This window comes from Hydrotalea flava, from assembly GCF_001623405.1.
Lineage (GTDB): Bacteria > Bacteroidota > Bacteroidia > Chitinophagales > Chitinophagaceae > Hydrotalea > Hydrotalea flava.
Map to the genome: position 1 here is coordinate 1 of NZ_LUHG01000086.1, position 57,671 is coordinate 57,671.

The 57,671-nt window shown below is 37.3% G+C and carries 46 protein-coding genes (1 of these 46 running past the window's edge); 24 read left to right on the plus strand and 22 right to left on the minus strand.

Going from position 1 to position 57,671, the window contains the following annotated elements:
* Positions 1 to 1,065: biotin/lipoyl-containing protein (locus A0F92_RS09780; protein ID WP_167516997.1), on the minus strand; the 1,065-nt coding region annotated here is incomplete at its 3' end.
* A gap of 144 nt (positions 1,066 to 1,209) precedes the next feature.
* Positions 1,210 to 2,664, minus strand: coding sequence for an isocitrate/isopropylmalate family dehydrogenase (locus A0F92_RS09785; protein ID WP_068245044.1), 1,455 nt, complete (start codon positions 2,662 to 2,664; stop codon positions 1,210 to 1,212).
* A gap of 149 nt (positions 2,665 to 2,813) precedes the next feature.
* Between A0F92_RS09785 and apaG the strand changes: the two genes are divergently transcribed.
* Positions 2,814 to 3,200, plus strand: coding sequence for a Co2+/Mg2+ efflux protein ApaG (gene apaG / locus A0F92_RS09790; protein ID WP_068245047.1), 387 nt, complete (start codon positions 2,814 to 2,816; stop codon positions 3,198 to 3,200).
* Here apaG and gldB read toward each other — a convergent pair whose 3' ends face one another.
* Positions 3,201 to 4,217 (minus strand): gliding motility lipoprotein GldB, encoded by a 1,017-nt coding sequence (gldB, locus tag A0F92_RS09795; RefSeq protein ID WP_167516998.1) that lies wholly within the window; start codon positions 4,215 to 4,217, stop codon positions 3,201 to 3,203.
* 178 nt (positions 4,218 to 4,395) lie between these two features.
* On the opposite strand from gldB, the gene A0F92_RS09800 reads away from it, so the two are divergent.
* Positions 4,396 to 6,078: an NAD+ synthase gene (locus A0F92_RS09800; RefSeq protein WP_068245053.1), complete on the plus strand. Its 1,683-nt coding sequence runs from the start codon at positions 4,396 to 4,398 to the stop codon at positions 6,076 to 6,078.
* Between the two features lie 5 nt (positions 6,079 to 6,083).
* Here the strand turns inward: A0F92_RS09800 and A0F92_RS09805 are convergent, their stop codons facing one another.
* Both A0F92_RS09805 and A0F92_RS09810 read right to left on the minus strand, forming a co-directional pair.
* Positions 6,084 to 6,923: a universal stress protein gene (locus A0F92_RS09805; RefSeq protein ID WP_068245059.1), complete on the minus strand. Its 840-nt coding sequence runs from the start codon at positions 6,921 to 6,923 to the stop codon at positions 6,084 to 6,086.
* A 129-nt stretch (positions 6,924 to 7,052) separates the two neighbouring features.
* Complete coding sequence (locus tag A0F92_RS09810) at positions 7,053 to 8,246, minus strand: acetyl-CoA C-acyltransferase (protein WP_253810334.1); 1,194 nt, start codon at positions 8,244 to 8,246, stop codon at positions 7,053 to 7,055.
* Between the two features lie 206 nt (positions 8,247 to 8,452).
* Here A0F92_RS09810 and A0F92_RS09815 point away from each other — a divergent pair, with 206 nt between their 5' ends.
* Positions 8,453 to 9,508: a quinone-dependent dihydroorotate dehydrogenase gene (locus A0F92_RS09815; RefSeq protein ID WP_068245061.1), complete on the plus strand. Its 1,056-nt coding sequence runs from the start codon at positions 8,453 to 8,455 to the stop codon at positions 9,506 to 9,508.
* Positions 9,509 to 9,521: 13 nt separating this feature from the next.
* On the opposite strand, the gene A0F92_RS09820 is transcribed toward A0F92_RS09815, so the two are convergent.
* Positions 9,522 to 12,017 (minus strand): DUF5686 family protein, encoded by a 2,496-nt coding sequence (locus A0F92_RS09820; RefSeq protein WP_068245064.1) that lies wholly within the window; start codon positions 12,015 to 12,017, stop codon positions 9,522 to 9,524.
* Between the two features lie 258 nt (positions 12,018 to 12,275).
* Here A0F92_RS09820 and A0F92_RS09825 point away from each other — a divergent pair, with 258 nt between their 5' ends.
* On the plus strand, positions 12,276 to 12,644 hold the full coding sequence (locus tag A0F92_RS09825) for a diacylglycerol kinase family protein (protein ID WP_068245197.1): 369 nt from the start codon (positions 12,276 to 12,278) through the stop codon (positions 12,642 to 12,644).
* A gap of 56 nt (positions 12,645 to 12,700) precedes the next feature.
* On the opposite strand, the gene A0F92_RS09830 is transcribed toward A0F92_RS09825, so the two are convergent.
* Positions 12,701 to 16,108 carry a hypothetical protein gene (locus tag A0F92_RS09830; protein WP_253810336.1) on the minus strand — a complete coding sequence of 1,136 codons (3,408 nt, stop codon included), beginning with the start codon at positions 16,106 to 16,108 and terminating at the stop codon, positions 12,701 to 12,703.
* 143 nt (positions 16,109 to 16,251) lie between these two features.
* Between A0F92_RS09830 and A0F92_RS09835 the strand changes: the two genes are divergently transcribed.
* Positions 16,252 to 16,893: an MBL fold metallo-hydrolase gene (locus tag A0F92_RS09835; protein WP_068245071.1), complete on the plus strand. Its 642-nt coding sequence runs from the start codon at positions 16,252 to 16,254 to the stop codon at positions 16,891 to 16,893.
* A gap of 9 nt (positions 16,894 to 16,902) precedes the next feature.
* On the opposite strand, the gene A0F92_RS09840 is transcribed toward A0F92_RS09835, so the two are convergent.
* The gene (locus A0F92_RS09840; RefSeq protein ID WP_167516999.1) at positions 16,903 to 19,098 is read right to left on the minus strand and encodes a hypothetical protein; all 2,196 of its coding nucleotides are present in this window, start codon (positions 19,096 to 19,098) and stop codon (positions 16,903 to 16,905) included.
* A 122-nt stretch (positions 19,099 to 19,220) separates the two neighbouring features.
* On the opposite strand from A0F92_RS09840, the gene A0F92_RS09845 reads away from it, so the two are divergent.
* The 6 genes from A0F92_RS09845 (at position 19,221) to A0F92_RS09870 (ending at position 26,509) form a co-directional block, all read left to right on the plus strand.
* Entirely contained in the window at positions 19,221 to 19,898 is a 678-nt protein-coding gene (locus A0F92_RS09845; RefSeq protein ID WP_068245076.1) for a response regulator, read from the plus strand.
* A gap of 78 nt (positions 19,899 to 19,976) precedes the next feature.
* On the plus strand, positions 19,977 to 21,023 hold the full coding sequence (locus tag A0F92_RS09850) for a sensor histidine kinase (RefSeq protein WP_068245079.1): 1,047 nt from the start codon (positions 19,977 to 19,979) through the stop codon (positions 21,021 to 21,023).
* 247 nt (positions 21,024 to 21,270) lie between these two features.
* Positions 21,271 to 21,918: a DUF47 domain-containing protein gene (locus A0F92_RS09855; RefSeq protein ID WP_068245082.1), complete on the plus strand. Its 648-nt coding sequence runs from the start codon at positions 21,271 to 21,273 to the stop codon at positions 21,916 to 21,918.
* A gap of 47 nt (positions 21,919 to 21,965) precedes the next feature.
* Positions 21,966 to 22,979, plus strand: coding sequence for an inorganic phosphate transporter (locus A0F92_RS09860; protein WP_068245085.1), 1,014 nt, complete (start codon positions 21,966 to 21,968; stop codon positions 22,977 to 22,979).
* Between the two features lie 149 nt (positions 22,980 to 23,128).
* Entirely contained in the window at positions 23,129 to 24,160 is a 1,032-nt protein-coding gene (gene galE, locus A0F92_RS09865; RefSeq protein ID WP_068245088.1) for a UDP-glucose 4-epimerase GalE, read from the plus strand.
* Positions 24,161 to 24,253: 93 nt separating this feature from the next.
* Positions 24,254 to 26,509: an FUSC family membrane protein gene (locus tag A0F92_RS09870; RefSeq protein ID WP_068245091.1), complete on the plus strand. Its 2,256-nt coding sequence runs from the start codon at positions 24,254 to 24,256 to the stop codon at positions 26,507 to 26,509.
* Between the two features lie 74 nt (positions 26,510 to 26,583).
* Here the strand turns inward: A0F92_RS09870 and A0F92_RS09875 are convergent, their stop codons facing one another.
* Positions 26,584 to 28,449: a 2-oxoacid:acceptor oxidoreductase subunit alpha gene (locus tag A0F92_RS09875; protein WP_068245096.1), complete on the minus strand. Its 1,866-nt coding sequence runs from the start codon at positions 28,447 to 28,449 to the stop codon at positions 26,584 to 26,586.
* A 139-nt stretch (positions 28,450 to 28,588) separates the two neighbouring features.
* On the opposite strand from A0F92_RS09875, the gene A0F92_RS09880 reads away from it, so the two are divergent.
* The 3 genes from A0F92_RS09880 (at position 28,589) to A0F92_RS09890 (ending at position 32,438) form a co-directional block, all read left to right on the plus strand.
* Positions 28,589 to 29,461, plus strand: a complete 873-nt coding sequence (locus A0F92_RS09880) for a polysaccharide deacetylase family protein (protein ID WP_068245101.1) — start codon at positions 28,589 to 28,591, stop codon at positions 29,459 to 29,461.
* A 62-nt stretch (positions 29,462 to 29,523) separates the two neighbouring features.
* Positions 29,524 to 30,300 carry a Bax inhibitor-1/YccA family protein gene (locus A0F92_RS09885; RefSeq protein WP_068245104.1) on the plus strand — a complete coding sequence of 259 codons (777 nt, stop codon included), beginning with the start codon at positions 29,524 to 29,526 and terminating at the stop codon, positions 30,298 to 30,300.
* Between the two features lie 143 nt (positions 30,301 to 30,443).
* Complete coding sequence (locus A0F92_RS09890; RefSeq protein WP_068245108.1) at positions 30,444 to 32,438, plus strand: alpha-ketoacid dehydrogenase subunit alpha/beta; 1,995 nt, start codon at positions 30,444 to 30,446, stop codon at positions 32,436 to 32,438.
* 6 nt (positions 32,439 to 32,444) lie between these two features.
* Here A0F92_RS09890 and A0F92_RS09895 read toward each other — a convergent pair whose 3' ends face one another.
* The 3 genes from A0F92_RS09895 to A0F92_RS09905 form a co-directional block, all read right to left on the minus strand.
* Positions 32,445 to 34,616, minus strand: coding sequence for a penicillin acylase family protein (locus A0F92_RS09895; protein ID WP_068245200.1), 2,172 nt, complete (start codon positions 34,614 to 34,616; stop codon positions 32,445 to 32,447).
* A gap of 16 nt (positions 34,617 to 34,632) precedes the next feature.
* Complete coding sequence (locus A0F92_RS09900) at positions 34,633 to 35,802, minus strand: dipeptidase (protein ID WP_068245110.1); 1,170 nt, start codon at positions 35,800 to 35,802, stop codon at positions 34,633 to 34,635.
* 67 nt (positions 35,803 to 35,869) lie between these two features.
* A complete protein-coding gene (locus A0F92_RS09905; protein WP_068245114.1) occupies positions 35,870 to 37,441 on the minus strand; it encodes an N-acyl-D-amino-acid deacylase family protein in 1,572 nt (523 codons plus the stop codon).
* Positions 37,442 to 37,527: 86 nt separating this feature from the next.
* On the opposite strand from A0F92_RS09905, the gene prfA reads away from it, so the two are divergent.
* Positions 37,528 to 38,589, plus strand: a complete 1,062-nt coding sequence (gene prfA / locus A0F92_RS09910; protein ID WP_068245118.1) for a peptide chain release factor 1 — start codon at positions 37,528 to 37,530, stop codon at positions 38,587 to 38,589.
* A 1-nt stretch (position 38,590) separates the two neighbouring features.
* Here prfA and nth read toward each other — a convergent pair whose 3' ends face one another.
* The 6 genes from nth to A0F92_RS09945 form a co-directional block, all read right to left on the minus strand.
* Complete coding sequence (gene nth / locus A0F92_RS09915) at positions 38,591 to 39,256, minus strand: endonuclease III (protein ID WP_068245121.1); 666 nt, start codon at positions 39,254 to 39,256, stop codon at positions 38,591 to 38,593.
* A 37-nt stretch (positions 39,257 to 39,293) separates the two neighbouring features.
* Positions 39,294 to 40,175 carry an alpha/beta hydrolase gene (locus A0F92_RS09920; protein ID WP_167517000.1) on the minus strand — a complete coding sequence of 294 codons (882 nt, stop codon included), beginning with the start codon at positions 40,173 to 40,175 and terminating at the stop codon, positions 39,294 to 39,296.
* 37 nt (positions 40,176 to 40,212) lie between these two features.
* Complete coding sequence (locus A0F92_RS09925; protein WP_068245123.1) at positions 40,213 to 40,446, minus strand: anti-sigma factor; 234 nt, start codon at positions 40,444 to 40,446, stop codon at positions 40,213 to 40,215.
* 110 nt (positions 40,447 to 40,556) lie between these two features.
* Entirely contained in the window at positions 40,557 to 40,856 is a 300-nt protein-coding gene (locus tag A0F92_RS09930) for an FtsB family cell division protein (protein ID WP_068245126.1), read from the minus strand.
* A gap of 265 nt (positions 40,857 to 41,121) precedes the next feature.
* The gene (gene eno, locus A0F92_RS09940; RefSeq protein WP_068245132.1) at positions 41,122 to 42,411 is read right to left on the minus strand and encodes a phosphopyruvate hydratase; all 1,290 of its coding nucleotides are present in this window, start codon (positions 42,409 to 42,411) and stop codon (positions 41,122 to 41,124) included.
* A 64-nt stretch (positions 42,412 to 42,475) separates the two neighbouring features.
* Positions 42,476 to 43,387, minus strand: coding sequence for an ATP-binding cassette domain-containing protein (locus tag A0F92_RS09945; protein ID WP_068245135.1), 912 nt, complete (start codon positions 43,385 to 43,387; stop codon positions 42,476 to 42,478).
* A gap of 428 nt (positions 43,388 to 43,815) precedes the next feature.
* Here A0F92_RS09945 and acs point away from each other — a divergent pair, with 428 nt between their 5' ends.
* The gene (acs, locus tag A0F92_RS09950) at positions 43,816 to 45,849 is read left to right on the plus strand and encodes an acetate--CoA ligase (RefSeq protein WP_253810338.1); all 2,034 of its coding nucleotides are present in this window, start codon (positions 43,816 to 43,818) and stop codon (positions 45,847 to 45,849) included.
* Between the two features lie 30 nt (positions 45,850 to 45,879).
* Here acs and A0F92_RS15615 read toward each other — a convergent pair whose 3' ends face one another.
* Together A0F92_RS15615 and A0F92_RS09955 are read right to left on the minus strand one after the other, a co-directional pair.
* Positions 45,880 to 46,140 carry a hypothetical protein gene (locus A0F92_RS15615; protein ID WP_167517001.1) on the minus strand — a complete coding sequence of 87 codons (261 nt, stop codon included), beginning with the start codon at positions 46,138 to 46,140 and terminating at the stop codon, positions 45,880 to 45,882.
* Positions 46,104 to 46,808, minus strand: a complete 705-nt coding sequence (locus A0F92_RS09955; RefSeq protein ID WP_167517002.1) for a fatty acid desaturase — start codon at positions 46,806 to 46,808, stop codon at positions 46,104 to 46,106. The genes A0F92_RS15615 and A0F92_RS09955 overlap by 37 nt, the downstream gene beginning before the upstream one ends.
* A gap of 221 nt (positions 46,809 to 47,029) precedes the next feature.
* Here A0F92_RS09955 and A0F92_RS09960 point away from each other — a divergent pair, with 221 nt between their 5' ends.
* The 8 genes from A0F92_RS09960 (at position 47,030) to A0F92_RS09995 (ending at position 57,148) form a co-directional block, all read left to right on the plus strand.
* A complete protein-coding gene (locus A0F92_RS09960; protein WP_068245138.1) occupies positions 47,030 to 48,475 on the plus strand; it encodes a POT family MFS transporter in 1,446 nt (481 codons plus the stop codon).
* Between the two features lie 222 nt (positions 48,476 to 48,697).
* Positions 48,698 to 49,993, plus strand: a complete 1,296-nt coding sequence (gene purD / locus A0F92_RS09965) for a phosphoribosylamine--glycine ligase (RefSeq protein WP_068245141.1) — start codon at positions 48,698 to 48,700, stop codon at positions 49,991 to 49,993.
* A 235-nt stretch (positions 49,994 to 50,228) separates the two neighbouring features.
* Entirely contained in the window at positions 50,229 to 51,254 is a 1,026-nt protein-coding gene (locus A0F92_RS09970) for a rod shape-determining protein (RefSeq protein WP_068245144.1), read from the plus strand.
* A 90-nt stretch (positions 51,255 to 51,344) separates the two neighbouring features.
* Positions 51,345 to 52,196 (plus strand): rod shape-determining protein MreC, encoded by an 852-nt coding sequence (gene mreC, locus A0F92_RS09975; protein ID WP_068245147.1) that lies wholly within the window; start codon positions 51,345 to 51,347, stop codon positions 52,194 to 52,196.
* The gene (locus tag A0F92_RS09980) at positions 52,189 to 52,722 is read left to right on the plus strand and encodes a rod shape-determining protein MreD (RefSeq protein WP_068245150.1); all 534 of its coding nucleotides are present in this window, start codon (positions 52,189 to 52,191) and stop codon (positions 52,720 to 52,722) included. The genes mreC and A0F92_RS09980 overlap by 8 nt, the downstream gene beginning before the upstream one ends.
* A 133-nt stretch (positions 52,723 to 52,855) precedes the next feature.
* Positions 52,856 to 54,964, plus strand: a complete 2,109-nt coding sequence (mrdA, locus tag A0F92_RS09985; protein ID WP_068245154.1) for a penicillin-binding protein 2 — start codon at positions 52,856 to 52,858, stop codon at positions 54,962 to 54,964.
* Positions 54,957 to 56,312: a rod shape-determining protein RodA gene (gene rodA, locus A0F92_RS09990; protein WP_068245157.1), complete on the plus strand. Its 1,356-nt coding sequence runs from the start codon at positions 54,957 to 54,959 to the stop codon at positions 56,310 to 56,312. The genes mrdA and rodA overlap by 8 nt, the downstream gene beginning before the upstream one ends.
* Before the next feature lie 86 nt (positions 56,313 to 56,398).
* Positions 56,399 to 57,148: an MBL fold metallo-hydrolase gene (locus A0F92_RS09995; RefSeq protein ID WP_068245160.1), complete on the plus strand. Its 750-nt coding sequence runs from the start codon at positions 56,399 to 56,401 to the stop codon at positions 57,146 to 57,148.
* A 20-nt stretch (positions 57,149 to 57,168) separates the two neighbouring features.
* Here A0F92_RS09995 and A0F92_RS10000 read toward each other — a convergent pair whose 3' ends face one another.
* Together A0F92_RS10000 and A0F92_RS10005 are read right to left on the minus strand one after the other, a co-directional pair.
* Positions 57,169 to 57,567, minus strand: a complete 399-nt coding sequence (locus A0F92_RS10000; RefSeq protein ID WP_068245163.1) for a hypothetical protein — start codon at positions 57,565 to 57,567, stop codon at positions 57,169 to 57,171.
* Between the two features lie 63 nt (positions 57,568 to 57,630).
* A protein-coding gene (locus tag A0F92_RS10005; protein ID WP_068245166.1) for a hypothetical protein crosses the window boundary here: on the minus strand, positions 57,631 to 57,671 show its final stretch. It continues 721 nt past the right edge of the window; only the last 41 of its 762 coding nucleotides appear in the window; its start codon lies off the right edge, out of view — the gene reads right to left on this strand; its stop codon occupies positions 57,631 to 57,633.

Consider the following 57,671-nt stretch of genomic DNA (forward strand, 5'->3'; position numbering starts at 1 on the left):
AGCCATGGTTAAATAAAAATGCGGCGCTGTAAATAGACTTTCGCTCAGGCGGCGTGCAATGGTTTTCCGCATTTGCGAAACCGGAACATCTTCGTACCGAACCTGGCCTGCCGGTAATGCCTGTACAGTTGGCGCAGCAGCTGCAGTTGCAGAGGCGGCTGTAGTAGCCGGCACATAATTATCAATATCAGCTTTTATAATTCTGCCATTGTCGCCGCTGCCTTTTACATAGCGTAAGTCTATTCCTTTTTCTTCTGCTAATTTTTTAGCTAATGGGGAAACAAAAATTCTTCCTTCATTCACAACAACAGGTGCAGCAGTTGGTGCAGGGGCTGCAGGAACCGAAGCAGGGGCAGCGGCAGCGGTTGTTGGTGCAGCAGGTGCAGGGGCAGCGCTTTGTTGATTGGTATGTTTTACGGCAGCAATAATGCCATTAATATCTAATCCTTCTTTGCCAATAATACAAAGCAAATCATTCACCTGAATTTTTTGGCCGGCTTTTGCACCCTGATATAATAAAGTACCATCCTTATAGCTTTCTAATTCCATGGTTGCTTTATCGGTTTCAATATCGGCTAAAACTTCACCTTTCTTAACGGTATCACCTACATTTTTGTGCCAGGCAGCAATTACGCCTTCGGTCATGGTATCACTTAAACGCGGCATTAATACCACTTCTTCCATCTTGCTAATATCCATTGCCGGTGCTGGTACATTTGCGGCAGGTTGATCAGGCGGAGTTGCCGGTGCAGCTTTAGCTGGTTTTACAGCAGGCTGTGCCCCGGAATTGGGTGCATGCTGTGCCAGTAACCCACTAATATCTTCGCCGGGTTGGCCTAAAATAGCTAATAAATCATTTACTTGTAACTTACCACCAACGGGTGCTCCGGTGTGCAATAAAACCCCATTCTGATAGCTGTCGAGCTCCATCGTGGCTTTATCGGTTTCAATTTCGGCTAATAAATCGCCTTTTTTTACAGTATCACCCACTTTTTTGTGCCAGGCAGCAATAACCCCTTCGGTCATGGTATCGCTTAAGCGTGGCATTAATATCACTTCTGCCATAGTTCAATTGCTCTTTAAAATGAGCCGTGAAATTAAGTTAAAAATGAGAACAGAAAAGGTAAACCTTTAAAAAAAGACTGTTTCTTCATTTAAATTCAATTGAACGGGTCACACATTTTTTATTTAAATCGATTATTCATTTCCTTATTGCCCCTGTGCCAATGAATAGGCTTTTTTATTGCCCAGCATTAACAGTAATTCTGATGAGCATATTTTAAAATTACCACTCATACTTACATACAATCCTAACACATCCATTTGGTTTAAAGGCATATCATCAATACTTTCAAAGCGAACATTGTATTGGTTTACTAAATTAGTATATACTGATCCGGTAGGCCACACTTGTGTACCACGATTGCTGATATTCACCAATTTAAATTTTACCCCTGCATGGCGCATACATTTATTGGCAATAGCAATGGGCTGTTCATTGCTTTCAATAAAAAAATCAACCCCAACAATATGCTCTTTTTCTGTTTCAATCGATTCGAGCATGGGGTTTTTATCTAATTTAAAATGCGTTTGTGTAGTAGGCATATTAGGCAATGCCGGCTTAGCGCCCAATTCGGGTATTTTCCCAAAATTTTGAATTATGGCCTCTGCAAATGCAGTGGTAGAAAGGGCCGGGATGCTTTTATCGCCAAAATCGCCGGTATGAATACCTTGTTCTAATGTATATAATAAGGCATTTTCAATAAGTGCAGCTGTTTGCATTAATCCCAAATGGTGCAGCATACCGATACCGCTTAACAACAAAGCAGTCGGATTGGCTAAATTTTTACCGGCAATATCCGGAGCCGTTCCATGAACTGCTTCAAAAATGCAAATATGATCACCAATATTGGCAGAGGGTGCAAAGCCTAAGCCGCCAATCAGGCCGGCGCATAAATCGCTTACAATATCGCCCTGCAAATTGGTTAATACCACCACATCAAACAAATCGGGCCGGGTTACCAATTTCATACACAAATCATCTACAATTACATCATCGGCTTTTAATTCCGGGTAATCTTTGGCCACTTCATAAAATACCTGCAAAAACAAACCATCTGTAATTTTCATAATATTGGCTTTATGGCTGCAGGTAATTCTTTTCGCACCTTTTTTCTTGGCCATTTCAAAGGCATATTTTATTAACTGCAAGCTGCCGGGGCGAGTAATAAAACGGCGGCTAAGCGCTACATCGTGTGTAAGCATGTGTTCAATACCGCCATAGGTATCTTCAATATTTTCTCTTACCACTGTAATATCGATAGGAATACCTGCTTTACTAAAAACGGTATCTACCCCATGCAAAGTTTGAAAAGTTCTTTTATTGGCATAGGTATTCCAGGTTTTACGGGCAGTAACATTTACACTTTTTACACCCTTGCCTTTTGGTGTTTCCATAGGGCCCTTAAACAAAATACCCAATGCTTCTATGGTTTGTTGCGCATCGGGTGTCATTCCATTACTGAATCCTTTATCAAAAACCCATTTTCCCATTTCTACAAATTCGTATTGCAGCGGCACTTTCGCTGCGGAAAAAATAGTTAAAACAGCCTCCATAATTTCCGGGCCTATTCCATCACCTTTTGCCACTGCTATTTTATTCATACTTTAAATTTTAGATTGCAAAAGTAAGCTTTCATAGAATTGTTTCCGTAGTAAACAGGCCGGAATAGTGTATTACTGCTTTAAAATTGAATGAACAAATACTATTAACATTGATTTTCTTATCTTTATGCTTACAGATTACACAGCATATGGTTTCAAAAATTTCTGCAGGCATTCAAATTAGCGTGGAAACATTTTATCAGCCGGATTACAGCAATCCTTTAACCCATGAATTCATGTTTGCCTATCGTATTACCATCGAAAACCTCAATGATTTTACCGTTCAGTTGCTCAACAGGCATTGGTTTATTTTTGACAGTAATGGTGAAAACAGGGAGGTAGATGGCGAAGGCGTGGTTGGGGTACAACCTGTTATTCTACCCGGTGAAAGTTACCAGTATGTAAGTGGTTGTAATTTTAAAACAGAAGTGGGCAAAATGAGCGGTTATTATACCATGGAAAATCAAAATACAAAAACCCATTTTACTGTAAATATTCCCGCATTTGAAATGATTGTGCCCGCCAAACTGAATTAATCAGGGTTGGTATTTTGCTTCGTCAAAAATTTGCTTTGAAGGGGTTTCTAATAATTGTTCCAGACTGGTTCCCGGATGTTTTTTCATCCATTGTTTTACAATTTGCCAGCCGGTAAACAGGCCTATATTTCCGGGAGCTGCAGGGCCTAATTCAGGTGTTCCGGGGCCATCATTCACGTAAGGGACAATTTGGGCAGGTTCTGTTTCATATAGCAGATTATTTTGTATGAAGAAACTCCATATATTTTTTTCGTGGGCATAACAGCCGGAAAGCTGGGATTGTGTGTAACCGGTTTTAATACTATCGGCTACATTTGGTAAACAGGCATCTAAAACATACATGCGCTTTCCACTCTCTATCATTTGTTCTATCAAGGGCCTTCCTGCTTTTTTTTCCGGATAATAATCACTTAAAATATTACGCATACAATTTACCGTAATGTATTCCGGTTCAAACCGTCTTGTTTCATAATCGGGATATACTTCACTAATGTATTGTGTATGATAGGCCGGAAACTGATGCCCCAGATATGCCTGCAAGCCAATGGCCAATCCGGATGAAGTTAAGGCACTGCCTATTCCTTCAATAGGACCAATATAAGTAATAATGTTGTGTGGCAAATTGTATTTGGGAAAATAATAATGAAAATATCGAAAAGCAGTGGCAATTTGTTCCGTATACTTTTTAACATTTGAAAATTGCTGTTGAACGGCACTATCCATCGGCGCATAGGTTCTTCTGAAGAGCAGTACATCTTTCAATACGCTATCTGGTTGCGGATACACTGCTAAAATATTATACAAATAATCTTTAATAAAAACAGGATATTTTTTTTGCAGACTGTCTAATCCATGCGAAACATGCATGGTATCCATTGCAAAAAAATCCCGATCAAAACGTTGCAAGGTCAAAGGCATGGGTATATTGGAAACATCGGGTAATTTTTTTTTGGGAGAGCAGGCTGCCAAAAAAATCACTACTGCTATCCAACCTGTTCTACGCATCAATCTGACCATTCCAAAATAATTTACTGCAAAATAAATACAATGTGTTGAGTATTACCATTTATTTTGTTAAGATTGGGCTGATAGCTTTGGTTTAAAATATAGAACTTTGCATTTTTAAACGACAATAATTGATGTACTATTCCTGTTTCATTTAGGTCTATTTGTAAGCACACTTAAAAAAAATTACATGAAGATTTTTTTAGCACAACAAAATTACCATATCGGCAATTTTGATTTCAATACACAAAAAATTATTGCGGCCATAGAAACAGCAAAGCAGGCCGGTGGCGATTTAATTGTATTTAGTGAAATGAGTATTTGCGGATACCCTGCAAGAGATTTTGTTGAGTTCAACGATTTTATTGCCAAATGTTATGCTGCTATTAACGTTATTAAAACGCATACCCAAAATATTGGGGTATTGGTAGGTGCACCTGCAAACAATAATAGCGGAAAAGGAAAGGAACTTTTTAATGCAGCATTTTTTTTATACAATGGCGAAGTGATTGCAGAATTACATAAAACCCTTTTACCTACTTATGATGTGTTTGATGAATACCGCTATTTTGAACCTGCTTTTGATTGGCATGTAGTACCATTTAAAGGAAAGAAAATTGCCGTAACTATTTGTGAAGATATTTGGAACTTAGGCAACAACCCATTGTACAGAACCTGCCCAATGGATGAATTGATGAAAGATGCACCGGATATGATGGTGAATTTAAGCGCTTCACCATTTGATTATACTCATGTTGAAGATAGAAAAGCTGTGATTAAAGCCAATGTATTGAAATACAAATTACCCATGATTTATTGCAATGCAATTGGCAGTCAGACAGAAATTGTATTTGATGGATCCTCATTGGTTTTTGATAAAGATGCAAACCTGTGCAAAGCATTACCCTTGTTTAAAGAGGCAATAGAATCAGTGCATTTGAATGAAGATGGCTATTTAAAAGAACCGGTAATTGAAGCAGCAGCTTATGTACCCGATGCATTATTGGACCCTGCAACTTTACAGGAATCATTGAATATCGATCAAATTTATGATGCGCTTGTTTTAGGGATTCGGGATTATTTTTCGAAAATGGGCTTTACCAAAGCTATTATTGGCTCATCCGGCGGAATAGATTCGGCAGTTACTTTGGCCATTGCCTGCGCTGCTTTAGGTGCCGAAAATGTACGTGCTGTATTAATGCCATCACCCTATTCTACATCACATTCTGTGGATGATGCAGTTGCACTCAGTAAAAATCTCGGTAACCCTTACGATATTATTTCCATTAACCATATTTACGAATCATTTTTAAACACCTTAGCTCCTCAATTTAACGGTATGCCATTTTCGTTGGCTGAAGAAAATATGCAAAGCAGAATAAGAGGTAATGTATTAATGGCATTAGCAAATAAATTTGGCTACATTTTATTAAACACATCTAATAAAAGCGAGTTGGCTACCGGTTATGGTACTTTGTATGGCGATATGGCCGGTGGCCTCGGTGTTTTAGGCGACTGCTATAAATTACAGGTATATGAGCTGGCCCGTTTCATTAATAAAAATAAAATGATTATTCCTGAAAACATCATTCAGAAAGCCCCCAGTGCCGAGCTGAGACCAAACCAAAAAGACAGTGACAGCCTTCCTGACTATACCATTTTAGACAAAATTTTATACCAATATATTGAGCAACGGATGGGGCCTGCCGAAATAAAAGCAATGGGCTATGATGCCGATTTAGTCAACAGAATTTTAAAACTTGTAAATACAAACGAATACAAACGCAACCAGTTTTGCCCCATCATACGCGTTTCGCCCAAGGCTTTTGGCGTAGGCAGAAGGGTACCCATTGTAGGAAAGTATTTAAGTTAATTTTTTTAGTCATGAACCACCATTAATGGTACAATGCTATGAAATGCCATCATTTTGGTATGGCTTCTTTTAAACAGTGTATCAAACAAGCCATGCCTTTTGGGAATTGAAATGATTAAATCAATTTTATTTTCTTTCACAAAATTATTGGCTGTTTCCATAAAATCATTGCCATCTACAAAATGATATTGCGGATTGTATTGATGTAACAAATTATGCAGCATTAAACTTTCATGAGGTGTTTCAGGTGTAAAATGACTATTATCTTTATCAATATTCAGCACATGCAATGCTGCTTTGGTAGCATCCAATATCTTGATAATAGGGTGAATAGGCGTAGTTTCAACAACTTTTTGAAAATCGCAAAGAAATAATACTTTTTCAATTGGCTTTACTGGCGCTTCCTTTGGAACAATGATTACCGGTACAGTAACATTTTTGGCTACCTGTATGGTATTGCTTCCAAAAAGGTTTTCTTCAATGGCATCACCGCCGGTAATACCCATCATTACAACATCAATGGGCATACGTTCGCATACACTCTGAATGCCCGGCGTTAACAGATTAAATTCTGAAAGCGTTTCTACAACAATATTTTCAGGCTGATAAGCCAATAAAATGAATTTAAAATTCTCCAAACCTGCTTCACTTCCCTTCTTCAAATTATCAATCCCAACAGCATCAACCGCAGGAACCAGCGGGTCGGCACCTATTGTAACAATGGTTTGATAGGTATTGTATAAAATTACTTTTTCTGCCTTTATTTGCCGGGCAATTTCCATGGCATAAATGGCGGCATGTTTGGCAGTTTCTGAAAAATCGGTGGGTATTAATATTGTTTTCATGTGTTTACTTTTATAACATGAAGGTAATTTTTAGAAGTCTGTTAAAAAATGATGAAAATCATTTCACAAAAAAATAATATCCTTCCCTTTCACGCTTACCCATTATACACAGTTCCCAATCAATCAAACCTACATTCGTTCAATAATGCCTGCAATGCCCTGACCACCGCCTACACAGGCTGTTACCATTCCGTATTTTTTATTCAGTCTTTTTAAATCATTCAAAATTTGGATGGTTAGTTTAGCACCGGTGCATCCCAATGGGTGCCCCAACGCAATAGCACCCCCATTAATATTTACTTTAGCCGGATCCATTCCCAACGCTCGAATTACTGCAACAGACTGGGCTGCGAAGGCTTCATTCAGTTCAATTAAATCTACATCTGCTAAATTCATTCCCGCCTGTTTTAAAACTTTGGGTACGGCAGCTACGGGGCCAATTCCCATAATACGCGGATGTACACCGGCACTGGCACAATTTACCAAACGGCCTATGGGTTGTAAGCCCAATTCAATCATCATCTTCTCACCCATTACAACTGTAAAAGCAGCACCATCGCTGGTTTGCGAGGAGTTACCGGCAGTAACGGTTCCATTCAGCGCAAAAGCAGGTTTTAATTTAGCCAGCCCTTCAACAGTTGTATCGGCACGTAACCCTTCATCGGTATCTACTACATAAGAGCGAATTGCTTTTTTACCTTTTTCATTTACATAGGTTTCCTGTACCGTAATAGGTAATATTCCCGATTTAAAATAGCCGTTTTCAATTGCGGTTTTTGCTTTTTGGTGCGAGTGGTATGCAAACACATCCTGATCTTCTCTTGAAACATTAAATTCTTTTGAAACCGCTTCGGCAGTTAAACCCATGCTCAGGTAATAATCGGGTTCATCTTTTGCAATATTATAGGATGGAACCGTTTTCCAGCCGGTTGTAGGCACCAAACTCATACTTTCCGTACCGCCGGCAATAATACAATCGGCCATACCGGTTCTTATTTTAGCAGTTGCCATGGCAATACTCTCTAACCCGCTGGCACAATAACGATTAATGGTAATACCTGCCACTTCAACACCCAATGCTTTAGCTGCAATAATTCTACCAAATTGCAAGCCTTGTTCTGCTTCCGGCACAGCATTACCTACAATTACATCATCTATCCGTTTATAGTCTAACTGCGGAAGGGCAGCCATCAATCCTTTTATCACTTCCACCGCCAAATCATCGGGACGGTAAAAACGAAAGCCACCTCTTTTGCTCTTGGTAACTGCGGTCCTAAAACCTGCAACGATGTATGCTTCCTGCATAAAAATAATTTTACTCATCAAATGTAATAAAAAGTTGTTTATGCAACTATATATTCATTGAATTTTACCATTTCGGTTTTCAACAAATGAAACCAATAATTAGTTAATCATGCAGAAAAAAATATGGAAAAATGTTGTGCTTCTACTGTTGCGTATACCGTAATATGCTATCAACAAACAAGGATTCTGTTCCTTATTCTTTGCACTGCTTTATCTTCGCAGCCATGTATGCATTGATTAGAAAATTATTGTTTCAAATGAACCCTGAAAGGGTACATTATTTTGCGATGAATAGTTTACAAAAGGCTTGTAATATTCCTACTTTGCAACATTTTATTGCACAACAATTTTCCATAAAAGATGCGGCTTTGGAAAAAGAAGTTTTTGGGCTTCATTTTAAAAATCCTGTTGGACTGGGTGCGGGGTTCGATAAAAATGCAGTTTATTTAAAACCACTCAGCAGTTTAGGGTTTGGATTTGTTGAAATAGGCACTGTTACACCTAAAGCTCAGCAAGGCAATGAGCCACCACGGTTATTTAGATTGCCTGCCGATAAGGCTCTAATAAACAGAATGGGATTTAATAATGATGGCGTATTAGCCATACAAAAAAGATTAGCAGATTGGAAAAACAGTGCACAATCACCTGAAGCAGCATCAATGATTATTGGAGGGAATATTGGCAAGAATAAACATACCGAAAATGAAGATGCCTGGAAAGATTATACTATTTGCTTTGATACCTTATTTGATGTTGCCGATTATTTTGTAGTGAACGTAAGCTCACCCAACACCCCGGAATTAAGGGCTTTACAGGAAAAAGATGCTTTGAAAAAAATTCTCGCTTCCTTACAGAATATCAATTTTGGGAAGTCACAACCCAAACCTCTTTTACTTAAAATTGCGCCAGATTTAACTACAGAACAATTAGACGATATTATTGCATTAACAGAAGAAGTAAAGCTTTCCGGCCTAGTTATCAGTAATACTACCATTAGCAGAAAAGGGATGAACCACACAGCAGCATCTGTTATTGAAAAAATGGGTGCGGGTGGATTAAGTGGCGCACCGCTTCGCGAAAAAAGCAATCAAGTGTTGGCTTATGTTGCTACACAAACCCAACACCATTTACCCATTATAGGAAGCGGAGGAATTTTTACGGGTGCCGATGCCCAGGATAAATTTGCAGCAGGTGCTCAATTAGTACAGGTTTGGACCGGTTTTGTGTATGAAGGACCGGGTATTGCACGCAATATTTGCGAGTCTTTACTAAGCCGTTGATTGCTGTTACTCATTAAAAAGTAATTCGGAAACTGCCAAACACACCAAATTTATTTACATTTTCATTAACTGACGGAGTTGGCGATAAGCGCCAAATAAAATCAACACGAAACAGCTTAAATATATTATCGATACCTGTTCCAATTTCTGTATACGCATGCCCGTCTAACGATTTAAAGGGGGCATTGCCTACATAGTTCAATTGCTGATTGTCAGGGCTTAAATTGCCTACTACAGCTTTAAATGTCCATAACTGCCGCAACTTCAGTTTACGGGTTAATGAGGTTAATCTAAACAAACCATTACCTACATTGTGTTCAATATTAATACCTGCATATTGATCGCTTACATATTCAAAACGATTCATTAAGCTGAAAGCATACCTGTTATAATAGTACTGCTCATTACCGGGATGTACTTCCAGAAACTGATATGGTGCTGTTCCAAAAATTTTACCGCCATACACATTATAATAAACATAACCAAATGGTGCAATTTTTAAATAATCAGAAACAGATAAACTTACTTTATCATAGGTGTAACTACTGTTTAAAACACCGGGGAAGCCATGCGCATAGTTGAATAATACAATAGGATAATTGCTACCCAAACTATAACGTGTAAAATTACTGACCAGGGTACGTTCATCGTAAGCATAACGAACACTAAATCCGGCTTCAAAGGTTTTTAAGGGGGTACCGCCATTCGTAGTAGGAAAATATTGTTTACCGGGCAAGTTTAATAATGCTTCATATTGTTTAGAAGTGAAAGAAGTGCCAAAGCCAAAACCTGAATTGGTCTCTGCATAATAGTTCAAATCCCATTCTTCTGAACGTTGGTATTTAAAAGGAATATTAGGCCTCCTGAAAATGGTAGCAAAAATATTATCGGTACCTAACTGATCAGCATACATCTGGCCATTATCCAAATCATTTCGATACTTTAAGTTGATGTAACTCCAGGGTTGCCTGCTAAACTGATACCGTATTTCACCCAGCCCTTTTAGCCCTTTATCTTTAAAGCCATAAGCCAGATAAGTATGTGCAAACCAATGCTCATTAAATCCACGATTGGTTTCCACATCAAAACGAACCCTTGCACCTTCATAGGGGTTGGCGCTTAACCAATACCACCAGGGCCCAATACGTACATTGCCCACATCTTTATACCCTTTCGCTAAAAACTCTAATGTATTTCGATAATGAATATAAGTTTTATTATTTTCCAATGTATCTAACAATGCATACACCGTTTTTTCACTTTTATTCAGTTCTTCATGCCGATGATCGGCCCAGAATGAATCGGGCAAATTGGTAATATTGGGTAATAGATCAACTTCACTCGGTGTTTTGGCTGAATCGAGCATGCGGGTAACATAAGGGCTGTTCAACAATACCTTTCGGTAAGTGGTTGTTTTTCGTCCTTTAAAAGCCAGTTTATTTTTCCCAAGGGGCGAAATATCTACCACAAATTTATCTTTCGATAAAAACCAGATACTATCATCAATTAAACGGTATTCCTGAATTAAAGTTAATCCGCTGATGAAATTCAAATTTACGTCAACGGCAGGCCGTAAGGTAATTTTTTGAATAGCAAAACTGGTATCATTTACCCAGCAATCTCCTTCAAATACATCTTCACCTATGTGTTTGGGGGTAAACTTAAAATGCACTAAACGCCGATGATTGAGGTATTGTGTATCTAATAATTTAAAGTTATAAAACTTATCGCCATGTTCATTAAAAGGGCCAATGAAATCTCGGTTAAACACAGGAATGGTGTTGGCATAAATATCTACAATCTGGTACATATTACCCAATTGTTTTATCAGGCTTTCATTATCAATGCCATTGGTTTTGGTTGCTTTAATAATTTCGCGGGAACGTACGGGATTATTTTGATGATAATAATCTGAAATGGTTTCGGTTAAATAAGCCGGTAAAAATGGTTTATCTTCTGAAGTAGAGTCAATATAATTGAACACAAAATTCAAAGGCTTTACCAAAAAGTTTTTGGAAAGTTTGGCAGTGTTAATATTGGCAATATCTAATTCTAATTTATTGTAAGCCTCATAATAAAAATTATTCCAGTGGGTACGCTCATGATCAGCTTTGTGCTGCATAATTTTTCGCCAAAACCATAAAGCCCGGTTGTATTTGCTTTTAACCACCACATCATTACTGGGCAACAATTCCATTTTAACAGTAAAAAATGCCGAGTCTTTAAATAAGGCACTGGGTATTAAAACATTTTTATATCCAACTGAACTGATTTGCAAGGTATCATTGTGACTCCATTGACCGGAAGTAAATACAAAGCGGCCGGAAGAGTCGGTTAAAACGCCCTGCCCGCTCAATTTAAAAACAGCAGTAGAGAAGGGAATAGGCTCATCACTTTGTTTATCTACTATGACTCCACTAATTTTAATTGCCTGTGCTACAGTTACTGCGCTACACATCCAAACCAAAAGAACACTCAATAGGGTTTTCTTAACTGCATGCCATATCATAGCGCAAAATTAAAGGATAGGGGAATGTAAATAGAGACATAAGTCACAATTAAATTTAATTTATTTTAAATCATACCCAATAACTTTTGGTTAGATAGCCCTTTTTTATGAAATGCTGCTTTTGTAAAAATGAATGGAAAAAATACAGCTTTCAATGGTTATTATTTAAAATAAATTAATGTATAACAAGATTTTTCAAAAATGCTTGCTGCATATTTCCCAATAACAATAACTTTAAACTACAATTCAAACAAGGGAATGACCTCATTTTTTATTGCTGTGAAATATGCTGCTATCGGCATTTATACATTTTTTATACAGGAAAGAAATGCAAAAATACAGTTCTTTATAGCCATTCTTACCCTTTTTCTCAGTTGGTGGTTACATATTTCAAACATAGAATGGATACTGGTTTTGCTTTGCATGATGCTGGTAATTGGGTTAGAAATGATGAATACAGCTATTGAAAAAATCTGCAATCACATCACACCTAATTTTCATCCTAACATTAAAATCATTAAAGATATTGCTGCAGGCGCCGTACTTTGGGCAGCCTGTTGCAGTGTAATAATTGGTTGCATTATTTTTATTCCAAAAATCACTCACTATATTTTCAATTGGGAATAAAAAAACCGATGCAATGGATGTACACCGGTTTATTGAAGCATATCATATTAATTTCATTAAAAATCTAACCCAAGTGATAAATAAAATACAGATGGCCCTCTAAATAAGCCTTTCATTGGCCAACCTAAATCGGCTCTAATAAAGTAGCCCAGCAAAGTACTTCTTGCTCCAAAGCCATAACCGCCGGCAAAAGGGCCTAAACCACCGGCATCTAACCTTACTGAAATAGGATTACTGGCCGGATTGGGAGATGGGAAAATTTCAGTAGGCCTTTTAATGCCATTGAATTTTCCGTTCCATGCGGTACCTAAATCAATGAATTGAACCAATTGAAAATTCCTTAAAAAGGCATTATTAATGGGCCGGTTGAACAGGGTTGAAAATAAAGGGAACCTTAGTTCGCTATTAATAACCACTGCATTATTTCCATTGGCCACATTTTGGTTATAACCACGCATATTTAAAGCCAAAGATTGAAAAGCATAGGTTTGGTCGGGTGCAGGTTGATTGGCACTATTGAATTTTGGATTAACCCAGCCATCCGTTCCTCCCAAATAGTAAATAATTTTTTGATTGCCAAAACTAAAGTCGCCTGCTGCTCTGGTTGCCCAAATAAAATTGCGATATATTTTATAATAGTTTCTGGCATCAAAACCTAAGTTATAAGTTTGATTACCACTGCCACCGGTAGTTCCGGCAATGGGCTCATTAATATCGGCATATACTTTCCAGCGCAAACCATTCCAGATATTCTGTGCCGGGTTGATGGTATTATCATAAACATACTCAATATGCCCCACTAAATATTGTGCACTGGTATCATTTACCTTGAGTGAAAACTGATCTGCAGGTTTTATAACGCCAAGGTCTTTACGTAAGCCGAATGTTGCCCTTAAACTTCTTACCTCATCAAACGGATAGGCCACATTGAATTGATATAGGTTGGTGATTAACTGGTTATCATAAGGGCTGGTATTAAAGAAATTAGTTTGGGTACTACGGTAATAAGTTACACCCCAGTCAACCCGTTTTTTCAGGTTTTGAAAGGAGAAAAAGAAATCTTTATCTTTTAAAGAAGTGCCGAAACGAATACCTCCAATAAATTTAATGTCTTCCATCAAATCGCTGACACCTGCGCGGAAGCTCCAGTTAATGGCACTTCCATTGTTCAACTGAATAGGGCCGGCACCACCTGCATAAGGTTGATAACGATTCACCAAAATATTATTGGTAACCCCAGCCAATAAATAGTCAGCGCTGAATTTTAAACGGTAATTAAACAGTTTGGTTTGTTTTAAATAATCGTGTTGGTTGGTGTTGCCAGAGGCATTATTCCCGGCAATATTGGTGTTTATTACATTTGTTGCAGCAGTATCCGCTTCATTTGAAAATTCATTTTGAAAAAAGTTTTTTGGTACTGGTTTTACCGTATCAACTAATGCAACAGGCAGTTTCTTTTTGGAATTATTGGTGTAATTTAACGGTTCACCCCGTGCAATTTTTTGTGCATTCATTTGCTCTTGCATGTATTGTGTAGGCCGGGCATTCACGTTTCTTCTGTTCAATGCTGTTTCATCTACTTTTAATTTGTAGAGAAATTTAAAGTCACCTTCCTGTCGGGTTTCACTAACCTGATCGTTATTACCTGATACCCTTGATTCTAACAATGAACTTTGATAATTGGTAATAGGGAAAGTATAAGTAGAATCTTTATACACCTGAAAATAGCTGATACTATCGGCTTCGGGTTTACGCCAGGCAGCTAAGGTAGAATCCAACTCTTTTACAGAAGGATTTCTCAACATTTCAGTACCAATATAATACAATGTGTCAAGCCCATTCCGTTTGGTAGAGAAAAAACCGGCCCAACGGTTACCAATTCCATTCTCATCACTCACAAAAGTAAAGTGATTGGTATTGTATTGCATCGGGTAAGTAGCATTACCATATTTTAAATTCGTAAGTTGTGTAATTTGTTTGGTTTTGCTTTTGTTTAAAATATCAATCAGGAAAATATTGAAACGGTAACGGCTTGGCAAAACGGTATCATTACTGGGGGCAGAAGGGCTGGGTCTGTTAGAGGAAAAAATGATACCGGATCTGTTGGGGAAAGATACAAAATTGGGATACAATTCATCATACACATCATTGGTTACCTGCTCTATTTTCTGGTCATCAATTTTATAAATAAACAAATCTGTCTGACCATTTTTTACGGCACTTAAAATAAGGGTATTGGCATCGAGCATAAAAGAAGCATCTGTAATTTGCTCAAATCCGGTAATTTCCTGTTTATACCTTTTATAACGTGCCAATACATCGTACACAAACATTTTAATTTTTCCTTTATCCCAATAAATTACTAAAAGTCGGGTTCCTTTGCCATCCCAGGCTAAAATGGGATAATTGGGATTTATATCGCCTTCGTTGGTACGAACGCCGTAATCTAACAATATTTTTGTGTCATAAAAATTTTCAACATATTTAACCCGGTAAACGCCTTTCTTAAATTCAACTACGGCATAGTTATTATTGCGTGGATTGGGATTTGCCTGAAAACGGAAATAATCATTTTTGCTCACATCTTCCGATACATTTAAAACTCCTTTGGGTGCATTTCTTCTTTGGCGAATATCTTTGTAATAACGGTCTTGCATTTGCTGCATAAAATCATTCAAAACCTCTTTAAATTTTTTCTTACAAATTTTTTCAGAAGCACTATTCAAACTTTTGTAAATACGGGCTAAGTATAAAAAATAAGTTACATTTTCTTTTCGGTAATGTTCGGCAATGTAATACCAAAAGGCGTTACCCGCTAACAGCGGTTTATCGAATGCAAACTGGTAAAAATTATTATAGTTTCCACTTAACATGGCACTTTTTAACTGGTCATCTTTTTCTGTACTCCAATTCTCGGCCGCATAAGCCACATAACCATCGGTTAACCATTGCGGCAAATCCAATAAAGCCTGATTACTGGCAAATTCACCAATATCATCACCAAACAAAATATTATCGGTTAATACTTTGGCAATTCCTTCTCGGATCTGATTTCTTAAATGGTTATGATTGCCATCAAAAAAAACTACAATTTTATTGTTCACCAATTTGGTTAATCCACCGGCATTTTGCCAATCAATGCCAATGCCTATATTACTTTGTTTAAAATCGTTATAACTATTGTACACCACAATATTGGTGCGGCGTTGCAAACTATACTCGGTAAATTTTTCTAACTCAGGTAAATTATCTTCTGCAACCTGTGCTACAAATTTTCCCAATTCAGTACCACCTTGTGTAACATAGGTATTGAAATTAGGTGACTGGTAAAATTTCCATTTGAATTTGTTAAACTGTACCCTGTTTTTACCAAATTCAACCATATTTACCTGTGCCGTAACCGCTACCGGTAAAATGATAAATAATAAGATTGTAACTTTATGAATGATTGATTTCATTTGCATATCCAGTCAGAATTTAAAAATGTTCGGGGCATCAGAAACGTTTGTCCAAAATTTTAAAGTGAAGATATTGGTCAATTAATTTCTAATTCCTCAATACTTGTTAAAATTAAGTAATTACCCATTATCAATTTAAAAATAAGCACATGTTGCACATTAAAGTTTTTACGTTTAACCCCATTCAGGAAAATACTTACCTTATTTATAATGATGCCTTAAACGCTGTAATTGTTGACCCAGGCTTTTATTTTTCTTCAGAACAACAGGTTTTTAGCGGTTATATTCAAAAAAAACAATTAACCCCTTCTTTACTCATCAATACACATTGCCATTTAGATCATGTTTTTGGAAACAAATGGGTACATGAACATTATAAAATTGAACTTTGGGCACATAAAGATGAAATACCCATGTTAGAAATGGCACCCATTTCGGGCCAGCAATGGGGCTTGCCATTTGAAAACTATAGTGGAAACATTAATTTATTGCAGGAAGGAGATAAAATATATTTAGATGAGGATGAATTTGAAATTTTTGAAGTGCCAGGTCATTCACCTGCCAGTATTTGTTTATACCATGCGCCTCAAAAAATTTTAATTGCAGGCGATGCGCTTTTCAGAGAAAGTATTGGAAGAACTGATTTACCCGGAGGCAACCACCATCAACTTATTAAAAACATTAAAGAAAAATTGTTTGTTTTACCGGAAGATACAGTGGTATACCCGGGGCACGGACCTGCCACTACCATTGGGCATGAGTTGCGCTACAACCCCTTCCTGCAATCATAATATAATATCTTACTGACTTTTAGCTTTTTGAATGGCTTTATTATATGCCATAATAAACATGGCTCCTAAATTGTTTTGCGGTGGCACGTAATCATCAAATTTTTCTTTATAACCGCCGGTAAATTTATTTTGCAATCCGCTCCAGATTTTAGCCCAGTCTAAATTTTTACCCTGTCGCAAAGTTTCTGTAATAGCTTCTATCAATGCCATATTCACCACACCCGTACCCACTTGTTTAGATGCAATGATATGTGACTCGGGGCAAATTTTTAAAACATCATTCAAACTATTGTAACCACCACAACTGCCCAATAATACCACTTTTGCCGAAGGGAACAACCTTTTGATGGTAGAATTTACATAATAACTGTGGCCACGATGAATCACTACCGTAGGTTCTATATTGGCTGAATCTAAATAACTACACAGGTGCTGCTGAGCGGCATCATCTAAATCCTGCTGCGCATCTAAAGGCTTGTTGGCATAAATTTCAATGGGTGTGCCTTTCATTGATTTTACTTCTACCCATTCCGGTTTATTTACAACACGCCAATATCCATTATTAAAATTGGCCAAAAATGCATTAAATATATTTTTACCGTCTTTATCTCCGTAAAAAAACTGCTGAATAATTACTTTACCTGAGGCATCTTTCAATAACGATAAAGGCATTTCATATACCGGAATAATTCCCAATTTTGCTGAAACATCAATGTGATTGGCAGGATCCATCGATAAAAAAATGGTATTCAATATGTTATAAATTACAATGCCTCTTTCATTCCGCTTTTTTTGATTGTATTGCAGTTGCTGTTGCACTTGCTTTAACATCAGGCTTCTTATTCCGGGATCATTGATGCTGGCATAAGAATCAGCAACATCTACCGCATCTTCCAATGTGGTGGTTTTTTCCAGACCGTTTACAAAGCGCTTAATTAAATTTTGAGCGGTTGATTTATCCATTCGCTTTAAAAAATCATCCAGCTCATTATACGCAGCGGCCATGCGAATAAACTTCTTGTAAAAATCATCATGTACCCATGCCAATAAAGTATCTGATCGGGGAATGGCCATGCGTGGAAAAATTCGGTTGTACACACCCAGATAGCTGCTGGTATAAATATCATCTTCACCCAAAACACATAAATAATATAAATCTTGAGGCGCCAAATTATCTAATACTTTAAACCGAACAGCATCGCGTGGATCTTCATGCAGTCCATTAATTTGATTAATATAATGTTCAACAGCTTTTTGTTTCAGTTTATCGGTTAACACTTGTTTGGCATAAGGTGTATCACCCATTTGCATACGAGCTGCATATTTTATTTCTGTATTCACCAATAATTTATAAAAAGGGTCGTTGGTATCTTTTAATTTCTGTATTGAATCAATAGTAATTTGTTTGTGATAAATTTCATCCAGAAAAGCGAAATAAATACGGCCACCGGGCAATTTTTCTATTTGATAAATGGTTTGCACCAATGCATCATTTACCTTTTTTATTTTTTGCGAAAGTTCATTTCCTGCACCGAGATAATCATAAATCATATCCGGATTTCTGTGCGCCACAACAGCTATGAGGCTATCTGCAAAAGGCAAATTCAAATGATTTCCTACAATATTTAAAATGTTATCCGGATTTTGTCGGCAGTTTTTTAGTATTAAAATATTTTTAGCATCATTTAGCCCAATATTATCCTGCAAGGCAAAATTGCTGATCAGTAAATTTCCAATTGCCATATCGTTAGCATTAACAATCGGGGCTATAGATTGGTGATTTTTTTCAAAGGCTATTGCATTTTCGTAAACTACCATCAAATCGCCCAGCATAATTCCTTTTATTAATCCGGCTTTATAAGCTGTAGTAAAACTTTCTAAAAGGCTGTAAATACCTCTTAGCCATTTGTATTTATCATTATTGCCAATAGTACTGTCTAATTCAACCGCTGCAGCCATATTATGAACAGTGGTATGCAGCAATTGGGTAACTTGTAAATTAACATCAATGTTGTTAGTTGGTGCAAATAAATGATCCTTATTCGGCGTAAGGTTAATAATATTTTGTTCGGCCGTTTTTATATTATCGTGAATTAACTGGCGCATATGCGGTATAACCGGCATTGCTAATTCGGGTTGCGCCTGCAAGACCATTACACCCAGCAAACATAAAACGGATAGGTAAACCTTTTGAATGATTCGCATAATCATCAAAAATAAATGCAATTATGCAAATTTTTCGTTAATGGAGTTAACAATTAGATAATCTGGGCCTTGTAGGTGAATGCAAAAACTGTAAGTTAAATTTGTGTAAATTTGATGTTATCATGGAAACAGCAGCTAAAAGAATTTTAATTGCAGACGATGAACCCGATATTTTAGAAATTATCAGTTACAATTTAACCAAAGAAGGATATGCAGTTGCTACTGCCAAAGATGGAGATGAAGCCATAGAAAAAGCCAAATTGGTTAACCCGAATTTAATTATTTTAGATATTATGATGCCGCATAAAACCGGCATTGAAGTATGTGCTATTTTAAGAGCACAACCACAGTTTCAACATACCCTCATCATTTTTTTGACTGCATTAAGTGATGAACCATCGCACATTAAAGGTTTAGAAACCGGCGCAGATGATTATGTAAGCAAACCCATATCGCCCAAAATGCTCATCAGCAGGGTAAATGCGCTGTTTAGAAGGGTACAAAAAGAAGATGGCAAACCACTGAAAGTGGGGAATATTACCATCGATCCTGTAAAATTTGTGGTTGAAATAGATGGCCGTGAAATAATGCTGGCCAAAAAGGAATTTGAATTACTGTTTCTGCTGGCAGCTAAACCGGGCAGGGTATTTTTAAGGAATGAAATACTTTCGCAGGTTTGGGGCAATGAAGTAATTGTTGGCGACAGAACCATTGATGTGCATATTAGAAAAATCAGGCAAAAGTTAAATTTAGATTGTATTACCACTGTAAAAGGTGTAGGCTATAAATTTGATATATAAGTTTACGAACTGAAAATAATTCCTCCCAATGCTTGTTATAAAAGTATTTGCTGCTTAGCTTTATGCATATTAGCCACTATGTTAGAAACCAAAAATTTATCGCCCCAGCAACTATCTGCCTTAACCGCATTATTCCTGGCCATTCCTATTGGATTTGCATTTTTTTTAATTGAAAATGTATGGATTGGTGCAGCAGCATTTGTACTTACTTTTATTGGCAGTTATTATCTCATCGGGTTTGTGCTGGAATCGTTCATTTACCGAAAAATCAAGCTCATTTATAAATTCATTTATCAAACCAAAGCCAGTAAAAGGGAAGAAACCTATTATAAATATATATTACCACAAAAGGGAATAGATGAGGTACGAGAAGATGTAGAAAAATGGGCAGAACAAAAAAGTGCTGAAATAGAATTGCTGAAACAAAATGAAGCTTACCGGAAAGAATTTCTTCAAAATTTAGCACATGAATTTAAAACACCCATTTTTGCCATTCAGGGTTATGTAGATACTTTATTAAGCGGTGCCATTGAAAATCCGGAAGTCAATAAAAAGTTTTTGGAAAATGCTTCTAAAAATATTGACCGAATGGTAAATTTAGTGGAAGATTTAGATGAGATCTCGAAATTAGAAAGTGGTGAACAACCCCTATATAAAGAAAATTTTATTATTCAGGATTTAATCAGGGAAGTTTTTGAAGCCCTTTCCATAAAAACTGCAGCCAAACAAATAAAAACAATCATTAAAAAAGGATGTGAAGCACCCATAATTGTATTTGCCGACAAAGAAAAAATAAGGCAGGTGCTCAATAACTTAGTGGTAAATGCCACCAAATACGGTAAAAACAATGGTACTATTATAGCCAGTATTTATAAAACCGATGGCATGCATGTTTTAGTTGAAATTAGTGATGATGGGATTGGCATTGCTGAAGAGCATTTACCTAGAGTATTTGAACGTTTTTACCGAACCGACCGGGGAAGAAGCCGAAATGTAGGCGGCACAGGTTTAGGATTAGCCATTTGCAAACACATTATTGAAGCACATGGCCAAACCATACATATAAGAAGCAAAATTGATGTAGGTACATCGGTTGGGTTTACCCTCACTACCAAAAGAAATTAAAAAAGCCCCTATGAAAATAAGGGCCGGTCATGAGAAAATCTACTGTACTCTTGTTGCTCTTTAACTATGAACTAAATTCTGAATGCAAAGTAAACAGCCCAATGTGAAGCCAATGTAAATTCAATGCAACCAAATCATTAACATTTTGGAGCCAAAGTTTAAATGGCTGTATTAACAAATTATTAATTCTTTTTTTTACCCAAGGCTTCAAATCCATAGCTTTACTTTTGTCCAAATTTTTTCGATTATGGGATTAAACACGATTGGCAGGATTTTCATGCCCAAAAACAAAATTTTCTACGAACTTTTTGAGCAGGTAGCCGATACCGTTTGTGAGATGGCAGATATGCTTAAAAAAGTGGTAGCAGAACCGGAACATGATAAAAGGGCACCACTTATTAAACAAATTGAAGATTTAGAACATAAAAATGATGACCATACCCACAAAATTTTTACCGAATTAGGCAGAAATTTTATAACCCCTTTCGATAGGGAAGACATTCACTATTTGGCCACTGCATTAGATGATATTGCAGATTATATTTATTCCTCTTCCAAAAAAATTAATTTCTACCATATTAACCCTAACGACAGCGGTATCCAAAAAATGGCTGAATTAATTTACCAGGGTTGCAATGAAATTAAAAAAGCAGTATATGGCCTTCGCGATATGAAAGATTTGAGAAAAATGACTGAAGCATTGGTAAAAGTAAATTCCATAGAAAATCAGGCCGATGATGTTTTTGATATGAGCATTGAAATGCTTTTTCAGAAAGAGAATGATGCCAAAGAAGTGATTAAAAAGAGAGAAATTTATCAGGTTTTGGAAATTGCTACTGATAAATGCGAGGATGCGGCCAATGTAATTGAGTCTATTATCATCAAATATGCTTAATACGCATATTCAGTTTAAACTAAACTTTTTAACAGCAATTAGGAGATATGATGATTTTATTGGTTACACTTGTTGTACTTGCGCTGATATTTGATTTTATTAATGGCTTTCATGATGCTGCCAACTCCATTGCCACCATCGTTTCTACAAAAGTACTCACACCTTTACAGGCAGTAGTTTGGGCAGCCTCTTTTAACTTTATTGCCTATTTTGTTTTTAAAGAACATAAGGTAGCCGGTACTATTGCCAACATCATTGCAGAAAATATAATTAATTTTCATGTATTAATGGCTGCAACTGTTGCTGCTATTATTTGGAATTTAATTACCTGGTATTTTGGTATCCCCTCCAGCTCATCCCACACTTTAATTGGGGGTTTAGCCGGTGCGGCCATTGCAGCCGGTGGCGGATTAGATGGCGTAAACAGCAGCCCCATTATCACTGCATTAGTTTTCATGGTACTCTCCCCTATTTTGGGATTAATATTTGGTTTTATCATCACCATTATTACTGTTAATGTGGCAAAAAATGCCCGCCCCTCTAAAGCTGAAGGATGGTTTAAACGTTTGCAATTGGTATCATCTGGTGCATTAAGCTTAGCGCATGGCGGTGGCGATTCACAAAAAACCATGGGTTTAATTTTAGCCGGTTTATGGTTTTTTGAAAAATCTTCTAACCCAAATATTGGTTCTATTCACAATTTTGCCATGCCCGAATGGCTGCCTTTTGCATGTTATACAGCAATAGCTTTGGGTACTTTGTTTGGCGGCTGGCGCATTGTTAAAACCATGGGTACAAAAATTACAAAGGTTACCCCGTTAGAAGGATTTTGTGCCGAAGGTGGTGGTGCATTAACCATATTTTTAACTACATTTTTTGGCATTCCGGTAAGTACTACCCATACCATAACCGGTGCCATTATTGGCGTTGGAGCCACCAAACGCTTAAGTGCAGTGCGCTGGGGGGTCACTATCAATTTAGTTTGGGCATGGATACTAACCATCCCGGTTTCAGCAGGTATGGCTGCATTGTTCTATTATGGCGCAAATTTTTTATTCTAACGTTTGCACATAAATTTATAAGGCTATCTTTCCATATTTATACAATCAGGGTATAACTTTATACCGGTTTATATTTCCATTGAAATGAATGGAAATAATATTACACAACAGCTTAGTATAACTGAGAATCTCAAAATAGTTTGAATAATATGAAGAAAATATTAGTTACCGGTGGATGCGGCTATATTGGATCACACACCATTGTTGATTTAATTGAAAACGGATATGAAGTAATTTCTATTGATGATAATTCAAGATCAAGCATTACTGCTTTAAACGGCATTGAATTGATTACCGGAAAAAAAATAAAAAATTATACAGTTGATTTGAAGAATTTTGATGAAACACAAGCGGTATTTCAAGAACACCATGATATTACAGGCATTATACATTTTGCAGCTTATAAGGCCGTAAGTGAATCGGTTGAACAACCTTTGTTTTACTATGAAAACAATCTGTTTTCATTAATCAATCTGCTGAAATGTGTAAAGGAATTTTCTATTCCTTACTTTGTTTTTTCTTCTTCTTGCACTGTTTATGGTAATCCCGATAGTATACCTGTTACAGAATCTTTTCCCATCAAAAAAGCTGAATCGCCTTATGGAGCTACCAAACAAATGGGCGAGGATATTGTAAGAGATTGCAGTAATGCCTCTGAAACTGCTTCAATTTTATTACGCTACTTTAATCCGGTAGGTGCCCATCCTTCCAATCATTTGGGCGAACTGCCCATTGGTAAACCCATGAATCTTGTGCCGGCTATTACCCAAACTGCTATTGGTAAAATACCCAAACTAATGGTGTATGGCAACGATTATCCTACACGAGATGGTAGTTGCATCAGAGACTTTATTCATGTATGTGATATTGCACATGCACATACCATTGCTTTGGAATATTTAATTGCTCAAAAAAACAAAAGTTATTGCGATGTTTTTAATTTAGGCACCGGCAATGGAGTTTCCGTTTTGGAAGCCATACATGCATTTGAAAAAGTAAGTGGTGTTCAATTAAATTATGAAATTGGCCCAAGAAGGCCGGGCGATGTAGTAGCCATTTATGCCAATAACGAATTAGCAAAAAAAACATTAGGTTGGAACATTCAATACAGCTTAGAAGATATGATGCGCACTGCATGGGCTTGGGAACAAAAACAGCTTACAACAAAAAAAATTAAATAGCACCCGCAAAATCAAACTATTGTACTATTCCGCATTTATTGAAGTGATAAAAAATTTACGAATTGCAGGTGAAGGGAATAACTTTATGCCTGTATGGATTACTTAAAACAATTCCGCAGTTTTATTAATAGTTATTATGTTGGCGAAGGGGTAAGAATTACCATTGGCATTTTATTGCCTTCACTTATTGCAGGATATTTTCATGCTTTGCCTATTGGCATTAATATGTCGCTGGGCGCATTGGGTATAGCCATTAGCGATAATCCCGGCCCAATTTCCCATCGCAAAAACGGATTTTTAGCCGGAAGTATTATCCTGTTTTTGGTATCGTTAATTATTGGTTTCGCCAGTCCAATCCACTGGTTATATGGTTTCATATTACCCTTATTGTGTTTTATATTTCCCATGTTAGGTGTTTTTGGAACAAGGGCCGCTTCTATTGGAATTGCAGCTTTATTGATTTTAGTATTACAGGCAGAACACCATTACAATAATTGGAGGGATGTTGTAACCGTAAGTTTTTATATTGGAATGGGTGCTGTTTGGTATAGCCTGTTAAGCCTGGCATTGTATAATCTTCGTCCCTACAAAATCATGCAGCAGGCATTGGGTGAATACCTGGAATCAATAGGCCGATATTTACGTTTAAAAGGTTCTTTTTTTCAGGATGCAACAAATATAGAGCATACTTACGCACAACTATTGCAATTGCAAACAACCGTTCTGGAAAAACAAAACCTGACAGCCGAACTAATTTTTAAAACCAGAAATTTTGTAAAAGAATCTACCCCGGTTAGCCGCATTTTAATGATGGCATTTTTAGATGCAACCGATTTACTGGAAATTTCAATGACTTCGCATCAGGATTATCAGGCATTGCATGCCTATCTTCCTGCACAAAATTTACTAAAAGGTTATGCCAATGCAATTAGCGATCTGGCAAATTACTTAGATGAAGCGGGTATTGCTTTAAAAAGTAGTACTGCCATTCAATCACCCACTGATTTGAGTGCAACCATTCGTTCACTTAGAAATGAATACAGCCAGTTGCATGCTAAAAATATCGCAGCAGATTCTATTCCAATTTTAATCAGCCTGAAACATATTTTAGACAGTATAGAAGCAGTAGCTGGAAGAATAAAAACGCTCGAATTATATACATCTTACAGAACTAAAATACCCGGTAAAATTTTTCAGGAAACAAATCCTGAAGATTTCATTTCACACCAACGGATATCATTTGACGTAGTTTTAGATAATTTAACTTTCCATTCAAATATTTTCAGGCACTCACTCAGAATTGCTTTAGCAGCCCTGGCAGCCTATTTCATAGCGCAATATTTTTTACTAGGGCATAGTTACTGGCTTTTATTAACTGTAATTGTAATTTTAAAACCAGCTTATAATCTTACCAAAAAAAGAAATAAAGAAAGATTAACCGGCACCATCATTGGTGCAATGATTGGTGCAATAGCACTTTACTTTATTCATAACGATACTATTTTATTACTGATACTTTCTGCCAGTATGCTGGTAGCCTACAGTTTTATGCGCACCAATTACCGGCTAAGCGTTGTGGCCATTACTTTATATGTTTTATTGCTGTATCATCTTTTAAATTTCAATAATTATCGCTTACTGATTACAGACCGATTAATTGATACGGCCATTGGTTCTGCCTTAGCTTTCATTTTTAGTTATGTTTTACCTCCGGTTTGGGAAAGTGTTCAATTAGATACCATTATAGTGCGGGCTTTAGCCGATACACGTAATTATTTTAAAGCTTTAAATGAAATTTTTACAGGAAGGGCAACATACAACAAGGCAGATATGCGCCTTTCCAGAAAAAAAAGTTGGGTTGCAATAGCCAATGTTTCAGACAGCTTTAACAGAATGCTATCTGAACCTAAAAATCAGCAACATCACCTTACACAAATACACCAATTAGTGGTGTTGTTGCATATTACCAATGCGCATTTGGCTACCCTAAATTTTTATGCGGAGCAACTATCCAACCAATATATCACACCTGAATTAAACGATATCGGAATATTGATTGAACAATATTTTGATAGCGGCATTCAGCAATTGCAATCTGATAAAATAATTGAGCAAACAGATTTTTCAAATAAAATCATTCAAACAACCATCGAGCAAAAAATTAATGATTTATTGCAAATAAGAGCCAATGAAATTAATGCCGGACAATTAAATAGTGAAACCAGACCATATCTTTCTACCTTAAAATCAATTACCGATCAGTATTATTTTATACACAATGTTTCCTATGATATTGCTAAAATTACCGATAAGCTTATTGCATATCATAAAAATAAACCCTCCGAATAAAAGAGGGTTTTGGTTTTTGATACAGGATTAAGAGAGGGGGATTAAAAATTTTATTTTTTATATATTTATAAAATTTATATGTTTATTTGTTTTTTCAACATGGCAATCATTTCAGCTACCAACTCAGTTTTGGTAATTGGAATACCCATTATTTTATTGTAACCTTTCGCATCTACCATATAAACATCACGCAAAATTTTAACCAATTGTCCGTTATTAATTTCAGGAACCAACACCTGTTTGAATCCTTTAATTACTGTACCAAGATTTTTGGGGAACGGACGAACATAGCGAAGGTGTGCATGACTAACGGCATATCCTTGCTGTTGTAATTCTAAAACAGCACTTTTAATAGCTCCATAAGTTGAACCCCAACCAATTACAAGCAAATCGCCTGTTTCGGGGCCACTATCTAAATGTTGTAATGGAATATAATCAGCAATTTTATCAACTTTAGCCTGACGGGTTTTTACCATTTGCTGATGGTTATCAGGGTCATAACTCACATTTCCTGTAATATCTTGTTTTTCCAATCCGCCAATTCTATGCTCTAAACCTGCAGTACCTGGAATTGCCCAAGGGCGCACTAATTTTTCATCTCTTACATACGGCTGAAACTTTTTATCAGCATTAGTTTTAGCAGGAGCAAAAGCCACTTCAATTGGTTTTAAATCTGCTGCTTTTGGAAAACGCCAGGGTTCAGCACCATTGGCAATGTAACCATCACTCAATAAAATAACCGGCGTCATATGCTGTACGGCAATTCTGCAAACTTCATAAGCCACATCAAAACAATCACTGGGTGCAGCCGATGCAATAATGGGCATGGGGCATTCCCCGTTTCTGCCATAATATGCCTGCATTAAATCGCTTTGCTCAGTTTTAGTGGGTAATCCGGTTGATGGGCCACCACGTTGTATATCAACAATAACCAGCGGTATTTCTAACATAACGGCTAAGCCCATGGCCTCTGCTTTCAAAGCCATTCCGGGACCGGAGGTTGTTGTAACTCCTAATGCACCGCCATAGCTGGCACCTATGCAGGAGCTTATGGCTGCAATTTCATCTTCAGCCTGAAAAGTTTTTACGCCAAACCCCTTGTATTTGCTGAGTTCGTGCAAAATATCAGATGCAGGTGTAATAGGATAAGAACCTAAGAACAAAGGCAGTCCGCTTTTTTGGCTGGCGGCAATTAACCCATATGCCAATGCCTGATTGCCCATGATACTTCTATAAGTACCTGCGGGTAATTTGGCTTTTTCTACCTTATACCGGGTAGTAAAGGTTTCCGTAGTATCACCATAATTATAACCCGCCTGTAATACCTTAATATTACTTTGTAAAATGCTTTCTTTCTTACCAAATTTTTCCTTCAGAAACGCAATGGTATTATCAAGTGTTCGGTTGTACATCCAATAAATAAAACCTAACACAAACATATTCTTGGCACGGTCGCGTTCTTTTGTACCTAAATCGGTAAAATCTTTAAGTGCCTCTCTTGTTAGTTTGGTTACATCAATTTTAATGACCTCATAATTATCCAAACTACCGTCTTCTAAGGGATTAACGCCATCGGGATAATTGGCTAAACGTAAATTTTTTGCATCAAACCCATCAACATTGGCAATAATTTTTCCACCCGGTTTAATACCCTTCAAGTTTACTTTTAATGCTGCTGCATTCATGACAACCAATACATCGGCAATATCGCCAGGGGTGTATACTTTATTGGAAGAAAAATGTAACTGATAACCACTTACACCGGGTAGCGTTCCAATGGGGGCTCTGATTTCAGCAGGAAAATCGGGAAAGGTTGCTAAATCTATCCCTAATAAGGCGGTGTTATTGGTAAACTGCTGTCCTGTTAATTGCATGCCATCGCCACTATCGCCTGCAAATTTGATTACTACATCCTGTAGTAATTGCTCATTTCTGTTCATTTTATAAAAAATTGGGTACGAAGTTAAGTATAATACCTATTTAAATTTGAGCAGTTTTGCGGTAATCTATAAACATTTTAAACATTTATTACACATTACCGCATTAACTTGCATTCCCTGCCGAGAATAAATAGAATATATGATTCAACCATTGATAAAAAAATTTACCGGTTTCAGTATATCAACTTTGTTGTGCATGCTCATCATTTCATGCAATGAAAAGCCTTCCAACGCAAAATTATCTTCCCTTGCAATTGCAATACCTGATTTAGTGGCTCCGGCAGATTGCGTACAGGTACAAAAGCAAACCATTATTAGTACACCTATTCAAAATGATACATCAAAAAAATACATCTATTTAACTTTTGATGACGGTCCGCAACATGGTACCTCTGCCTGTATTGAAACCGTAAAAAAAGAACAAATAAAAGCTTCTTTTTTTATGATAGGCAATCAGGCAAACGATATATATCTGAAAAAATTAGTGGCTTCTATGCGCAATGATTATCCGCAAATACTTTTAGCGAATCATAGTTACACCCATGCCAATAATAAATACATTTATTTTTATCATCATCCCAATATGGCATTTAACGATTTTATAATAGCTCAGGAATCATTGAATGTACCCTTCAAAATTATTCGCTTACCCGGCAATAGTGCTTGGATTGGTGCCCATACCATGAAAGCGTCGCCATTAGTAAAACCTGTTTGCAAAATGTTAGACAGTGCAGGTTACAATGTGATTGGGTGGGATGTAGAATGGAGTTTTAACCATAAAACGGCAAACCCCGTTCAAACTCCGGAAACAATGTTGGAACTGGTCAATCATGCATTTGCAAAAAATTATACCCATACTAAAAATCATCTGGTGATTCTTTCACACGACCGGATGTTCAGAAATGCCAACTTTACCGATTCTTTGCAAAAATTTATTGGCCTGTTAAAACAAAACTCCAACTACGTTTTTGAAACAGTTGACCATTACCCCAATCTTAAAAAACCATTATAACTTTAACGACTATTTTTACATTATTGCATTAACTTTACACAAGAATTAAAACAATTTAAATTATGGCAATTTTTAAATCTGGTAACCCTACTTTAACAGAAAAAATTTTTAATAACAGCCTTACTGCCGAAGCCAATGCACAAGGCATTATGAGTGTAAGAGGCACTTTAAATAAATTCGGTTTTTTAATGCTGATGGTAATTGGTGGCGCTTTTTATACCTGGCATACCTACCAAAGCGGCCAACCAGGTACTACCACCACTCTAATGATGGTGGGTGTTTTTGGTGGCTTAATTGCCGCTATTGCAATTATGTTTAAGCCCATGTGGGCAGGTTATATTGCCCCAGCCTATGGCATATTGGAAGGATTATTTATTGGTGCCATTTCAGCAATGATCAATGACATGTTTGCAAAAAATTATCCAAATTTGGTACTACAAGCGGTGGGCTTAACTTTTGGTGTTGCATTGGCTATGTTTTTGCTGTACAGTTTCAGGATTATTAAAGTAACCGACAAATTAAGAAGCATCATTTTCACTGCTACTTTAGGCATCGCTATCTTTTATGGTCTTACACTTATTTTGGGCCTTTTTGGAGTGAATATGCCATTTATGAGTATTACCAATGGCGGTATGCTTGGCATTGGTATCAGTTTGTTTGTTGTAGCCATTGCTGCCTTGAATCTTTTATTGGATTTTGATATGATTGAAAGAGGCGCTGAGCAAGGAGCACCTAAATTTATGGAATGGTACGGCGCTTTTGGTTTGCTGGTTACCATTGTTTGGTTATACATTGAAATATTAAAACTACTTAGCCGTTTGGCCAGCAGCAGAAACTAATGAACCAATTATTTTTGATAGCCCCATACCCAAACAGTATGGGGTTTTTTTATACCCTTTTAAAAAACTTTGAAAACATTTTTGCAGATTGATATACCTGCAGCGAATAACCGGTAATTTAGAACTTTAAAACAAGAGCTGCCATGGAATTTAACAGAAAATCGCTTACTGATACCGACTTAATAAACCTTTACCGGCAATTGTTATTACCCAGATTGATAGAGGAAAAAATGCTGTTGTTACTGCGTCAGGGAAAAATCAGTAAATGGTTTAGCGGTATTGGTCAGGAAGCCATTGCAGTAGGTGCTACCATGGCATTAGAACCCGATGAATGGATAATGCCACTGCATAGAAATCTAGGCGTGTTTACATCCCGTAAAATGCCCCTGCATAAATTGTTTATGCAATGGCAAGGAAATAAAGAAGGCTACTCAAAAGGAAGAGAAAGAAGTTTTCATTTTGGAAGCAAAGAACATTTTATTTGCGGAATGATATCGCACCTTGGCCCACAATTGGCTATAGCCGATGGTGTGGCATTAGCCAATCAGCTACAACAAAAACAAAAAGTAGCATTAGCCTTTAGTGGTGATGGTGGAACCAGCGAAGGCGATTTTCATGAAGCATTAAATGTAGCGGCAGTATGGAACTTACCCGTTATTTTTTTGATTGAAAACAACGGTTATGGACTTAGCACGCCAGTAAATGAACAGTACCGTTGCAAAAATTTGGTTGACAAAGCCTTAGGTTATGGCATGGAAGCCGTTCAAATTGATGGGAATAATATTTTGGAAGTGTATGATACCATTCGTGGGGTTAGGGATTATTGCATCACACAGCAAAAGCCTTATTTTATTGAATGCATGACTTTCAGAATGAGAGGGCATGAAGAGGCCAGTGGCACAAAATATGTTCCACATGAATTATTTGAGATATGGGGCGAGAAAGATCCGGTAAAAAATTATGAGCAGTATTTATTAGATGCGCAAATACTTTCTGCACAGGCAATAGATGAAATCAGACAAAATACCAAGAAAGAAATTGAGCTGGAATTGCAAATCGCATTTCAGGCACCGGCCATTATACCTAATACTGATTTAGAATTGGCCGATGTGTATGCACCAGCACCAAAAATAACTGAACCCGATGAAACCTTTCGGCTACAAGCAACTTCACAGAAACCCCATCGACTGATAGATGCCATTAAAGAAGGACTAGATCAGGCGATGGAAAAATATCCTAACCTGATATTGATGGGGCAGGATATTGCAGAATATGGCGGTGTATTTAAAATTACAGAAGGGTTCGTTGAAAAATTTGGCAAAAATCGGGTACGCAATACACCACTTTGTGAAAGCGCAATTATAGGAACAGCACTGGGGCTAAGTTTAGAAGGTTTTAAAAGTATGGTTGAAATGCAGTTCGCCGATTTTGTATCAGTAGGCTTTAATCAAATTGCAAATAATCTTGCAAAAATCCATTACCGCTGGGGACAAAATGCTGATGTAGTAATTCGCATGCCCACAGGTGCCGGTGTTGGCGCTGGCCCATTTCATTCCCAAAGCAATGAGGCATGGTTTACACATGTACCCGGATTAAAAGTAGTATACCCTGCTACCCCTTTTGATGCAAAAGGGTTATTGCTTGCAGCTTTTAAAGACCCCAATCCGGTTTTATTTTTTGAACACAAAGCTTTGTACAGGAGTATTAGTAGTTATGCTCCAAACGAGTACTATGAAATTCCTATTGGAAAAGCACATGTAATAAAACCCGGGAATGATATGAGTATTATTACCTATGGCGCCGGTGTTCACTGGGCATTACAATATACAGCGCAACATACAGAAACAGATATTGAAATTCTTGATTTAAGATCTTTACAGCCTTTAGATTATGAAAACATTAGTGCTACGGTTCATAAAACAGGTAAAATATTGGTGCTGCATGAAGATACCTTAACAGGCGGTATTGGTGCCGAAATCAGTGCATGGATCACTGAACATTGTTTTGAGCATTTAGATGCACCCGTGTTGCGCTGTGCCAGTTTAGATACACCCATTCCATTTAATACGGCATTGGAACAAAATTTTTTAGCCAGTTCAAGATTAGAAGCTGCTATTCAAAAACTAATGCATTATTAAATGGAATCAACTACCCGGATGATAGGTTTTTTCGGCATGTTGCAATACATCTTCTTTGTAAAACAACACATCTTTAAAAATGCCATTGGTGTACATGGCTGCCTGATCGGAAAAATGTGCAGATGACAAATGACCACTTTCGCCACCGGTGAGCAATGATTTGGCTTTTATTCTTTTTCCAAATTCAACCGCACAAATAAAACTATTGCCGTTATACCCATATCTTTTTTTGGTTCCATTGAATGTTCTGCTTACAAACGATGGAATACAACCCCAGGTAGAAGCTGCAAAATCAACAGGCAGACTGGGTTTGCTATCATCAAATTGCTCATTTATTTTTCCGGTTAACCGCTGGTAACGGTTCATATCGCCCCAGGCAACCTGCCATGTTCCAAAATTCACTCTTAAATTTTCAATCACATTTTCAAGTGGATGTAATAAAGTAACGGCATTGGCTTGTTGCACAAAACGTTCTGTTTTTTGTACCTGATCGGCTTCATCATCCTCACCAATATTACGCATAATAGCAGGCAATAATTGTTGCCCCCACTCAATTGCCAAGGTAGTAGCCACTGAAGTAGCAGTTGCATTACGATTCCAACTTCGCAACATTTCTATTGGTAATTGTAATTGCGGATATTTACTTTTCTCGGAATCATAAGCTTTTAACAAAGCAGGAATTAAAATATCGAAAGCACTTAAATGTGTAAGATATGCCGTTTGTATTACCTTATCAATCGTTAATTGCTTTGCATTTTCCCAAAGTTTAACGGCCAATATCCCTCTGAAATTCTGACCATCGGGTGCCATATATCGCGGATAATTTTGTTTCAATGGGCTGCTGCTTCCCGATACGGTAAAAGGGGTTGAATTACAATTTTCTATCCAGCCGGTGGCAGGATTATATACATGCACCATTTCATCTAAAGTATGTAAGCCTTTCCATTCAGTTGCGGCAGTAGTGCCATCAACAGGTAATGCCCAGTTATAAGCTGTATCTCTGCGTGGTATAAAATTTCCATGCCAGTAGGCAATATTGCCCTTATCATCTGCAAAAACGGTATTGTTAGAGGTATTCGCATACAACTCCATAATTTTTTTGTACGATTCAAACCCATTGGCCTTTGTTCGTTGCCATGATTGTATGAGACTATTCATAGATCGATTCATGGCTTTAACAGATATCCACTTCCCATTTCGTTCTGCCATTATTGGACCATGATGTGTATAATAGGCAGTAATTGATTTTGAAGACAAGCCATTTTCAGTTTTAAAAAAAATAGTAATATTTTTTTCTGTAACCGGCAGCCATTTCTTTTCATACTCATAATAATATTTTCCATTTTTTTGAATAATGTTTTCTGCATATAAATCGGCCACATCTGCATAGCTGGAAGTATGCATCCATCCGCAATGTTCGTTGAAACCCTGATAGACAAAGAATTGCCCCCAGGTAACTGCACCATATGCATTTAACCCCTCATCACTTACCACTTGCACTTCAGATCTAAAATAAAAAGTAACATGCGGATTAATGTACAATATCGCATTACCCGATGCGGTTCTGGATGGCGCAAAGGCAAAGCCGTTAGAACCTGATGTTAAGATGCTGTTTTCAGTATAAACTTTAGCTACCGGCACATTTATCTTGCCATAAAAATTTTTTATTTCAGTTGTACTTACCCCTCCAATATCTATGGCACCAATACTGCCATCCGTCCACAAAAGTGGATACCAGGGTTTAAAGCGGTATAGCAATTTGGGCTTTACCTCCGGATGTTTGTACAAATAAAAATTGATGCCATTAGCATACGCATTGAGTAAAGCTTTTAACCATTGCGGCGCCGCTGCATAATCTTTTTGGGCATCTGCTGAATCAATTTGCAACCTGATCAGTAAATCATCATACAAAGCAGATTCACCTTTTATCTCAGACATACGGCCTAATTTTTCAATATAATTCATTTCAACCCTATCAAAATCATCTTCGCATTGTGCATACAACAAACCAAAAACAGCAGCCGCATCTGTTTTTCCGTAAATATGTGGTATGCCCCAATTATCTCTGATAATGGTTACATTATTTGCCATGTCTTCCCATCTGGCAACCATTTCATGGGTAGGTGATTGTGCAAAAAGCTGTATCGGCCAAAGCAAAACAATCCATACATATTTCATAACAATACTTTTATTTTTAATTTTCGTTTTGTTTGAAAACACGCAACAAATTACCGCCTAAAATTTTATTGATATCTTTTTTACTGTATCCTCTTTGCAATAAACCTTTGGTAATGAGCGCATAATTTGTAACATCATTTAATTGCTGCGGTGCAGCGTTAATGCCATCAAAATCAGATCCAATGCCAACATGGTCTACACCAATTAAATGTACCACATAATCCAAATGATCGAGCAGTAAGGATAATGGAGGCCGCCAGCTATTTATTTCTGCCGCATATTTTTCAAATAAAATGATTAGGGCATAATCTTGTTGTGTTCCTGCATGAATCATTGAATCTAATTCATGGCGATGGTGCACACCAAACAGTTTTTGTTTTTGCATAAAAGTGCTGTCTAAAAATCCAGAATAAAAATTCAATTGTACAACACCTCCATTTTTACCAATCGCTTTTATCTGATCATCTTTTAAATTTCGAAAAACTGGACAAAGCGCATAAACATCGCTGTGCGAAGCAATTACAGGTTTTGTAGTGGTATGCATTACATCCCAAAAAGTTTGTTCACCTACATGCGATACATCAATCATCATTCCCAATTGATTCATGTGTTGTACTAATTTTTTTCCAAAATCAGACAGTCCTTTTTGTTGCAATGCATCTGGGTGAAGGGTTTCATCCATTGCCGAACTTGCCCAGGGGTTTGAATTATTCCAGGTGAGTGTTAGATAGCGGGCACCTCTTTTATACAGGCTATCAAGTTTGGATACATCATTTTCAATCATGTGCCCACCTTCTACGCCAAATAATGCTGCCAGTTTATGTGCTTTTACCGCTTGCATTAACTGGCTATAATTTTTTACGATAGCCATTTTATCAGGGTTTCGTTCAGCCACGGCATACAATGTATCCATTTCACGATTCGCAAAGTCAAATGGATTCCTTTGGTCACTATCACACCACACAGAAAAAAATTGTACATCTACGCCCCCCTGTTTAAATCTTTTTAAATCAGACATGGTAACACCTTTCAAATCTTGATCTAACGATACCTTCTTCTCTATACAGGCACTCAAAATATCGTTATGTGTATCTACTAAAATTGCCCGCTGTGTAATGCGTTGGTAACGTTGTGCAGTTAAGCTGATAGCAAAACACAAAGCGATTAGGGTAAAAAATATTTTCATATATGAATGTTTATAATTAATGCAATACAACAAGCTATTTTCAAAATCGTACTTCTTTATGAAACCATTAAAATGATGCACTATTTTTTAGTGTAATACCATTTCGTGCGCCGGTATGCTGCCCATTTTTCAATGTAATGGTTCCATTCACTACCACATATTTAAACCCTTCTGAATACTGGTGTGGTTTTTCATAGGTAGCTTTATCGGTTACTGTATCCGGATTAAACACTACAATATCTGCCGCATATCCCGGTAATAACAATCCTCTGTTTTGTAAGTGAAATTTTTGTGCCGGCAGACTGGTCATACGTCGAATGGCTTGTTCCAAAGAAAACAAATGTTCCTCACGAACATACTTTCCTAAAATTTTCGCATTACTGCCATAACCACGAGGATGCGGCACACCTTCACCAAAAACTCGGATACCGGCATCGCAGCCAAACATGCAGAAAGGATACTGCATAATGTATTGCACATCTGTTTCACTCATGCCGTGAAACACCATACCGGCACCACCGTGCTGCATCATTTCTAAAACGGTTTCAGCTTCAGCTTTGGCCGTATGTTTTCGGCCTTTTAACAGGTTTATTGTTTCGATACTTATCCCATTAAAAGCAGTATCAAAAGCATAATTGGCTACTACCGGATAACTGAAATGCTTTAATTTTCGCTTACTTAAGCGTTGTAGCATATAAGCAATTACCTGTTCACGGATAACAGGATTATTGAATCGGGCATTAATTGAATCTTTGCCATCTGCCAATACCCAATCAGGTAACAATGTTCCTAAATTGGTACTACTGGCGGTATAGGGATATTGATCAATGGTAACATCAATCCCTTTTTTTCTGGCATCTATTATTAACGCAAGTGTTTCTTTACTTCTTCCCCAGTTTTGCTGGCCACTTAATTTAAAGTGCGAAATTTCAACAGGCAGACCTGCAGCTGTACCAATATGCAATGCTTCCTGCATAGCCGGAACTACACTATCCCCCTCATCGCGCATGTGGGTAGCGTATACACCATGATAGGCTGCAGCCACTTTAGCTAAAGCTACCACTTCATCGGTAGCGGCATAAGTACCGGGAATGTAAATTAAACCGGTTGACAAACCTACTGCTCCATCCTGCATTGCTTTTCGGGTAATAGCTTCCATCTGCAACATTTCAGCTTCAGTGGGCGCTCTTCGGGCAGTGCCCATTACGGCTTTCCGTATATCATTATGCCCTACTAATGATGCAATGTTAATAGAAAGATGCAAACTGTCTAACCACTTAAAATAATTTCCAATATCTACTTTAGAAAGGCCACAATTACCCGTTATTACCGTGGTTACCCCATCATAAATAAAATTATCTGCTGTAGGATTTCGGACTTCATCGCCTTCAATATGCGTGTGTACATCTATAAAACCAGGTGCTACTATCATTCCGGCGGCATCAATTATTTTGGCGCTTTTCCAGGCAGAGAGATCACCTACCGCTGCAATTTTATTGTTCACAACAGCCACATCACCATAAAACCAATTATTACCTGTTCCATTGATAATTTTCCCATTTTTTATCAATATATCAGCAGTTTGGGCTGTTAGTGCAACGGGGAAAAGAACAATAAAAAGCCAAATTAATTTTCTCATGTGTGCTGTTTTGGGGTGATTGAAATTAAGGAAACTTAATCTTACTGCAAAGCAGTACTTTTGCCAACTCAAAATTTTTTGTGGATATGCTGGATAAACTAGAAGCCATTAAAGCGCGATTTGACCAGGTAGGTGTTGCACTGACCAACCCGGAGATTATTAATAACCAGGCAGCGTTTGGAAAACTTAGCAAGGAATACCGTTCCTTAGAGAAAATTGTACAACCATTTGAGGAATACAAAAAGGTACTCAACGACTATCAGTTTGTAAAAGAAAACCTGAATAGCAACGATGAGGAGATGAAAGAGCTGGCTAAAATGGAATTACCGGAATTAGAAATGAAGAAAGATTCATTAGAAAAAATATTAACCCAATTATTAATTCCGAAAGATCCGCAGGATGATAAAAATGCCATTTTGGAAATTAGAGCCGGTACTGGTGGCGATGAAGCGAGCCTTTTTGCAGGCGATTTATTAGGAATGTATTTACGTTATTGTGCCAAAAAGGGTTGGAAAACGGCTATTGTGAGTGAAAGTGAGGGCACAGCAGGTGGCTACAAAGAAGTTGTGGTAGAAGTAACCGGCGAAGATGTGTATGGAACTTTAAAATTTGAAAGTGGGGTACACCGTGTTCAACGTGTGCCCGCTACTGAAACACAGGGTCGTGTGCATACTTCGGCGGCTACTGTTGCAGTGATACCGGAAGCAGAAGAAGTTGATTTTGAGTTGAAAGAAAGTGATGTTAAAATGGAAACTGCCAGAAGTGGAGGTGCCGGCGGACAAAATGTAAACAAAGTAGAAACCAAGGTATTTTTAACCCATATACCCACCGGAACAGTGGTGGTATGCCAAACAGAGCGAACACAGTTAGGGAATCGCGAAAAGGCTATGCAAATGCTGCGTACAAAATTGTATGAAGAACAGGTGCGTAAACAGGAAGAAGAAATTGCCCGGCAAAGAAAAACTTTGGTAAGCACCGGCGACAGAAGTGCAAAAATTCGCACCTACAACTGGCCGCAGGGAAGGGTTACCGACCACAGAATTGGATTAACTTCGTATAATTTAGATGCAGTAATGAATGGCGAAATTGATGAATTTATTGAAGCACTGCAATTGGCAGAAAACTCTGCAAAAATGGCCAATCAGTAAGCTATGCGGTTGTTTTTAAGGTTTTACTTTTCATTTGTTTTTTATAATACAAACATATTTCGGTTAAACCACATGCACTGCATTTAGGATTGCGTGCCAAACAGGTATATCGCCCATGTAAAATAAGCCAATGATGTGCTTTGTGCACCAATGTTTCGGGTATGTATTGAATCAATTGCTTTTCGGCTGCTAAGGGCGTAGTAGCTTTTGTAGTTAACCCCAAACGGGCACTTACCCTAAAAACATGTGTATCTACCGCCATATTGGGTTGCTGATCAATAACACTGGTAATTACATTGGCTGTTTTTCGGCCTACTCCGGGTAATTGAACCAATTCATTCACCGTCATGGGTACCTCGCCCCCAAACTTTTGAATGAGCATATTGGCCATGCCTATTAAATGTTTGGTTTTATTGTTGGGATAAGATATACTTTTTATTAATGGTAATAATTCTTCAAATGTAGCTTGCGCCAATGCAGCCACGTTAGGATACTTTTTAAAAATAGCCGGTGTGGTTTGATTAACCCGAACATCAGTGCATTGTGCAGAAAGAATAACAGCAACCAGCAGTTGGAACGGATTATGGTATATTAATTCTGTTTGCGCATTGGGTATGCTACGTTCAAAATAATCTAATACAATTTTATAACGTTCTTTTTTGGTCATACACCTGCTTCAAATAGAATACAACAAAGAAAAGTGGCTAAAACTGGTGAAAGCTGTTTCCAATAAACTGAAGTGCATCTGTAATTCCGGTGCGCCAGTATGTCCAGTTATGCGCCCCATCGCGTACCCTATATTCGTGTGGAATTTTTTTATCGGTTAATGCAATATGCAGCATGCAGTTACCTCTTGTTAAAAAATCATCATCACCACAATCCATCCAGTAACGTACTTTTTTCAAACTATCTGCCGGTGTATTTTCTACCATTTTTAAAATTGAATTTTGATACCAGGCATTATTTAAACGCTGTTTACCTGTTAAGTTATTACCATATAATCTGGCAAATGTTATATCCCAGCTTTTTTGTGGCATATTTACCATCTCATCGTCGGTAAAAACGGCGGCACTGAGTGGGGCTGCTGCTGCAAACAAATCGGGATATTTCATAGCGTATATTAAAGTGCCATAACCACCCATCGATAGTCCGGCAATACCTCTGAATTTTTTTTCAGCTTTAATACGGTATTTTTTTTCAACAGTTGGCATCAACTCTTTCATAAAAAAGTCTTCATAATTTTCTTTCCCATCAAATGAATTAATATACCAGCTTGAGTCAGCATTCGGCATAATAATAATCATAGGAGGAATGGTACCATCGGCAATAGCCTTATCTGCATAGCGGTTTATTTCACCAAACTGCAACCAACCGGTTTGATCATCAGTATACCCATGCAATAAATAAACAACAGGATAATTGCGGTTTGAAGTGGTATAATCGAAAGGAAGGTACACTGCATACGCTACATCTTTATGCAGAATATTACTTTTAATTACTTCATGTTCACTTACTGTACCGTGCGATTGAGCTACTGCAAAGTAACCTGTGGTGCAAATCACCAATGCCAATAAAAATGATTTCATAACATGTGTTTTTGAAAAATAGCAAACTAAAAATACGTTATTTTTTAGCCAATTTTTTAGCATACGCCAAAATACTGTTCACAGACTCTTCGCGGGGATGTTTTGATTGTTTTTTTAACCGTTCTAATTGTTTGATGCTGCGTTGCAGTAATTTCAGTCTTTCTTGCAAATGAATATCTTCTTCTAATGCTGCTTCAATTTCTTTGGTTAAGTTTTTATCGGTTTCCTGATAAAGGTATAATAATAGTGCTTCTTCTGTAAATGATTTCATTGTTACTGGATATTTTTTGCAGTGTTATTGGTGATTTGTTGTTTCGTTTTTTAATCAAACAAGACGACCTCAGTTAAACGAGCTTTTATTTCAATTGTTGCAGTAGTGCATTAATTGTGGAAAACATCGCCTTCCACAATAAAAACATCTTCATTGGGCTTTTTCATCAGATATTTTTCACGGGCAAATTTTTCAATTGCGGCGGGATTATGCTGTAAATTATCTAAATCTATTTGTACCAGTTTAATTTGCTGTTCATAGTATTGTTTTTTTAATTGCAGTGATTGTAATTGATGTTTTTGCTGCAATACATAAAAAACATCGCGCTGATCAATAAATAGCATCCAAACCACAAAAAATGCGGTGACCAGCACATACTTATTGTAAAAAAATGAGGAAATTTTTTTCATGCGTAAGAGAACATTTTTATTTCAACCTTTTAAACAACCAAATGCATTGTAATGTAACAATTTTTTTTCAACTGATTGATTCATATCAAGAACACAAAAGAATATTTCAAATTGATTTGAGCAGCCTCATGCCAAAATTACTTGAGTTGAAAGTTATTTTGTTTATTAAACGGAATATTTGCTGTTTTATTGAAAAAAGCATAAAAAAAAGAAGAAAACATGTTGCCATGCCTCCCTCTTTCATTCAATAAGTAATTAAGTATCACTACTTAGCAAACTTAATTTTACCGGTTGGGAAGATGGCTGTTGAACCCAGTTCTTCCTCAATTCTAAGCAGCTGGTTGTATTTGGCAATTCTATCTGTACGGGAAGCGGAGCCGGTTTTAATTTGTCCGCAACCTAATGCAACAGCTAAATCGGCAATGGTTACATCTTCAGTTTCACCACTTCTATGACTCATGATGGTATTATAACCATTGTGCTGCGCCAAAGTAACGGCATTAATTGTTTCAGTAATTGATCCAATTTGATTTACTTTCACCAATAATGCATTGGCAATATGCTCATCAATACCTCTTTGTAAACGGTTTACGTTGGTAACAAACAAATCATCGCCCACCAATTGTATTTTACTGCCCAATGTTTGTGTTAATAATTTCCAGCCATCCCAGTCGTCTTCAGCCATCCCATCTTCAATAGAAACAATGGGATAATTTTTTGCCCAGTTAGCCCAAAAATCTACCATTTTTTCAATAGAAAGTTCTTTGCCATCTGATTTATGAAAATGATATATTTTTTTATCGGCATTAAACATTTCACTTACTGCAGGATCCATGGCAATGGCCATCTGTGTTCCGGCTTTGAACCCGGCAGCGCTAATTGCCGCCATTACCGTATCAATGGCTTCTTCATTGCTTTGAATATTAGGTGCAAAACCACCTTCATCGCCCACATTGGTACTGTAACCTTTTTTCTTTAATACTGATTTTAATGCGTGAAAAACCTCAACACCCCAGCGCAATCCTTCACTAAAAGATGGGGCACCAATAGGCATTACCATAAATTCCTGAAAATCTATTTTATTATCAGCGTGTGCACCACCGTTTAAAATATTCATCATAGGAATGGGCAATGTTTTTGCATTGGTACCACCTATGTAGCGATATAAAGGCAATCCTGCTTCTTCAGCAGCAGCTTTTGCAACAGCCATACTAACTGCTAAAATTGCGTTGGCACCTAATTTAGCTTTGTTGGGCGTGCCATCTAATTCAATCATCGCCTCATCAATGGCCACTTGTTGGGCAACATCATAACCCACTACTGCTTCTGCTATTGTTTCATTTACATTTTTTACAGCCTGTAAAACGCCTTTTCCCTGATAAACTTTTTTATCATTATCCCGCAATTCAACGGCTTCATGTACACCGGTGCTGGCACCACTGGGTACTGCTGCACGGCCCATGATACCTTCATCGGTTAAAACATCTACTTCAATCGTTGGGTTACCGCGACTATCTAATATTTGGCGGGCATGTACTTCTACAATGTAACTCATGGTTGCTTATTTTTAATTTATTGGATGCGAAATTAATTTATCTGTGGAATTTTTTCTGATATATTTAACTACCAAGTGTTAGCTGGCGAAATACTTCTTCCAGCGATTTTTGTTCCGTTTGTAGGGAAAGTATATTCAAATTTTCCTGTAAGGCAAAAGCCAGCAGGTTTTTTCTTACCAATTGCTCTTGTTTGGTATGTAATTTAAAATTACCCGGTGTTATCATTTCTACACGATCAACAAAATTGAATTTTAATTGCTCTAAAGTTAAATGCTGTTCCCGAAAACTTACAATAACAGTTGCCACTTCATTTTTTTGATGTTGTAAATTTTGCAACGAATCATTGGCCACTATTTTTCCTTCATGAATAATAATGGCTCGATCGCATACTGCATTCACTTCCTGTAAAGTATGGGAAGAAAACAATACCGTTTTATCGCTTCCCTGTTGTTTAATAACATTTCTAATTTCAACAATTTGATTGGGATCTAACCCACTGATTGGCTCATCTAAAATAAGTACTTCAGGCTGATTAATTAATGCTGCGGCAAGACCTACCCTTTGTTTGTATCCTTTTGAAAGCTGCCCTATTTTTTTATTTTTTTCAAGTTCCAGACTGGTAAGGGCAATTACGTTTTTTATGTGCTTCCATTTTTGATCTATTTTTTTAATACCGGCAACAAAATAAAGGTATTCACTCACATACATTTCATAGTACAATGCATTTGACTCGGGCAAATATCCAATCATTTTTTTTACGTCAATTGGATTCCGTTGCACATCTATTCCATTCACTAAAACGGTTCCGGCATCGGACTGTAAATAGCCGGTTATCATTTTCATGGTGGTACTTTTACCGGCACCATTTGGCCCGAGAAAACCGGTAATTTCTCCTTTATTCAGCTTAAAACTTATATCGTTTACTGCCAATTGTGTACCATACTGTTTCAGTAAATGTTGCACTTCGACCGACATGTGTTGCTAATTTGCCCGAAAGTACTACTTTAAACCTAAGCAGATTGCAACAAAAACATAAAATAACCTCATATTTTCATCTGTTCAAACAGAAAGTAATTGAAATAACATTGGCTATTAAATTGATGGTTTGTAGAACCTAAACCAGATTACTACACCAATCGCAACAGGAAAATTGAGCAAAATAAATTTGAATTGTTTTTTGGGCAATCACTTTTGCTTCATTAAAATTATTTTGCAATGAATAGAAAATGTTAAAAGAAAAATACCCGACAGCAATGAATTACGAAACATATTGTTTCATTTTAAAAGTTGAATTGTTCATGAAATAATAATGCAAAGATAGACTTGTGTTTATTTTTGATGCTTACCATTTAAATTAAAATAGCCTAAAAAAATGATGGAAAGCAGAAAACCATGTTACCATTATGGCGCAAACCTTTGCATTTTGCAACAAAAAACAACATGCCCATCACTGCATGCCAACCAATAATCTTAATTTTATTGCCAAAACATTGATTGCCATGTCGTATCCTTATCAAATTAAAACTGTAGCACAGTATCAATCCGATTACAAAAACAGTGTTGAAAATCCGGAAGCTTTCTGGAATAACATTGCAGAAAATTTTACCTGGCGTAAAAAGTGGGATAAAACTTTAGAGTGGAATTTTACAGAACCAAAAATTGAATGGTTTAAAGGCGGCAAACTCAATATTACAGAAAACTGCTTAGACCGACATTTAGAAAAAATGGGCAATATGCCGGCCATTATTTGGGAACCCAATGACCCTGACGAACACCACCGGGTACTTACCTATAAAAAATTGCATGAAAAAGTTTGTTTATTTGCGCATGTACTCAAAAATAATGGCGTTAAAAAAGGTGATAGGGTTTGTATTTACATGGGCATGATTCCTGAATTGGCCATTGCAGTTTTAGCCTGTGCCCGAATTGGCGCCATACATTCAGTAATATTTGGTGGCTTTTCGGCCCAAAGTATTTCCGACCGGTTAGAAGATGCAAAAGCAACTTACATTATTACCTGCGACGGTGCTTTTAGAGGTGCCAAAGACATTCCTTTAAAAAGTGTAATTGATGATGCTTTAATTGGCAATAAAACCGTACAAAGGGTAATTGTTTGTACACGCACCAGAACACCGGTTTCTATGATAAAAGGGCGTGATGTTTGGTGGGAAGATGAAATTAAAAAAATAGAAACCTTGGGGCTAACAGATTTTGTAGCCGAAGAAATGGATGCAGAAGACCCCTTATTTATTTTATACACTTCCGGCTCAACCGGCAAACCAAAAGGTGTTGTGCATACCTGTGGCGGATACATGGTATACACCAATTACAGTTTTGTAAATGTTTTTCAATACCAACCGGGACAAATACATTTTTGCACGGCTGATATTGGCTGGATTACCGGGCATAGCTACATTGTTTACGGACCATTATCTGCCGGTGCTACCACGCTAATGTTTGAAGGCATACCTACCTGGCCCGATGCCGGTCGTTTTTGGGATATTGTAGACAAATACAAAGTAAATATTTTGTACACCGCACCTACTGCCATCAGAAGTTTAATGGGTTTTGGTTTAGGGCCGCTGGCAGGCAAAAACCTATCTTCGTTACAGGTATTGGGTACGGTAGGTGAACCCATTAACGAAGAAGCCTGGCATTGGTATCATGAACATATTGGAAAGAAAAAATGCCCCATTGTTGATACCTGGTGGCAAACAGAAACCGGAGGTATTTTAATTTCAAACATTGCGGGTATTACACCATCCAAACCCGGATGGGCCACCTTGCCATTACCCGGTGTGCAAATGACTTTAGTAGATGAAAATGGCAAAGAAATTGAACAGGGTGATGCCGCAACTGTATCAGGCAATCTTTGTATTAAAGCACCCTGGCCTGGTATTTTAAGAACCACTTATGGCGATCATGAACGTTGCCGCACCAATTATTTTGCCACTTACCCCGGCATGTATTTTACCGGTGATGGTGCTATGCGAAACAAAGAAGGTATGTATCGCATCACCGGAAGAGTGGATGATGTACTCAACGTAAGCGGGCACCGAATTGGTACTGCTGAAGTAGAAAATGCCATTAACATGCATGCCGGCGTGGTAGAGAGTGCCGTGGTAGGTTACCCACATGATGTAAAAGGGCAAGGCATTTATGCTTTTGTCATTTATCAAGGTTCACATGGTCAGGATACACATGGCACCGGCGATTTGGTAAGAAAAGATATTTTGCAAACTGTTACCCGCATTATTGGTGCCATTGCCAAACCAGATAAAATTCAGTTTGTAAGTGGCTTACCGAAAACCAGAAGTGGTAAAATTATGCGCCGCATTCTCAGAAAAATTGCCGAAGGCGAAACCGAGAATTTGGGCGATACCACTACATTATTAGATCCTAGTGTTGTAGATGAAATAAAAAGAGGGAAATTATAAACTTTACTAAAAAAATAATGCTCAAAAATCTCACTGTTCGGTGAGATTTTTTGTTTCTGGCAATAATCCAATTTTCTGCATTTGCTGATGAACCATATAAAACCATAATGGCGGCAAAAGGCTAAGTAACATCATACTCGGATAACCGGTAGGCATTTGTGGCGATTGGGGTTGATGCCTTAATAGTTGGTATTTTTTGGATGCCATATAATGATGATCACTATGCCTGCTTAATTCAAACAACATTAAGTGCCCTATAACATGGTTGCTGTTCCAACTATGCCAGGGCATGACTCGTTCATATTTATCATCAGCCAATTTTTTCGCTGCAATCCATAATGTTCAATATAATTCACGGTTTCTAACAACAAAAACCCAATTACTGCGGCTGCTATATAATAACAGGTAATTAACCAGCCCATCCAATACCAAATGCCTGCCATCCATATTATTTGAATGAATTGCATTTGCATCATTTCATTCCTGTAATGCATAACAAGGAGGCCTTGTTGCTGAATACTTTTATTGGCTATTCTCCAGGCATTTTGATATGTGCCGGTTACACTTCTAACCCAGAAACCATATACCGATAAATGCAAAGGCGCACTACTCAGATCGTTTGGTGTTGCCACCCATTTATGGTGTCCCTGGTTATGCTCTATAAAAAAATGCATGTATAAACTGGTTAACAGAGCAATTTTTGCCAGTGCCTGTTCATATTTTTTTTGCCGATGCCCCAACTCATGCGCCACATTAATACCAAATGTGCTGCATAATAAGCCCATGGTTGCAATTCGGGCTATAACAGTGGTAAAAGGCAATCCTATTGTTTGCATACTACCTAAAAAACAATGAATAATGAATAATAAAATATGCAACACTACTTCCACATACAAAACCGCATCATAATGAAAATTATTTTTTGCAGCCTTTTCCTCCCACTCTGAAAGATTCGTCATATCTGGGCTGCGTAATAATTCAATAAGCAGAATCAGCAGCCAGGCATATATCAGTGCAGTCAGCACCACTAGCCTGTATGCGTAAATGCCATATAAGCCAGTAAAAACAATATATAAATGAGGTAGTATATTTTACCAGTGCAACATTCCGGCCATTAATTTACAATTTTTTGAACCAGAAATACATAATTCCAATATCTTTAAAACTTTAAAAATGCATTATGAGTGAATTAAAAGAAACGATTGCACCTAAGCCACGTATGCCCAAAGCCGTTCCATTCATCATTGGCAACGAGGCTGCAGAACGATTTAGTTTTTATGGCATCCGGTCTATTTTGGCAACTTTTCTGGTTGCACAATTTTTTAATCCCACACACAATCCGGCACTTACTGCTATTGCTGAAGCTAAAAGCAATGAACAAACCCATATTTTTGTTTCATTGGCTTATGTAATGCCATTAGTGGGTGGCATTATTGCAGATTGGTTTTTTGGTAAATACTTAGTTATTTTTTATGTATCTATTTTATATTCCATAGGTAATTTAACGCTGGCACTATCTACCCATAGCTTACCGTTATTTAGCACAGGTTTAGTGATTATAGCCGTAGCAGCCGGTGGCATTAAATCTTGTGTATCGGCCAATGTAGGCGATCAGTTCGATAAATCGAATCAAAGCCTGATGAGTAAAGTTTATGGATGGTTTTATTTTAGTATTAATGCCGGTTCTGTATTTTCTACCATGCTCATTCCTGTATTGTATAAATCTTTTGGCCCATCTGTTGCCTTTGGCGTACCGGGTTTATTAATGTTGCTGGCAACACTTATTTTCTGGTTAGGCCGTAAATACTATGTAAGGATACCTCCTTCCGGCATTAAAAAAGAAAATTATGTGTTTATAATGTCTTATTATTTGATGAAAGCATTCAGTAACCGCAATGGTAAAACCACTTGGGAGGCAGTAGGTGAGCAATACAGTGCTGAGTCAATTGATGGTGTAAAGGCAGTAAACCGGGTGTTAATGGTATTTGCTTTTGTACCCATATTTTGGGCTATGTGGGATCAAAGCCTTTCAGAATGGGTTTTACAAGCAACAAAATTAAACCTCAATATTTTTGGTAAAACCTTTTTACCTGAACAAATACAAACAGTAAATCCGTTATTTCTATTAATGATGATACCCATTTTTACTTATGGCATTTATCCATTGGTTGAAAAATTGGGTATTAAAGTAACGCCACTCAGAAAAATTGGGGCAGGTTTATTTTTAACCGGCACATCATTTGTTATTATAGCGCTCATTCAAACAGCTATTGATCATGGCGGGCACCCCAGTGTTTGGTGGCAAATTTTGGCCTATGCCGTACTTTCTGCATCGGAAGTAATGGTTTCTATCACCGGGTTGGAGTACGCTTATACCAACTCACCCAAATCAATGAAAAGTACCATGAGTGCTATTTGGTTATTAACTGTTGCCGTAGGTAATTTATTCACCGCTTTTGTAAACAGCAGCATTGCTAGCGGAGGTATTTTTGCCAAATTTACAGGTGCCAGTTATTTTTGGTTATTTGTGGCAATTTTATCAGGATTTTTGATTGTGTATATGTTAATAGCCAAAATGCTGCCCGAAAAAAACTATGTCTTGGAAGATGCAGCTTCAGCAGGGTAACCCATCTCAATAACATTAAAAAAGCAGTTTGTTTGAAGGACTGCTTTTTATTTTATGTCTTCCAATACCTAAACTAATATTTTCAGTTAAAAATAAGGTGCTAATTTCGCAGCCATCCGGAAAACAGGTTATATTTTTTAATAAAACCCAATCCGCCGGTTTTTCTGTTTTTTCATCAAAAACCATTGAATTGATTCGCATCATATCAACAAACAAATTCTAATGAAAATACTTCTTTTAGGTAGTGGAGGTCGTGAACACGCACTGGCCAAAAAATTATCGGAAAGTTATCATTGCGATGCTTTATTTATTGCACCCGGAAATACAGGTACACAACAATACGGCTCCAATGTATCTTTATCCCTCAACGATTTTAACAGTATCAGAAATTTTTGTGTAGAACAAACAATAGGCTTGCTGGTGGTTGGCCCCGAAGAACCTTTGGTAAACGGGATCTACGATTTTATGCAGGAAATCAATCAGGAAGGAATCAAATACTGGGATGGTATTGTAGTAGGCCCTTCCAAAAATGCAGCACAACTTGAGGGTAGCAAAGCATTTTCAAAACTGTTTATGCAAAGGCACAACATTCCAACTGCTGCATACGCCAGTTTTACTGCAACCAATTTTGAAGCAGGTAAAGCATATATTCAACAACATAGCTTACCCATTGTATTAAAAGCCGATGGACTGGCTGCCGGAAAAGGTGTTGTAATTTGCGAAGACCATGCAACAGCGCTCTCTGTTTACGAAAACATGATTCAACATGCGCAATTTGGGGAAGCTTCAAAAAAAGTTGTAATAGAGGAATTTTTAACCGGTATTGAGCTGAGTGTTTTTGTATTAACCAATGGCACAGATTATCAGATAATTGGCCATGCAAAAGATTATAAAAGAATTGGAGAAGGTGATACCGGTTTAAATACCGGCGGCATGGGCTGTATTAGTCCGGTTCCGTTTGCCAATGATGCATTTATGCAAGAAGTAGAAACCACCATTATTCAGCCCACTATAAAAGGATTACAGGATGAACAATTGGAATACAACGGCTTTATTTTCTTTGGATTAATGAAAGTTGGTAATAAACCCTATGTAATTGAATACAATTGCCGTATGGGCGATCCGGAAACTGAAGTAGTAATACCCAGGTTACAAACCGATTTGGTAGCCCTGTTTGCAGCTATGCACAATGGCACATTAGCCGATGTAAATATTAATGTAGATGAACGCGCTGCAGCTACCATTGTAGCCGTTAGTGGCGGTTATCCGGAAGCCTATGAAAAAAACAAACCCATTCATGGTTTGGATACATTGCCTAAAAGAGCAGATGTAATGGTATTTCATGCAGGCACCTGTTTAGATAACAACCAAATTGTAACCAACGGGGGTAGGGTTTTGGCGGTAACGGCATTAGCCCATCAACTGCAGGAAGCAGTAACGCTTTCCAAACAAACATTATCTGCTATTTCGTTTGATGGAATGTATTACAGAAATGATATTGGTTACGAATTTTTATAAACTCTGGCACGATTATTCGTATTTTCAGAGCCAATAAAAAAATAGTTTTTGCGTTAGAGTTACAGAATATCTAAGTCAATTATAGTATCATCGATAACTGCATGTGTCCGGCAAACAAAATATTCACGTACAAATTATATTCAGTTTCAATAAAAACACAATTGGCTTTGATAGTTACCTATTTTTCATACACCTTTGCAACTAATTTATTCATCTTTAGAGAATCATCATTTACATGGGAGTTTTTAATTTTTTAACCCAGGAAATTGCCATCGACCTGGGCACAGCGAATACTTTAATTATTCACAACGATGAAATTGTGGTAAACGAACCGAGTATTGTTGCCTTGAACAGAAATAATCCGAAAGAAGTACTGGCTGTAGGCAAAAAAGCCTTGCTTATGCATGAAAAAACCCATGAAAGCATTAGAACGGTAAGACCCCTGAAAGATGGTGTAATTGCCGATTTTAATGCTGCCGAATTAATGATTCGGGAATTAATTAAGCTGGTATATCCTAAAAAACCACTTTTCCCACCCAGCTGGCGGATGGTCATTTGCATTCCATCTTCCATTACCGAGGTAGAAAAAAGAGCGGTACGCGATAGTGCCGAGCAGGCAGGTGCCAAAGAGGTATATATGATTCATGAACCCATGGCTGCGGCATTGGGTATTGGTATAGATGTTGAAGAACCCGTTGGAAACATGATTATTGATATTGGCGGAGGTACCACCGGTATTACCGTTATTGCTTTGGCAGGTATTGTGTGCGACCAGTCTATTCGTATAGCCGGAGATGAATTTACAGCCGATATTATGGAGGCATTACGCCGCTATCACAGTCTATTAATTGGAGAAAGAACTGCAGAACAAATTAAAATAAATGTGGGCGCTGCAATGAAAGATTTAGATAATCCACCCGATGATATGCCTGTTAATGGCCGCGATCTGGTAACAGGTATCCCCAAACAAATTATGGTGAGCTATCAGGAAATTGCAGAAGCCTTGGATAAAAGTATTTTTAAGATTGAAGAAGCCATTTTAAAAGCGCTGGAAACCACACCTCCTGAATTAGCCGGCGATATTTACCGGAGAGGTTTATACCTTACCGGTGGAGGTGCCCTTTTAAGAGGACTCGATAAAAGATTGAGTGCGAAAATTAAACTTCCTGTACATGTAGCAGATGACCCATTAAAAAGTGTGGTAAGAGGTACCGGACTGGCGCTTAAAAATTATCAACGCTTTCCTTTCATTATGCGATAGCCGTATTAAAAAAATCTGTACAGTTTACTAAAAACAGATGCCGGAATAATAATTTTGTCAGGTTTTTAGAGTAGCTTCCCTTTTTGGAAAATGAAAAATATTTTTCTATTTATAAGGCGTTTTTTTGTATTTATCTGCTTTATTGTATTGCAGATAATCAGTATGGTATTTCTATCCAAATATAGTAAAACCCATGAAGTTTTTTTCGGTGCAGTTACAGGTGATATAACTGGAAAAATATATACACAGTTTAATGATATAAACAGTTATTTCTCGCTTCGTAAAATTAATCAGCAACTGGCAGAAGAAAATGCTGCACTTAGAAATCGCTTAAAAGCAGATTTCCAAATACCAGATACTTCAAAAATAATTTTCACCGATACGCTGCGCATTGATTCACTCCAAAAAACAAGAAAATATATTTTTCTGCCTGCCCGTGTGGTAGGAAATTCAGTTAGCGCACAAACCAATTACCTCACGCTACAACGCGGCGCAAATCAGGGTATAAAAAGAGGAATGGCAGTAATGGGGCCACAGGGTATTGTTGGCGTAGTGATAGATGTAAGCCCCAATTACAGCAAGGTAATGAGTTTATTACACCGCAACAGTAAGGTAAGCGCCATGCTGAAGAAAGACAACAGTTTTGGCAGTATTGAATGGAATGGCGACAATCCGAATGAATTAACCCTGCGCAATATTTCAAAAGGCTCGGTAGTGAATAAAGGTGATACCGTAGTAACCAGCAGTTATTCTGCCAACTTCCCTCCCGGATTAATAATTGGAACAGTAAGCGGAACAGAAAATGAAGCAGCTTCTAACTTCTATACTTTAAAAGTAAAACCCGCCACTAATTTTTATACTTTACAATATGTATATGTAATAGAAAACAAATATTTTAAAGAACAAACTACTTTAGAAAACACCAAATTAAAAAATGAGTAACCTCATCCGAAATATCATCCGCTTTGTACTATTTATTTTGGTGCAGGTATTTGTGCTAAATCGTATACCTCCAATTCATCAATTTATTGTACCGTATGTATATTTTCTCTTTATTCTTTGGTTACCTTTTTCCATTAATCGGTTAGTATTGCTTTTTACCGGTTTTTTGTTCGGTATTAGTTTAGATTATTTTACCGGCACACCCGGTCTGCATGCAGCCTGTTGTACCCTTATTGCCTATCTAAGGCCATTTCTACTCAATATTTTAATCCCTCAGGAAACCACAGAACAAAGCTATTTAGAACCTTCTATTAAAAGTATGGGTTGGGCACCCTACAGCCTCTATGTGCTATTGCTAACCCTTACCCACAATATCTATCTGGTATTGATAGAGTGGTTGCAATTTGGAAATTTTTTGTATTTTATAGGTAAAGTGCTGGGCACCACCGCCATTAGTTCATTGCTTATTTTTATAACTGAAATGCTTTTTTTCAGAAAAGCAAAGTACAGAACAAACGCTGCATAAAACTGCTGCTTATTGCAAAAAGCAATAAATATATTTTAATGATTTGTTTTTGGAAAAGTTTATGCGGTTGTCTGTAGCTTTTGTGCATCTTTGTATATTCATTTCATTATTTATTGATATATTTTAGAAAACAATGCCCGTATTTAACCAAAGCAGAAGCAGGGTTATACAAATTATTTTTGCTATTGTATTCATCATCATAGCAGCACAATTAACCAACCTGCAGGTTTTCTCAAAAAAATATAAATTACAGGCAGAGAATAATGCCATTTACAGGAAAGTGATTTATCCGGACAGGGGTATTATTTTCGATAGAAAAAATAAAAGCCTGTTAGAAAACAGTATTATGTTTGATTTGGTGGTTACACCAGCAGAAGCACGTGGTATTGATACCTTAGCACTATGTAATTTATTAGATATTGATACAGCTGAATATAAAAGGAGAATGCGGGATATTATTTTTAAAAACACTTCGGTAAGGCCCAGCGTTTTTGAACCTTTGTTATCGCAGGAAATGTATGCCCGCCTGAATGAAAATATTTACAAATTCCCCGGGTTTGAATTAAGTGAGCGTTCGGTTCGTACTTATCCCTTTCATATTGGCGCTAATTTTTTAGGGTATACAGCTGAAGTAAATCCTGCATTTCTAACCAAACATAAAGATGAAGGCTATGAAATGGGCGACTATACCGGCATGACAGGGCTTGAACGCACCTATGAAAAAGTATTAATGGGCCAGCGCGGCATACAACGCTTTATAAAAGACAACCGGAGCCGAATTCAAGGTTCTTATGAAAATGGACTATTTGATACTGCAGCCATTGCAGGAAAAAACCTATACCTGAGTTTAGATGCCCAATTGCAGGCACTTGGAGAAAAACTAATGACCAATAAAGTAGGTAGTATTGTTGCTATCGATCCAAATACCGGTGGCATTTTATGCATGGTAAGCGCCCCCACCTATGACCCAAATTACTTAACCGGTAGTGAACGAAGCCGGCATTTTAATAAATTATATAAAGACCCCCGCCTGCCTTTATTAAACCGTGCTATTTATACCACCTATTCTCCCGGCTCTACCTTTAAAACCGTAGTGGGTATTGTTGGATTATCAGAAGGTGTAATTGATGAACGTTTCTCCATTGTTTGTAATGGCGCTTTTTGGGGTTGTGGCAATGGGCGTCCGAAATGTTTAGACAAAGGCACATTTAATTTAACTTCAGCTATTGCACACAGTGATAACACTTATTTTGCTACAGTGTACAAACGTATATTAGACCAACAACGTTATGGTGGCGCAGACAGTGCTTTAAAAGTATTTAACAGCTATGCATACACTTTCGGACTGGGACACAGGCTGGGAATTGATTTACCCGGCGAGCAACCCGGCAATTTGCCTATCTCTTCTTATTACAGAAAAATTTTTGGAAAAAACTGGAACTCCTGCAATGTTATTTCTAATGCCATTGGGCAGGGTGAGGTAAGCACAACCGTGTTACAATTGGCCAATGTAATGGCCACCATTGCCAACAAAGGCTGGTATTATACACCACATATGGTTGATTCAATTGAAGGAAAAGAATTCGACTATTTATTAGACCGCTTTAAAGAAAAACACTTAACCGATAGTGCCATACCCGACAGTGTTTATGAAGCAGTACAAAATGGCATGCAGGGTGTAATGGAATATGGAACCGGAGCTGCTGCACAGGTACCCGGTGTTGTAGTATGCGGTAAAACCGGTACCGTACAAAATTTTTACCATGGTGTGGCCCAAAAAGATCATGCTTTTTTTGGCGCTTTTGCCCCACGCAATCACCCTAAAATTGCCATTGCTGTATTGTGTGAAAATGCAGGATTTGGTGCACAATCTGCCGCCCCAATTGCCAGTTTAATGATTGAACAATACTTAAAAGATTCCATACCCGAACCCGACAGAAAATTGAAAGTGGAAGAAATAGCCAAACTCAATTTAATACCTGCCCGAATGAAAGCGGAAATGAATCGTTTGGATTCTATCAAACTAAAAAGAGAAGAAGAACAGAACCGACAAAATCTGCAAGAGCAGTTGTTAGATTCTTCCGGCACCGAAACAACTGAAACATTATTACCCAATGAAGTAAAACAACAACCCAATCATTCATTACCCAACCAGCCGAATAAGAAAAAACAGCAGCCACTTACAATGGCTATTTTAATGACCGATCACAAAAAAAAGAAAATATTCCAATTCAATGCATAGAAATTATCATTCTACCCAAACCATTTCTTCAGGTATAGACTGGGTAATTGTGGCTATTTACCTTATTTTGGTAGCCATTGGCATACTCTGTATTTTTATGGTAGAATACAAACCCAATACCGATGTATTGGCATCGTTTATCAGTGGCAAAACCAATTACAGTAAACAATTGATTTTTGCAGGCGTTTGTTTGGTAGCAGCCATATTTATATTACTCACAGATAGTAAAATTTATACTGCATTCGCCAATCTTTCTTATACATTGGGCATTGTTTTAATGCTGGCCACATTTGTAGTAGGTAGAAGCATTAATGGCTCCAAAAGCTGGGTACCCATTGGCGGTGGATTTAACCTGCAGCCGGCAGAATTGTGTAAAATTTTTACAGCACTTGCATTGGCTAAATATTTATCACGACAAGAAACAGATTTCTCCAAATTAAAATCACAATTAATTGGTGGTGCGCTGGCGCTGGCTCCGGCAGTATTATCTGTTTTTCAAAACGAAACCGGTCTGGCGCTTGTTTACCTTTCTTTCTTCATTGTTATGTATCGGGAAGGGCTACCACCCGGCTTGCTGATTTTTGGTTTTTCTTTTGCAGCGCTGGTCATAGCCACATTAATTGTTGAACCTAATACCCTTGCTTTGGCATTAACCGTTATAGCCGTATTAACCATTTATTTTGTTCGAAAACAATTGAAACGCAATAAAAGGCTGTTAAGTATTATTATTGTATTATGGGCATTGAGTGTAGGCATCCAGCGCTTTGCAGTGCCTTATATTTTTAATAATGTTTTTCAATGCTACCAAAGCACACGTATTTACAGCATGGTAGGTAAAGATTATGATTGCAGTAAAAACCACCATCATACCAATAGCAGTAAAGCCAATTATAAGCCTCCCAGAAAACCCGATGATTATAATGTACGCCAAAGTAAAATAGCCATTGGCTCAGGAGGTATTTGGGGTAAAGGTTTTTTGAAGGGTACACAAACTCGGGGTAAATATGTTCCAGAACAACATACCGATTTTATTTTTACTTCTTTGGGCGAAGCTTTTGGTTTGGCAGGAAGCCTGTTTTTTTTACTCATTTATTTATTTCTGCTGTTTCGTATTGTTAACATTGCAGAAAGGCAGAGAAGTACTTTTAGCAGAGTATATGCCTACAGTGTTGCCAGCATCCTGTTTTTTCATATTGTAGTAAATGTATGTATGACAATTGGTTTGTTTCCTATTATTGGCATTCCACTTCCACTCATTAGTTATGGTGGATCTTCCCTGCTAACATTTACTATCTTAATTTTTATTATGCTCCGATTAGATGCCGACCGGCAAATGGTTTTACGCTAATTAAAAAAAGGAAGGGATATTTGCAAAATTGGAAAGCAGCAGCAATACTGTTTCTTTTTGTTTTTTATCAATTAAATGAAAGTTAGATGCAAGTAATACCATTATCGGAAGGGAGTTTCACAATTGATAAATCTAAAATTTTTGTTCCTTTTAATCTGGAAGCTGATAATTTACAAAACAGGCCCATTGGCAGTTTATTGGTAGAAGTGCAGCCTTTTGTAGTGATTACAGAAAAAGATATTATTTTATTAGATACCGGTTTGGGTTTTTCTGTACAACACACATTGCAATTGATTCAAAATTTACAAGCAAAAAATATTCAACCAGAACAGGTAACGAAAGTGTGGATGAGCCATTTACACAAAGACCATGCAGGCGGCATTAGTAAAAAAAACAATCTGGGATTTTATAACCTTACCTTTTCTAATGCGGTATATTATGTTCAGGAAGAAGAATTTACTTATGCCATGGATACAGGATTTCCCTCTTACATGATTGAAGAAATTGAAGTGCTGCATCATCATCCGCAAGTGCAATGGTTACATGGCAATGGCAGGTTAACAAATAATATCGGTTACGAAATTGAATATGAAATTACCGGTGCGCATAGCCTTTTTCACCAAATTTGTCGCATAAAAAATAATTCACAAACCATTTTTTTTGGTGCGGATGATGCCCCACAATTGCAGCAAATGAAAAGTAAGTTTATAGCTAAATATGATTTTGACGGAAAAAAGGCCATGCAATTAAGACAGCAATGGTGGCTGGATGGTAAAGCTCAAAATTGGACCTTTTTATTCTACCACGATATTGCAACACCGGTGTATCAAATGTAGCCTTCAGCAAACATTTATCGTTAATTCGGTAAACCGTTTTGTCTTCGCCTTTCCAATTCGTTCTTTAAAACCAATCTAAAATTTCTTTCGCATAGAAATACTTTATTGGCTCTTTCATCGGTACCCAGTATTTGTTTAAATTGGTTGTAATAGTTTTTCTTAACCCCTAAAATAGCTTCATCCAATGCCAACACATTGGGATTATTGAGATTATTTTTTCTTGCCTCTTTCAAAGCATCTAGATAATCATAATAAACCGGCCAGAATTGCTGTGCTTCCTCACTGTTTAAATTTAACTGTTTGGTGATGTAAGCAATTTTCAAACCCTGAATATTGGCAAAACGATTATTGGTGGGTTGTGCAAATACCTGTAGCCCACAAAACAACAAAACAAACAAGAATGTATAATTTTTTTTCATCTGCAAATTTTTCATGCTCCAAATATTCAGCATTTGATCATCAAACGCCAATCTGATTAGTGCTTAACTTCCAACTTTTTGTTTGGTTTCGGCAGCTACCGGCA

Bases quoted from the DNA above. Each gene is read 5' to 3' on its own strand.
- A0F92_RS15615 (WP_167517001.1), bottom strand. From the start codon at position 46,140: ATGCCCTGGCATAGTTGGAACAGCAACCATGTTATAGGGCACTTAATG.
- A0F92_RS09800 (WP_068245053.1), top strand. From the start codon at position 4,396: ATGAAGATTTTTTTAGCACAACAAAATTACCATATCGGCAATTTTGAT.
- A0F92_RS09930 (WP_068245126.1), bottom strand. From the start codon at position 40,856: ATGAAAAAAATTTCCTCATTTTTTTACAATAAGTATGTGCTGGTCACC.
- A0F92_RS09890 (WP_068245108.1), top strand. From the start codon at position 30,444: ATGGAATTTAACAGAAAATCGCTTACTGATACCGACTTAATAAACCTT.
- A0F92_RS09835 (WP_068245071.1), top strand. From the start codon at position 16,252: ATGTTGCACATTAAAGTTTTTACGTTTAACCCCATTCAGGAAAATACT.
- purD (WP_068245141.1), top strand. From the start codon at position 48,698: ATGAAAATACTTCTTTTAGGTAGTGGAGGTCGTGAACACGCACTGGCC.
- A0F92_RS09840 (WP_167516999.1), bottom strand. From the start codon at position 19,098: ATGCGAATCATTCAAAAGGTTTACCTATCCGTTTTATGTTTGCTGGGT.
- nth (WP_068245121.1), bottom strand. From the start codon at position 39,256: ATGACCAAAAAAGAACGTTATAAAATTGTATTAGATTATTTTGAACGT.
- A0F92_RS09970 (WP_068245144.1), top strand. From the start codon at position 50,229: ATGGGAGTTTTTAATTTTTTAACCCAGGAAATTGCCATCGACCTGGGC.
- A0F92_RS09815 (WP_068245061.1), top strand. From the start codon at position 8,453: ATGTATGCATTGATTAGAAAATTATTGTTTCAAATGAACCCTGAAAGG.
- rodA (WP_068245157.1), top strand. From the start codon at position 54,957: ATGCATAGAAATTATCATTCTACCCAAACCATTTCTTCAGGTATAGAC.
- galE (WP_068245088.1), top strand. From the start codon at position 23,129: ATGAAGAAAATATTAGTTACCGGTGGATGCGGCTATATTGGATCACAC.
- mrdA (WP_068245154.1), top strand. From the start codon at position 52,856: ATGCCCGTATTTAACCAAAGCAGAAGCAGGGTTATACAAATTATTTTT.
- A0F92_RS09885 (WP_068245104.1), top strand. From the start codon at position 29,524: ATGGCAATTTTTAAATCTGGTAACCCTACTTTAACAGAAAAAATTTTT.
- A0F92_RS09820 (WP_068245064.1), bottom strand. From the start codon at position 12,017: ATGATATGGCATGCAGTTAAGAAAACCCTATTGAGTGTTCTTTTGGTT.
- A0F92_RS09860 (WP_068245085.1), top strand. From the start codon at position 21,966: ATGATGATTTTATTGGTTACACTTGTTGTACTTGCGCTGATATTTGAT.
- prfA (WP_068245118.1), top strand. From the start codon at position 37,528: ATGCTGGATAAACTAGAAGCCATTAAAGCGCGATTTGACCAGGTAGGT.
- apaG (WP_068245047.1), top strand. From the start codon at position 2,814: ATGGTTTCAAAAATTTCTGCAGGCATTCAAATTAGCGTGGAAACATTT.
- A0F92_RS09905 (WP_068245114.1), bottom strand. From the start codon at position 37,441: ATGAGAAAATTAATTTGGCTTTTTATTGTTCTTTTCCCCGTTGCACTA.
- A0F92_RS09845 (WP_068245076.1), top strand. From the start codon at position 19,221: ATGGAAACAGCAGCTAAAAGAATTTTAATTGCAGACGATGAACCCGAT.
- A0F92_RS09805 (WP_068245059.1), bottom strand. From the start codon at position 6,923: ATGAAAACAATATTAATACCCACCGATTTTTCAGAAACTGCCAAACAT.
- A0F92_RS09810 (WP_253810334.1), bottom strand. From the start codon at position 8,246: ATGAGTAAAATTATTTTTATGCAGGAAGCATACATCGTTGCAGGTTTT.
- A0F92_RS09920 (WP_167517000.1), bottom strand. From the start codon at position 40,175: ATGAAATCATTTTTATTGGCATTGGTGATTTGCACCACAGGTTACTTT.
- A0F92_RS09945 (WP_068245135.1), bottom strand. From the start codon at position 43,387: ATGTCGGTCGAAGTGCAACATTTACTGAAACAGTATGGTACACAATTG.
- A0F92_RS09900 (WP_068245110.1), bottom strand. From the start codon at position 35,802: ATGAAAATATTTTTTACCCTAATCGCTTTGTGTTTTGCTATCAGCTTA.
- A0F92_RS09870 (WP_068245091.1), top strand. From the start codon at position 24,254: ATGGATTACTTAAAACAATTCCGCAGTTTTATTAATAGTTATTATGTT.
- A0F92_RS09895 (WP_068245200.1), bottom strand. From the start codon at position 34,616: ATGAAATATGTATGGATTGTTTTGCTTTGGCCGATACAGCTTTTTGCA.
- A0F92_RS09995 (WP_068245160.1), top strand. From the start codon at position 56,399: ATGCAAGTAATACCATTATCGGAAGGGAGTTTCACAATTGATAAATCT.
- A0F92_RS09925 (WP_068245123.1), bottom strand. From the start codon at position 40,446: ATGAAATCATTTACAGAAGAAGCACTATTATTATACCTTTATCAGGAA.
- A0F92_RS09785 (WP_068245044.1), bottom strand. From the start codon at position 2,664: ATGAATAAAATAGCAGTGGCAAAAGGTGATGGAATAGGCCCGGAAATT.
- A0F92_RS09850 (WP_068245079.1), top strand. From the start codon at position 19,977: ATGTTAGAAACCAAAAATTTATCGCCCCAGCAACTATCTGCCTTAACC.
- A0F92_RS10000 (WP_068245163.1), bottom strand. From the start codon at position 57,567: ATGAAAAAAAATTATACATTCTTGTTTGTTTTGTTGTTTTGTGGGCTA.
- A0F92_RS09960 (WP_068245138.1), top strand. From the start codon at position 47,030: ATGAGTGAATTAAAAGAAACGATTGCACCTAAGCCACGTATGCCCAAA.
- A0F92_RS09855 (WP_068245082.1), top strand. From the start codon at position 21,271: ATGGGATTAAACACGATTGGCAGGATTTTCATGCCCAAAAACAAAATT.
- A0F92_RS09825 (WP_068245197.1), top strand. From the start codon at position 12,276: ATGACCTCATTTTTTATTGCTGTGAAATATGCTGCTATCGGCATTTAT.
- A0F92_RS09875 (WP_068245096.1), bottom strand. From the start codon at position 28,449: ATGAACAGAAATGAGCAATTACTACAGGATGTAGTAATCAAATTTGCA.
- A0F92_RS09830 (WP_253810336.1), bottom strand. From the start codon at position 16,108: ATGCAAATGAAATCAATCATTCATAAAGTTACAATCTTATTATTTATC.
- A0F92_RS09880 (WP_068245101.1), top strand. From the start codon at position 28,589: ATGATTCAACCATTGATAAAAAAATTTACCGGTTTCAGTATATCAACT.
- A0F92_RS09980 (WP_068245150.1), top strand. From the start codon at position 52,189: ATGAGTAACCTCATCCGAAATATCATCCGCTTTGTACTATTTATTTTG.
- A0F92_RS09955 (WP_167517002.1), bottom strand. From the start codon at position 46,808: ATGACGAATCTTTCAGAGTGGGAGGAAAAGGCTGCAAAAAATAATTTT.
- mreC (WP_068245147.1), top strand. From the start codon at position 51,345: ATGAAAAATATTTTTCTATTTATAAGGCGTTTTTTTGTATTTATCTGC.
- eno (WP_068245132.1), bottom strand. From the start codon at position 42,411: ATGAGTTACATTGTAGAAGTACATGCCCGCCAAATATTAGATAGTCGC.
- gldB (WP_167516998.1), bottom strand. From the start codon at position 4,217: ATGGTCAGATTGATGCGTAGAACAGGTTGGATAGCAGTAGTGATTTTT.
- acs (WP_253810338.1), top strand. From the start codon at position 43,816: ATGGCGCAAACCTTTGCATTTTGCAACAAAAAACAACATGCCCATCAC.